The sequence below is a fragment of the Treponema saccharophilum DSM 2985 genome (assembly GCF_000255555.1).
Lineage (GTDB): Bacteria > Spirochaetota > Spirochaetia > Treponematales > Treponemataceae > Treponema_D > Treponema_D saccharophilum.
This window is the reverse complement of sequence record NZ_AGRW01000047.1, coordinates 115,344-162,875: the sequence shown is the minus strand read 5'-3', so window position 1 is coordinate 162,875 and position 47,532 is coordinate 115,344. Positions and strand designations below refer to the sequence as shown.

Annotated in this window: 31 protein-coding genes (1 of these 31 cut by a window edge); 18 read left to right on the top strand and 13 right to left on the bottom strand. The window is 50.0% G+C overall.

The genetic code is table 11. From position 1 onward, the window contains the following. Positions 1-124 precede the first annotated feature (124 nt). The 7 genes from TRESADRAFT_RS07995 to TRESADRAFT_RS16255 all read right to left on the bottom strand — a co-directional run bounded on the left by TRESADRAFT_RS07995 (position 125) and on the right by TRESADRAFT_RS16255 (position 9,974). Positions 125-1,966 carry a hypothetical protein gene (locus tag TRESADRAFT_RS07995; protein ID WP_002704586.1) on the bottom strand — a complete coding sequence of 614 codons (1,842 nt, stop codon included), beginning with the start codon at positions 1,964-1,966 and terminating at the stop codon, positions 125-127. Positions 1,967-2,026: 60 nt separating this feature from the next. Next, positions 2,027-3,553 carry a hypothetical protein gene (locus tag TRESADRAFT_RS07990; protein WP_002704584.1) on the bottom strand — a complete coding sequence of 509 codons (1,527 nt, stop codon included), beginning with the start codon at positions 3,551-3,553 and terminating at the stop codon, positions 2,027-2,029. Positions 3,554-3,571: 18 nt separating this feature from the next. Then, positions 3,572-5,074 carry a hypothetical protein gene (locus tag TRESADRAFT_RS07985; RefSeq protein ID WP_002704582.1) on the bottom strand — a complete coding sequence of 501 codons (1,503 nt, stop codon included), beginning with the start codon at positions 5,072-5,074 and terminating at the stop codon, positions 3,572-3,574. A gap of 618 nt (positions 5,075-5,692) precedes the next feature. Continuing rightward, positions 5,693-6,787 carry an SGNH/GDSL hydrolase family protein gene (locus tag TRESADRAFT_RS07975; protein ID WP_002704580.1) on the bottom strand — a complete coding sequence of 365 codons (1,095 nt, stop codon included), beginning with the start codon at positions 6,785-6,787 and terminating at the stop codon, positions 5,693-5,695. Positions 6,788-6,826: 39 nt separating this feature from the next. Then, positions 6,827-8,050, bottom strand: a complete 1,224-nt coding sequence (locus tag TRESADRAFT_RS07970; RefSeq protein WP_002704577.1) for a GDSL-type esterase/lipase family protein — start codon at positions 8,048-8,050, stop codon at positions 6,827-6,829. 89 nt (positions 8,051-8,139) lie between these two features. After that, positions 8,140-9,834, bottom strand: a complete 1,695-nt coding sequence (locus TRESADRAFT_RS07965) for a leucine-rich repeat protein (RefSeq protein WP_002704575.1) — start codon at positions 9,832-9,834, stop codon at positions 8,140-8,142. Next, a complete protein-coding gene (locus TRESADRAFT_RS16255) occupies positions 9,810-9,974 on the bottom strand; it encodes a hypothetical protein (protein WP_159100050.1) in 165 nt (54 codons plus the stop codon). Before TRESADRAFT_RS16255 ends, TRESADRAFT_RS07965 begins: the two co-directional genes overlap by 25 nt. Before the next feature lie 281 nt (positions 9,975-10,255). Between TRESADRAFT_RS16255 and TRESADRAFT_RS07960 the strand changes: the two genes are divergently transcribed. Continuing rightward, positions 10,256-11,167, top strand: a complete 912-nt coding sequence (locus TRESADRAFT_RS07960) for a hypothetical protein (RefSeq protein WP_002704574.1) — start codon at positions 10,256-10,258, stop codon at positions 11,165-11,167. Between the two features lie 3 nt (positions 11,168-11,170). Here the strand turns inward: TRESADRAFT_RS07960 and TRESADRAFT_RS16250 are convergent, their stop codons facing one another. Further along, positions 11,171-11,338, bottom strand: coding sequence for a hypothetical protein (locus TRESADRAFT_RS16250; protein ID WP_002704572.1), 168 nt, complete (start codon positions 11,336-11,338; stop codon positions 11,171-11,173). A gap of 50 nt (positions 11,339-11,388) precedes the next feature. Next, the gene (locus tag TRESADRAFT_RS15155; protein WP_002704570.1) at positions 11,389-17,148 is read right to left on the bottom strand and encodes an EAL domain-containing protein; all 5,760 of its coding nucleotides are present in this window, start codon (positions 17,146-17,148) and stop codon (positions 11,389-11,391) included. A 208-nt stretch (positions 17,149-17,356) separates the two neighbouring features. On the opposite strand from TRESADRAFT_RS15155, the gene TRESADRAFT_RS07950 reads away from it, so the two are divergent. The 3 genes from TRESADRAFT_RS07950 to TRESADRAFT_RS07940 all read left to right on the top strand — a co-directional run bounded on the left by TRESADRAFT_RS07950 (position 17,357) and on the right by TRESADRAFT_RS07940 (position 20,465). Further along, positions 17,357-18,328: a DMT family transporter gene (locus TRESADRAFT_RS07950; protein WP_002704568.1), complete on the top strand. Its 972-nt coding sequence runs from the start codon at positions 17,357-17,359 to the stop codon at positions 18,326-18,328. 328 nt (positions 18,329-18,656) lie between these two features. Beyond that, positions 18,657-19,013 (top strand): four helix bundle protein, encoded by a 357-nt coding sequence (locus tag TRESADRAFT_RS07945; protein WP_002704566.1) that lies wholly within the window; start codon positions 18,657-18,659, stop codon positions 19,011-19,013. Between the two features lie 222 nt (positions 19,014-19,235). After that, positions 19,236-20,465: a DUF4832 domain-containing protein gene (locus tag TRESADRAFT_RS07940; RefSeq protein WP_159100049.1), complete on the top strand. Its 1,230-nt coding sequence runs from the start codon at positions 19,236-19,238 to the stop codon at positions 20,463-20,465. A gap of 89 nt (positions 20,466-20,554) precedes the next feature. Here the strand turns inward: TRESADRAFT_RS07940 and TRESADRAFT_RS07935 are convergent, their stop codons facing one another. Next, entirely contained in the window at positions 20,555-22,372 is a 1,818-nt protein-coding gene (locus TRESADRAFT_RS07935; RefSeq protein WP_002704562.1) for a putative bifunctional diguanylate cyclase/phosphodiesterase, read from the bottom strand. Positions 22,373-22,512: 140 nt separating this feature from the next. Beyond that, complete coding sequence (locus TRESADRAFT_RS07930; RefSeq protein ID WP_002704560.1) at positions 22,513-23,550, bottom strand: HNH endonuclease; 1,038 nt, start codon at positions 23,548-23,550, stop codon at positions 22,513-22,515. Between the two features lie 296 nt (positions 23,551-23,846). On the opposite strand from TRESADRAFT_RS07930, the gene TRESADRAFT_RS07925 reads away from it, so the two are divergent. The 7 genes from TRESADRAFT_RS07925 to TRESADRAFT_RS07895 are packed head-to-tail and all read left to right on the top strand — an operon-like array spanning position 23,847 to position 35,704. After that, positions 23,847-25,478 (top strand): phosphoadenosine phosphosulfate reductase domain-containing protein, encoded by a 1,632-nt coding sequence (locus TRESADRAFT_RS07925; RefSeq protein ID WP_002704558.1) that lies wholly within the window; start codon positions 23,847-23,849, stop codon positions 25,476-25,478. After that, positions 25,479-26,384, top strand: a complete 906-nt coding sequence (locus tag TRESADRAFT_RS07920; RefSeq protein WP_002704556.1) for a DUF4007 family protein — start codon at positions 25,479-25,481, stop codon at positions 26,382-26,384. Positions 26,385-26,392: 8 nt separating this feature from the next. Then, on the top strand, positions 26,393-29,998 hold the full coding sequence (locus TRESADRAFT_RS07915; RefSeq protein ID WP_141607263.1) for a hypothetical protein: 3,606 nt from the start codon (positions 26,393-26,395) through the stop codon (positions 29,996-29,998). Then, positions 29,995-31,260, top strand: a complete 1,266-nt coding sequence (locus TRESADRAFT_RS07910) for an aminotransferase class V-fold PLP-dependent enzyme (RefSeq protein WP_002704552.1) — start codon at positions 29,995-29,997, stop codon at positions 31,258-31,260. Before TRESADRAFT_RS07915 ends, TRESADRAFT_RS07910 begins: the two co-directional genes overlap by 4 nt. An 11-nt stretch (positions 31,261-31,271) precedes the next feature. Then, positions 31,272-32,984, top strand: a complete 1,713-nt coding sequence (locus TRESADRAFT_RS07905; protein WP_002704550.1) for a DEAD/DEAH box helicase — start codon at positions 31,272-31,274, stop codon at positions 32,982-32,984. A gap of 18 nt (positions 32,985-33,002) precedes the next feature. Beyond that, positions 33,003-34,796: an ATP-binding protein gene (locus tag TRESADRAFT_RS07900; RefSeq protein WP_002704548.1), complete on the top strand. Its 1,794-nt coding sequence runs from the start codon at positions 33,003-33,005 to the stop codon at positions 34,794-34,796. 2 nt (positions 34,797-34,798) lie between these two features. After that, positions 34,799-35,704, top strand: coding sequence for a phospholipase D family protein (locus TRESADRAFT_RS07895; RefSeq protein ID WP_002704546.1), 906 nt, complete (start codon positions 34,799-34,801; stop codon positions 35,702-35,704). Here TRESADRAFT_RS07895 and TRESADRAFT_RS07890 read toward each other — a convergent pair. Continuing rightward, positions 35,701-36,270 (bottom strand): DNA-deoxyinosine glycosylase, encoded by a 570-nt coding sequence (locus TRESADRAFT_RS07890; RefSeq protein ID WP_141607261.1) that lies wholly within the window; start codon positions 36,268-36,270, stop codon positions 35,701-35,703. The genes TRESADRAFT_RS07895 and TRESADRAFT_RS07890 overlap by 4 nt on opposite strands. Positions 36,271-36,635: 365 nt before the next feature. Here TRESADRAFT_RS07890 and TRESADRAFT_RS07885 point away from each other — a divergent pair, with 365 nt between their 5' ends. From TRESADRAFT_RS07885 to TRESADRAFT_RS07860, 6 genes are all read left to right on the top strand, one after another. Then, a complete protein-coding gene (locus TRESADRAFT_RS07885; RefSeq protein WP_002704542.1) occupies positions 36,636-36,866 on the top strand; it encodes a hypothetical protein in 231 nt (76 codons plus the stop codon). Between the two features lie 183 nt (positions 36,867-37,049). Continuing rightward, complete coding sequence (locus tag TRESADRAFT_RS07880; RefSeq protein ID WP_002704540.1) at positions 37,050-37,769, top strand: SEL1-like repeat protein; 720 nt, start codon at positions 37,050-37,052, stop codon at positions 37,767-37,769. 321 nt (positions 37,770-38,090) lie between these two features. Beyond that, positions 38,091-38,549, top strand: coding sequence for a hypothetical protein (locus TRESADRAFT_RS07875; protein WP_002704538.1), 459 nt, complete (start codon positions 38,091-38,093; stop codon positions 38,547-38,549). Between the two features lie 15 nt (positions 38,550-38,564). After that, the gene (locus TRESADRAFT_RS15150; RefSeq protein WP_002704536.1) at positions 38,565-41,567 is read left to right on the top strand and encodes a YwqG family protein; all 3,003 of its coding nucleotides are present in this window, start codon (positions 38,565-38,567) and stop codon (positions 41,565-41,567) included. Between the two features lie 16 nt (positions 41,568-41,583). Continuing rightward, positions 41,584-43,296: an SH3 domain-containing protein gene (locus TRESADRAFT_RS07865; protein WP_040842606.1), complete on the top strand. Its 1,713-nt coding sequence runs from the start codon at positions 41,584-41,586 to the stop codon at positions 43,294-43,296. A gap of 12 nt (positions 43,297-43,308) precedes the next feature. After that, positions 43,309-43,959, top strand: a complete 651-nt coding sequence (locus TRESADRAFT_RS07860) for a hypothetical protein (protein WP_002704534.1) — start codon at positions 43,309-43,311, stop codon at positions 43,957-43,959. A gap of 294 nt (positions 43,960-44,253) precedes the next feature. Here TRESADRAFT_RS07860 and TRESADRAFT_RS07855 read toward each other — a convergent pair whose 3' ends face one another. Further along, on the bottom strand, positions 44,254-46,077 hold the full coding sequence (locus tag TRESADRAFT_RS07855) for an ankyrin repeat domain-containing protein (protein WP_002704533.1): 1,824 nt from the start codon (positions 46,075-46,077) through the stop codon (positions 44,254-44,256). Positions 46,078-46,344: 267 nt separating this feature from the next. Between TRESADRAFT_RS07855 and TRESADRAFT_RS15145 the strand changes: the two genes are divergently transcribed. Further along, a protein-coding gene (locus TRESADRAFT_RS15145; protein ID WP_002704532.1) for a DUF7822 domain-containing protein crosses the window boundary here: on the top strand, positions 46,345-47,532 show its beginning. It continues 2,742 nt past the right edge of the window; 1,188 of the gene's 3,930 nt are visible here — the first part of the coding sequence; its start codon is at positions 46,345-46,347; the stop codon falls past the right edge of the window.

Sequence of the window (47,532 nt, the reverse complement as noted above, 5' to 3'; positions counted from 1 at the left end):
AATCAGCGTTCCCTAAAAAAACGGCGCCCCCGTAAGCCCCTCGCAATTTCACCTCACCGCGCTCGCACAAAAAAACGCCCGCACCGAAAGAACGGCGCGGGCGAAGGAAGCGCGATATGTTGGGTTAGTTCGCTATCGCTTTGATTTCTGCTACACCGCCGGAATTACCAACAATGTAGAATTCATCATCTGCGGATGCTGTAAATGTTGTAGTTGCAAGTGCTGTATTTGCTCCTTTTATTGATGCAACTTCTTCTCCGCTTGTTTTGAACACCCACACGCCTCTGAAATCATGGGAGTTAAGAGAACCGCCAGTAATGGTGACTGTACAGTTTCCGTAGACTTTGAGCGTAAGATAACCTAACTTATCTTTGAAATTTTCCCAAGTACATTTGCTGAGATTCGTGCCTGACTTTTCTGCATTAGATCCGATCAAAGGTGTACCTTTATTTTGATTACCCAGTTTCACGCGCATAAAATTTACGCCTTTCAGGGTTGCATTCGGCTTTCCGTTGGCGTTCATTGTTTCCGGCTTGAAATACCCTTCTGACACTGCTTCGGCTGCTTTGTCTGTAAGAGCAGCGCCTTTCACTTCATTTGTGAAATCGGAATCAGTGTAATAGACGAATTTTTTCGCATCGCCGCATAATGACAAATCCCACGTTGCGTTGACTGAACCAGATGGTTTAGCTGCGATAGTGATAATTTTTGTAGCACTTTTTTTGCTCGTTTTTCCTTTATGCGTGTATGTGACTTCGCATTTTACGGTGATTGTCTGACCGACATATGCGGTGTTGTCCTCTATTTTGAGGGTGCATGACGCGGCTGTATCGCTTTCGAGCGTGACGTATGACACGTTCTCTGTGATAGTCCATTTATACGACACTTCGTCCTTGTTCAGTGTATCCGCGATACTTGCAGAGAATGAGCCTGATTCACCTAATGTAATTGACGATGAACTTGCAGTAACCGTTACAGATTCTATTTCAGCGTCATAGGGGTCGTAGTTTTCGTCGAAGCAGGTGATTTTTGACACGCCGCCCGAGTTCCCGACTATATAGAATTCGTCGTTGAGCGTGCCGGTAAAGGTCACGTTTGTGAGGGTAGTCTTTCCCCTTATGGATGCGACTTCATTTCCTTTTGCGTCGTATACAAATACGCCACGGTATTCATCTGTGGCAACAGAACCGCCCGTAATGGTGACCGTGCTGTCGCCGAACAATTTGAGCGTGAGATAGCTACCTTTTTCCTTGAAGTGAGACCATTTCAAATTGGAGGTGTTTTTGCTTGTCAGGTCGTCAGCGTATCCGACAAGAGCTGTGCCGTTTCCTCCTAATTTCGCCCTCGTGAAATTTACGCCCTTTAAGGTTGCGTACGGCTTTCCGTTGGCGTTCGTTGTTTCCGGCTTGAAATACCCTTCTGACACTGCTTCGGCTGCTTTGTTTGTAAGAGCAGCGCCTTTCACTTCATTTGTGAAATCGGAATCAGTGTAATAGACGAATTTTTTCTCATCGCCGCATAATGACAAATCCCATGTCGCGTTTACGTTGCCCTTGCCGATTACGTCTATGCTTTTTTCCGACGAGACGCTGTTCTTTTCTCCGAAGTCGTAGTTCGCCGTGCACTGGACTGTTACTACCGAGTCTGCGGGCGCGTCCTTGTTCGCCGTGAGCGTCGCGGTGTTTCCTGATATTGAGAGCGTCGCATATTCTTCGCCGGCAGAAATCGACCAGGCGTATGAGATTGCGTCTTCCTTTGCGTGGACTGATTCGGCGGAAGCCGTCAATGTCGTTGATGCGCCCGCAAGAATTTCCTTCGAGTCCGTGGAAATAGTCACGCCGTCTATTCTTTCTGAATATATTACGGGGTCGTCCTGGCTTTCGAGCGAGTCGAATACCTTGCATCCTGAAAGCGCGAGAAGTCCCGCGGATGCTGCGATGATTAGTCTGCTGAATATTTTCTTCATGTGTGCCTCCGTGTTGACCCGCGCGAAAAAAAATCGCGCGGGGAGTGTGGGCGGTGTCTCTTAGAGGGAGACCTTCATGTAAAGCGGCATGGTGACGACGAGCGTGCCGGGATAGACGACGTTCGCCGTTCCGCTGTTTTTGTTGTTGTTGAGCCAGACCGTCTCCTTCGCCTCGTCGTTTCCGGAAAGGTTCTGGTAGAGGAGGTTCACGCCGAGGCTGAGCGAGCTGTTCCTCGTGAGCGTGAAGACGGCGCTCGGCTCGAACCCGACGCTTGAGACCGCGAGCATGTCGCTCTCTCCCGTCGTGGAATTCGTGTGGTTCACGTCCAGGCAGCGGAATCCGGCGTTGAAGTCGAAGCTGAGCGAGCTGCTGAATTTGTACGTCGCCGAAAGACCCGCGTTGAAGCCGATGATGTTCTCGCCGTAGAGCTGCGCGCCCTTGTCGTCGTAGATGCTCTTTGCGTAGTCGCTCTGGATGACCGCGGAGAGGTTTCCGTTCAGGCCGAGCGCGATTGTGTCGGTGAGCTGGTAGACTGCGCGGAGGTCGGCGCTGTGGAACATGAACGTCTCGCTGTCGCCGGTGTCGCTTTCCATTCCGAGGTATGCCGCGCCGAACATGTATCCGGCATAGAGCTTGAGGTCCTCGATTGCGTCGGAGCTTGCCGCGAACGAAGCCGCGATGTCGCTTCCCGCGCTCTTCATCAGACCCTCGCCGTCGTTCCACACGCCGGAAATCCTGTCCTCGAATTTCACCGTGAGCGCGAATTTGGCGATGTCGGGGAGAAGATAGCTTCCCTGGAACGTGAGGTTCGTGGGCGTCTTCTCGCCGAAGTAGGTGTAGTTGGTGAGCATCCCGTACTGCTGGTACGCGGCGCCCATCGTGGAGACGACGCGGAGGTTCACGAGGTCGCCCGCCTGGTACGTCGCCATGATTCCCGCGCCCTCGTGCCCGCCGTATGTCTTGTCGAGGTCGATTGTCGTTCCGGCGTTGTTCGGGTCGTAGAAGTACCAGTTGTAGTCCTCGAGCGTGCTGACGAGCTTCGCCGTTCCCGCGGTGGAGCCTGTCGGGAGGGCGGTCGTCGCGATGCATCCGCCGTGGTTGCTCCTGAAGAAGCCCTCGTTCCTGAGGAACCAGCTCATGACCTGCGGGTCGAATCCCGGCATGTACTGCGCGGCGTAGCTGTTGTAGTGGTGCCCGACGTTCGCGTCGCCGATGATGTCCACGACCGGGTACGCGTCGAACGCGCCGCCCGTTATGCGCAGGTTCCCGAAGTTTACCCATGCGTTGTAGAGGCGCATCTCGAGCGCCTTGTTCATCACCTTTATCTTCGCCTCCGCTCCTCCGAGCGACGTCTCTCCGGAGAAAGTGAGGAAATCATACGTTCCGCGGCTCGCGTACTGCGCGCCGAGCCTGTTGTCGAGGTACTGGTCGAGGAAGAAGAACCCGTCGTTCTCGTCGTTCTCGTCGTCGCTCTTCGCGTATGTCACGAGGTTCTCCCCGACGCGCGTAGAGAGCGAGAGCGTTGCGGCGCTTGCAGTTCCTGCGAATGTTATGGCGGCGATTGCCGCGGCTATTGTCTTTTTCATCGTCAATCTCCTTTTGGCTTAGAAAGAAATGGTGAGCGTTACCGGAATCGTCACGCTGAATGTTTTGGGGTAGACGTAGCTTATGGTCTCGTTTTTTTCCGTTCCCCATTTTCCGACCGGGTCCGAGCTGAGGTTCTCAACCTTCATCTTCAGGCCGACGTTCACGTTCGCGCCTTTAGTCGGCTTGAACGTGGCGCTCGGGAAGAGGATGAATTCAGCCTCCGCCTTTCCGCCCGTGCCGCTGTTGAGGTTGTAGTCCACGAATTCGAACTGCACCTCTCCCGTCATCCTGTCGTTGAACTGGTGCTGGTACGTCACGAGCGCGTCCTCGCTTATGAAGGGCGCCCAGCCGTATTTGTTGAGGTTCGACACCGCCTTCATGTAGTCGCTCATGTTTATCATCGTCGTCGTGCTCGCGACCGTTATCGTGTCCTTCTTCGTCAGCTTGTAGGACGCGCCGAGGTTGAGCGCCTGCCCCCAGTATTCGTTGTCGAACAGCGCGCTCTCGCCCGCCTCGCCGAAAAGGCCGTTCCTGTTGTCGTCCGTCTTCACCTCGTACTCGTTCGCGTTCGCCGCGTTGAATCCCGTGACCGTGTAGCACATCCCGAGCCGGAGGTTCTTCACGAGCTTGTCGGAGCTTGCCGCGAGCGCGAATGCGATGTTGAGCGGGTCGGAGGCGATGTTCAGCCCGTTCGTCGCCGAGCCCTGCACGAGGTTTTCCGCTGTCTCCGAGACGGTTCGCATCTTGAACGTGAGCGACGTCTTCGCGATTCCGAAATCGTAGTTCGCCTGGAAATTCAGGTCTGTCGGGGCGGAAAGCCCGTAGAGCGCGTTCGCCTTCTTGATGTCGGTCTTCGTCTCGTCGTCCGTTATCCTCGACGCAAGGTCGTTGCACGTCACGGCGGCGAGCGTCAGGTTCTTGTACGTGTACTTGATTCCGAGCTGGTGCCCGCCGTCCCTGTTCTCAAGCGGGACGCCGAGGTTCAGGATGTTGTACGTGTTGTATTTGTAGTCGTCGTGGTCCTTTTTGACCGCCTTGCCCCCGTTGAGGACCTTCCACTGGAAGAAACTGTCCCCGTCCGGAAAGAATCCCGAGATTCCGTAGACGTGGTCCGTTATGTCGGAAAACCGCCCGAGACCGTTTCCAGCGAACCCGACGTAGAGCCCGCCCCATTTTGCCCAGCCGCTGTATCCGTTCATGGAGAACGCATTCCAGTTCGTCTTGAACGAGGCGTCGACGCCGAATGTGTCCGTCTTGACGCTCACGCCGGAATACCTGTTCTTGTCCGTAGGACGTCCGAACCATGTGAGCCCGTCGTATTCGGCGGCGTATGGACCTTTCGCACCTCTCAATGCCGCATCGGTCGCCACGAACGCCCTGTCCTCGTCGTCTGCCCCGCTCTGCCTATATCCGACGACATCCCAGCCCTGTAGGACGGTGATGCTCGTCTTCACTTCGGCGGACGCGATGCTTCCGGCCAACAGCAGGGCGGCCGTTGCCAGTACCGCATTTTTCCTCATAAGAGTCCTCCGCATTCTGTTTTCCCGCGTTTTCCGCAGGTTGGTTTTATTAAACATCAATGGGTATTGATGAATTAGCACAATGCCGTCAACAATCCGTAATATACGTTCTGTTTTTGTAATGATTTTTTGCGAGGGCGCGCGGAAAACCGCCTGCACTCAATGAAAGGTACTTGTTGAAATGATTTGATTACCGCCGTGTCTTTGTGGCGGGGAATGGTAGAATACTTTTCTTTGAGAAAATTATCAATAAAAATATACTGAAATCTCATGATATGTGTGTTATAATACCGCCCCTCCCTCCTCCCGCACGAATCCTGGAAGCTTTCGCCGTTACGATTTTTGGGATGCTTCGATACGTATGCTGGAAGAAACGGTCATTGAGCGAAGCCGAAGAAGCCGATTCTCGCATGGCCGCCCTCAGCCACCTTATCAGCATTGGCGGCGGGGGCTTGCGGCTTCAAACGGATTGGGGCAGGCGAAGTGATGAAAAAACGGCTTCGCGACGAAAAATGGTGCTTGGGAACGGGCAGCCCCTATGCCTATGAGCAGAAATGCGGTTGTCCCGTGGAACGGATTGCGGAATCACGTTCCACGGGGCAATGCAGGGCGTTTGTGTCAATACGTCTCGCTTATGTCGGAGAGCGAGGAGAGGACGTAGGCCGCGATTATACGCCCGAGCGGCTCCTTGTAGTGGTTGTGGTCGAGGTACCAGCTCTGCACCATCTCAAGTACCGTGCGGAAATCCGTGCCGTTTTCCTTGTTGTACGCCTGGACGTCGCTTTCGGTGAGCGAATTGAGGTAGTCCTCGCCTAGCTGTCCCGTCTCGATGAGGGGGCAGCCCGTTTCCTCGGCGATTTTCCTCAGCTCGCCGTTCCGCGCGCCGTCGCCCCTGTTGTTTTTGAATTTGTTCGCGGAGAAATCGAAGTCGCTCGTCCAGTTCGTCCAGTTGCCCTCGTCGTCCTTGTACGGCCCGTCGGGCGTCGCGAGGAGGATGACGGGCTTTCCACCGCGCTCTCTTATTCCGCCGATGTAATAGTCGCGCATTATCGTGCGGAACGACTGAATCTCGCCGTTCTCGCGCGAATTTATCCCCATGTTGACGGTGACGTAGTCGCCCGGGCGGATGTCGAGCAGGACTTTCTCAAGCCGCGCCTGGTTGTAGAACTGGACGCTGTCGCGTCCCGCCATCGCGTTGTTGCTGAACGAGCCGAACTTCTCCGGCAGCGGCACGAGCCCTTCGGAAACGCAGTTGCCCCACGATTTCGCGCCGTTTGCCGTGTTCCGTGCCGTGGAGTCGCCGATTGCGAAAAGAGCGGGCTTCCCGTTCGGCTTTTTTCCGCCCTCGGCTTTGATGCGGACGCTTTTCACGTGCGCCGGCCCGGAGAACGAAAGGTCGAGGACGCCGTCGCAGACGGCAACCTTGAACGATTTTCCCTCTTTTTTGATTCCCGCGGCCGCTTCGATTCCGCCGATTCTCTCCGAGATGACGGTCGAGGCGTCGGAGTCGATTACGACGTCGTAGTTTCCTGAAGGGACGTCGAGCGAGAACGTTATCGCGCCGTCATTTTCGGAAAAATGCTGGCTGTCTTGGGGGTATTCGAACCTCATCTCCTGTGCCGCCGTTCGTGCCGCGCCGTCCGACGCGCACCCTGCGATTGCGAGGCAGCCCGCCGCCGAAATCGCCGCCGTCAAAGCGTTTATCTTTTTCATAGTGTCCTCCTTTTTTCGTGTCCGGAAAAATCCCGGTTCCTATTCCCGCAGCTCCGGGATTTCGCGCGCGACGAACTGCGCGAGCGTGTCGGCGAGGGCGGGGGAGAGGTGCATCGTGTCCGTGCCCTTCGACGCGTCCTTCACGTCCTTGGGGGCGTAGAGCGCCATCGTCCCGTCGGCGCCGATGGACTCGTAGTAGTCGCCCGCGATTTTGAACAGGTTCACGAGCTTCACCCCCTTCTCGGCGGCGACCTCCTGCATTTTCGGCCCGAACCAGCGCGACTCGAGGTTTTTCCCCACGTCCTGCGCGCGCCCCTGCTGGTAGACGAGGACGGGAACGGCGCCTTTCGCGCGCGTCTCGTCAATCATGGCGCAGAGCGTCTCGTAGTATTCGCTTTCGTTCGAGTATGTCTTGTCGTTTATCCCTATTGCGATTATGTAGTAGTCGCCCGGCTTTATGTACGCCATGACGGACTCGTGCTGCCCCGACGTGTAGAATCCCCGCGCGAACTGTCCGCCCGTCGCGAGGTTCCGCACCTGCCATTTGGGGTTTATGTATTTCCCGAGGTGCTGTCCCCAGCCGTTGCGCCCGTACTGGAACGTCTCCGCGTCGTCGGGGAGCTTGTAGTACGCGCACACGGTGGAGTCCCCGCAGAGCCATACGGCGGGCGCGCTTTTTTCCGTCTCTACCTTCGCGATTTCAAGTGAGCTGAGCGCGTAGCGCGTGTCCTTTTTCCCCGCGGTGACGAGGATGTCGAGCTGGCCGTCCGTCACGGGCATCTGCCACGTCTCCGTTCCGTTCACGCCGCCCGTCAAGTCCATCACGTGGAAGAATCCCTCCGCGGCGACGCTTTCCCTGAACATGGGGCCGCCTGCCGTGACGGTGATTTCGTATATCCCGCTGTCGAGGTCGACGGCGAACGTGTTTTCGCTCTTCATTCCCTTCCCGTCGTCAATCCATTCGACGGCATCCGCCTTCTCCGCCTCGCCCGCGCTTTCGACGTTCCTGACGCCCGCGGTGTTCCGGAAGCCGAACCCCTTCTCCTTCGAATACGCGTCGTCGGCGCCTGCTGCCGTGAACCCGTCAGCCGCGCCCGCGCCGCCGAAATCGAACTTGTATACGGTCGTTCTGGACGGCGCCTCGTACGAGAGCCACGACTGCGGCGTTTCTGTTCCCGACGGAGACGACGCGCACGATGCGATGAGCGACGACGCGGCGAGCGACGACGCGACGATAGCTGCTGTCCTGTTTTTCGCTTTCATTTCCATTTCCTCCTTGTCGCTGTTTGCCGGCGTACCGGATTCGTTTCCGCCCGGCACGCCCGTTTTTTTCAATCCGAAAATGGCGGCCCTTACTCGATTGTGCTTCTCGTGTGGCCGTACCAGTATTTTCCCCATGAGCCGTAAGAGCCCTTGTCGTAGGTATTCCCGGTGTGGAGCGCGCTGTCGGCGAATTTTATCGTCGACGGGTCTGCGAGGTTGAAGAACGCCTCTGTGCCCATCGACGTGATTTCCGTCGAGTTTATCGTGACGTCCGCGCACGACGGGGAGAGGATGTTCGAGCCGAACGACCTCACGCTCGCGGGGAAGCTGATTGACTCGACTGCGGTTTTCCCGAACGCGCAGTCCCCGATTGTCTCGCACGCGCTTCCTTCCGCGAACGTCACTGTCTTGAGCGACCCGCATCCGTAGAAAGCGTTCGCGCCGATTGTGGTGACGCTTGCAGGAATCGTCACGCTCGTGATGTTCGTGTAGTTCATGTACTCGCCGTCGGCGATTTCTGTCTTGCCCGCGGGAATCTCGAGCGTAGCCTCCTCGTGCTTCTCTCGCGCGCCCGTCACGGAATTCTCGGCGAACGTCCCGCCTTCCGTCGTGCAGTTGATGAACTCGTTCCAATCTGATTTCCCGCTGTCCTCGAGAATCGGAGTCGAGTAGCCCGTTATCGTCACGTTCTCGAGCGTGTTGTTCATCACGGGGAGGGAGCCGCCCGCGCTTCCGTTCGTGAAGCGCACCGCAGTGTCGCTGTTGTGGCTTCCGCCCGTGAGCGTCGCCTTCTTTATGTGGAGGTTCTGCGTGTCCTGCACTAGGATTGCCTGCTCGTAGCTGTTCGTGCTCGTGATTTCGTCGATGTTGATGCCGCAGTTTGCAGAGACGCTGAAATAGCCGCGCCCGCATTCCTCCGCGTTTATGTTGTGGATGTAGACGTCCGGCCCGACGAAATTCGCCGTCCTGAGCGCCGCGTAGACGCCGTTCGAGTTTCTCGGCGAGCATCTCGTCCCGTTCACCGTCCCGACAACGGCGTTCGTCGTCGTGTTGAGGAGGAGCCCGCAGTCGTTGCAGTCGGTGGCGTCGATTTGCCCGATGAGGATGCCGTCGACTTTCATCGTCTCCACGGCGTTGTCCTGGCAGCCAGTGACCGTTATGTTGTCCACGAATACGTTCCGGCTCCAGGTGTTGTTCTTCTCCGCAATCCTCAGCCCGAGCGCGCTTTTCTCGTCCATGTCGAGCGTTATGTTGTCGAAGACGACGTTGTCGCAGCCCTGGCACCAGATGGCGTAGCGCGCGTGACCGCTGATTTTCAGGTTCCTTATGGAGATGTGGTTCCTGTTCGTCAGCGAGACGGGCACGATGTCCTGTGCGTTCTCGCAGTTCGCGTAGATTGTGTTCCCGTTGAAGTCGAGGATGCTGTAGTTCTCGCACTCGATTGAGTAGAGGTTCGTGATGTCCTTTATCGCCGAGGACGACGCGGAGCCTGGCTCGCCCGAATAGATGTCGCTTTCGACGCTGATGCGGAGCTTTGTCGTCCTGTCGGCGGGGAGCGTGTCCATCGCCTTGTTTATCGCGTCGAACCCGTTCGTGATTTCCGTCGCGATTGTGTTCCCCGTAATCAGGCCCGCGCCCGTCCCGTACGTGAGCGTCCACGACTGCGCCTCGCCGTTCCCCTCGTTCCGCGCGATTATGTACGGCGCGAAGTCGTTCTCGATGTCGAACGAGTCGAGCGCGGACTGGAGCTTCCTGACGTTCACGCTGCCGGAGCTGTCGAGCATCGCGCGTATGCTCTCCGAGCTGTCGATGCTGATTTCCCTCGTCGTGCGGATTTCCTGCCCGTCGCGTCGGAGCAGCCCGCGAAAAGACCCGCAGCTGCGAAAAATGCCGCCCCGATTTCCATTCCTCTAAGAATTCCCATAAAACCTCCTGTCCGTTGCTAATCTTTCTCTATTTTACGATTCCGTTTTGCAATAGGTTAGGGACAAAACTCGCAGATGTTAGCACAATTCGGTCAAAGAAGTCCCTAACCATACACTCGACATGTTTTCCTGCTGGTTGGAGGGACTTTGTTTTTACCGAGCGGCGGCGCGGAAAAACCCGGTTTGATTTTTGCGTGTTGATTTATGGAGGGGGCGTGTTTTTTTTTCTGGGAGGCGGGCTTCCTTTGGGGGGCGCGTTGGGGTAGTATGCTTGGCTTGTATGAAAGCAGATGGCGGCAATTGTTCCGGCGCGGCGAAGGTTCATTTCCATCTTCCCGGGCTTTTCGAATTCGATTCGTTTTACGAGGTGTTCCTTCCGCTGTTCAGGGAGCGGCGCGAATTTTTCTATCCGTGGTGCGACATAGGCTCGGTTTATGGGGCGCCGGCGGACTGCCTGTGGGGCGGGGGAAGGTGCGGGTTCGGGGAGGCGGATGCGGAAGAGGCGCTCGCCCTTGTGGATGCTCACGGCATTTCCCCCAGGCTCACGTTCAGCAACTCCCTTCTGCGGGCGGAGCACCTCTCCGACAGAAAATGCAACGCGCTCTGCCGGACGTTCTCAAAGGCTTCTGCGGGCGGCGGCGCGATTGTCCATTCCGACCTGCTCGCACGGTATTTGGCGGAAAAATACCCGGATTTGTATCTCGTCTCCTCGACGACGAAAGTCCTCACGGAATTCGCTGATTTTGAGGCTGAGCTCCGCCGCGGCGAATTCAGCTTCGTCGTCCCCGACTTCCGCCTCAACAAATCGTTCGGCTCCCTCGGCGCCCTGCCACGGGAGCTGAAGGACAAGGTCGAGTTCCTCTGCAACGAATGCTGCCCCGTCACCTGCGCGCGCCGGAAGGCGTGCTATGAGAGCGTGAGCCGGAAGAACCTGGGGGAGCGCGACGACGGGCACCGGTGTGCGGGGGGCGAGTACAAGTTCTCGCGCGCGATGAGAAGCCCCGCGTTCATCGGCGTCGGCGACATCGTCGGGAAATACGTTCCGATGGGCTTCTCGAATTTCAAGATTGAGGGGCGCGGGCTGGGGAGCGCCGTCCTGCTGGAATTCATCCTCCACTACATGACGAGGCCGGAGCGTCAGCTTGAGGTCCGCGAGGCTGTGTACCTCGACTCGGCGCTCGACTTGTTCTGAACTCTACAGCTCGAACGCGTCGATTTTTTCGGAAAGCTTCTTCGTGTCGTGGATGTTCTTGTCCGACGAGTCTGTCACTCCGTTTACGGCCGCCGTTATGCCAGTGACGCTTCTCGTCATCACGTCCATGTTTTGCCGTATGCGCCTCGTCACCTCGGAAAGAATTCCCATCCATGGTGCTGCTCCATCTCAAAAAACTGTTTTCGTGATGGCGGGGGGAATCAGAGCTGCGCCTCGGGAAGGATGCCGGCGAAGAAGACGGAGACGTTCGAGAGAATCATCTTTATCTCCGCCTTTTTCTTCTCGTTGAAATTCCCGACGCCGATATACCCGCCGAGCGTGTTCCCCGAGAAAATGGGCGCCTGTATCATGTTCCTGACGTTCGCGCTGCGTATGTAGTCGTACAGCTCGTAGTCGGCTTCCTTTATCGCGTCGAGGCTGTCGAAAATCCTGTGTCCCGCCTCCATTCCGCCGGAGATGGTCGGCTTGTGCACGTGTATTCTCGGGAAGCCCCTGAATTTTTCCGTAATCGGCGTTATTCCCGTCGAGGCAAAATCGTATTCGACCGTGAATTTGTCCTCCTCCAGAGACAGGAGGAAGATATGTTCGGCGGAAAGTATCCTGCCCATCTCCTTGAGCGCCTCCCGTATGATTCCGTGCTCGTTTCTCCGCACGGTCAGCATTTTCGCGACGTTGAGGATTACCTCGTCCATCTTGAGCCTGTTCTTCTGCGTCATTATCTTTCTGTGGTCAGAATCGATGATATTGATGGTGATGCAGCAGAATCCGCGCGCTGAAAGCGGCACTATCGATGTCTCGACCCAATGGCCGCTCAAATCGTGGAAACGCTGGTCGGTGACAGGCTCGCCGAAGACGGTCGCCTTGTAGAAATCGCTTTTGAGCTGCGGGTCGGAGACGATGTATATGTCCGTGTACTTCCTGCCGATTATGCTCTCCCGCGGCCGTTTGATGAACCTGCAGTACGCCTCGTTGACGAATATGTATTCCAAATCCTGCGTGAACGAGCCGGTGTCGTTCATTATGATTTTCACGAGCGCGCATGGAATCGGAAGCTGCTCGTAGCTTTTCAGTATGATTTCATCGTTTCCGCCCTTCGCGGATTCGATTTTCGTCGTCAGCTCGAGTATTTCCTTCGTCGTTGCCCTGAGCTTTTCGATTGAGCTCGCGTCGCTCGTGATTTTCCTCAGCCGGTGAATTTCGCTCCTGCTTCCGAGGTGCCGCGCCGTTATCTCAAGGAGGCGCCGCGCTTCGTCAGTGTCGCATTTCGAGTAGTTGTCGATTCCGATGAAGCCTGAAAGCTTTCCGTGGTTGTAGACGGGCGTCTCGATGACGCGCTCGATTTTCGATTCCCTCATGAGCTCGTACCGCACCGGGATGTCCGGCTTGAACATGCTTATGTCCTCGATTATCGAGCTCGTCCAGTTCTTCGCCGAGCTGCTGGAATCCTTTACGTATGACGAAAAATCGATGTTCTGCCATTTGTCGATTACGCTCTCGATATCCTTGTTGCACCATTCGAACGTGTTGCTGATTTTGTCCCCGATTTTTGTCATTACGAACACGCGGTCGCAGTCGAGCTCCGTTCCTATTACCGAAATCGCCTCGTTGACGGCATGCCTGTAGTCGAGGTTCGTCGTGAGAATCCGCGAGACTTCCATGCAGATTGAGTCTATCATGAGCGATTTGCGCAGCGCGTTCTTCTCGTCGACAGCCGAATTCCGCTCGTCGAGGATTTTTTCCATCATGAGCCTGTCGGCAATCATGTGCGCGGAGGCATCCATCATCATTTTCGTGTCCGTCTGCGATGTCAGCGAGTAGTTGTCCGCGCAGAGGTAGCCGAAAAGCTCGTCGTTCATGTAGAGGGGCGCCGCTATCAGCCGTTCTATTTCGCGTGACTTGAAATAGTTGTAGACGGTCGGGTATTCGTGCTTGAGGAGGTTCACGTCCTTTATGTTCACGAGCCCGTCTTTCTCTATGATTTTCTCCCATGCTGCGAGGTACTTGTACCGCAAATTCTGCCTGTTCCTGATTTCGGATGGAACTCCGTTCTTGCACCATTCGAACGGGTTCGTGAACGTGCGCCTGTCCGTCGTGAATATGTAGAGCCTGTCCGCTTTGAGAATCGTCCCGAGCTCCAGTATCGCCTTGTTTACGGCGACATTGTAGTCTTTTTCTTTTTTCAGCGTCGCGGCGATGCCGAGGATGGCGTTCATCGTGTTCTGCGCGATTGAATTCCGCTCGATGTCCTGCATCTCCTTGTCGATGATGTCCATTACGATGGCGCACGAGTCCGGAAGTTCCGCGGGCATCATCGTGAACTTGAGCCAGTGCTTCATCGTTCCGCCGAACAGCTTGCCGCTGACGTACTCGCCTTTCATCGCCCGCCTCGCGTACTCAAGCCACTTCTTGTCGTTGCGCGGGAAAAGCTTCATGTAGTCATTTCCGATGAGGTTTGCCTTCGAATTCGTCATCAGCTCGCAGTATTTCTGGTTCGCGAAAAGGTATTTCGCGCCCGTTATTTCCCCGCTGTCGTCCTTCACTCCTTGGACGATGATGAACGGAATCGGGATGTCGTTGTAGATGTCGGGGACGATTTCTTTGCCCTCGCTGAAGGCTGATTCTTCCTCGTCGTATTCCTCAAGCCGTTTGCCCGCCTTGTCCAAAATCCGCAATATGGAGACGTCCTCGGAGCCGCGCGCTATTCCGTAGAGCATTTTGAGCGAGCAGTCGTATCCCTCCACCGATGTTATGCGGGCGATGCGCGCCTGGCATTCCCGCGTGATTTTCTTGACCTCGCTTTGAGGCGCGCCGCGCATCACGGCAGAGAAGCCGGAGCCTGAATTGCGCGCGATGACCGCGGTGTCGGGGAATGATGATTTTATGGCGCGCGTGATTTCGCAGGTGATGCTGTCGGCGATGTTCGCGCTGTGCGTCTGGATGAATTCGTCGTGGCCGTGGATTTTCATCATGACGAACGTGAAGTCCTCGTTGTTCTGCCGCAGGTTTTTGTCTAGCTCTATCAGCGTCGCGAGCATTCCCGTCGAATCCAGAAGCCCCGTTTTCCCGTCGACGGAATTGCCCCATGCGGCGCTGTCCCTCTTTTTTATGTCCTGCTCCACGTCCAGAAAATGCCCCATAAGCCCGATTATTTTCCCGTCGTGGTATGCCGGGAATTTCGTCGTGAGTATCTGCCGTGGAATGCCTTTCACGATGTTGATTCCCGGCGAGTTCGTTATGAGCACGCCTTTTTCTAGGACGTCCATCTCGTCGCTGCGGTACGGCGAGTCGTTCACGTGCCATCCCATTTCCTCGTCCGTTTTTCCGAGCAGCTCGCGGCTGCTCCTCATTCCGTAATAGTCGAGGAACGCGCGGCTCGCGCCGAGGAACCGCCTTTTTGTGTCTTTCCAGAAGAATTTCGCGTCCGACTCCAAAATCATCGAATTCCACCAGTCCGCGACGGCTGTCGCCTGCGGGTCGAGCTCGATGCCGTTCAGGTTTATGAGACGCTCGATTGTCGATTTCTTGTCGCGCTGGTCCTCAATCTCGCTCCGCTTCACGCATATGAGGAAGTTGATTTTCTTTGAGTCGGGGATTTTTATGATGAGGAATGCCGTCCACTCGTAGTTCCCGTCCGTTTTTTTGACGGGAAAAATCTCCGTGTAGCTTACCCGCCCTGAATCCCGGAACCGCTCCTCGATGCTCGGGATGCACATCGCCTTCCTGAACCGCTCAAGGTCGTCGACATGGATGTACCTCCTGTCGTAATGCGAGTAGAAATCCTCGAGCCCGTAGACGACATCGCCCTCGTCCTCGTTCGGCAGGCTGCTTATTATGACCGTGCGCCTGTCGGACTCGATGTCGATGAGGTAGATGCTCTCGTATCCGGACGTTATGTTCCGTATCACCTCGTCGAACCGGCGTACCTGCTTGTGCTCCTCGTATGCGGAGCCGTCTATCGAGGCGGACAGCATGCTTCCGTGACGGGAGGAGGCGACGAGCGTGAACGAGAAATGGAAATACTTGCTGTTGACGACGAACGTCATCGTCTCCGTCTTCGCCGTGTTGATTGTCTTTTCAGCAAGCGCCCTGAATTTCCGCCCGAGCACGGAATTCCCGCTGTTCATGTACGTCTCTATCGACTGCGACTCGCCCTCGCTGGCAATCGCAATCTCTTCGGTGTACTCGCTGTTCATGAAAATCGGCGTGAAGCATTTCCCGTCGAAGAAGAAAAGCGCGAGCGGCGTTTTCGAGTCGAAGTCGAGCAGCCCCGTCTTCTGGTAGAACGTCGCCGTCTCCCTCGACTCGAACGTTATGCCGTTCTGCTTGAGGTGCTGGAGCTGGTCGGTGATGGCATCGGGCTTGCCGTAGTAATATCCCTGAATACGCTCGCACCCGATGCTTTTGAGGAAGTCGATGTGCTCCTCCGTCTCGACGCCCTCGGCGAGCGTGTGTATGCCGAGCGATTTCGCCATCTTGACCGCCATCGTCACGATTTTGCGCGAGCGCTCGTTGAAGTCCCTGAGGAACGCCATGTCGATTTTTATCTCGTCGAAATCGAAATCCTTGAGGACGTTCAGCGACGAGTAGCCGCTCCCGAAGTCGTCCATCCATACCTCGAACCCCGCCGCGTGGAAGCGCTCTATCGCGGTGCGGATTGTCTCCTGGTCGCTCATCAGCGCGCTTTCGGTAATCTCCACCGCAATCAGGTTGTGCCGGACATCGTGCGCGTCGCAGGAATCGGATATCAGCTTGACCGGGTCGCAGTAGTCGAAATCCGAGCGCGATATGTTCACCGAAATCGGGACGACGGGAAGCCCTTCCTTGAGCCTGTGCTGCAGCATCGTGACGACGCGCTCTACGATGTACATGTCGAGCTTGTACGAAAGCCCGTTCTCCTCGAGAATCGGGATGAAGTCGGCCGGCGGAATTATCCCGTGGATGGGGTCGCGCCACCGCGCGAGCGCCTCGAGGTTGCAGAGCCTCCCGTTGAGCGTGCGGACGACGGGCTGGTAATGCGGATCGACCCATCTTTCGTTTATCGCCTGGTGTATGTGCGAGATGATGTATTCCCGTTTCCAGATTGACTTCGACATTATTTCGTTGAATCGGGCGCAGCTCGTCTCCTGCGTTCCCTTGAGGGAATCGGCGGCGGCTTTCGCCCTGTTGCACGCGATGTTCATCGAAATGTCCGGGTTGAACGGCGAGATGCCGATTCGTATCGGAAGGCTCTGCGCGTTTGTCGCGCTCGTGTTGAAGTCGATTATCACGCTGTCGAGAATGTGGTCGGAGTCGCTGTCGTCGCAGAACGCGTAGAAATGGTCCTCGCCGAACCGCGAGCACCGGTCGCTCCCGAAATTGTTCCGCAGAATTTCGGCGAATGTCGTCAGAATCTTGTCGCCCGCGTCGAGCCCCATCCTGTTGTTGTAGCTTTTCATCCCCGTGAAGTCGAACGAGATGACAATCGGGTGCCCGCCGTCCTCGGTTGCCTTCTGCCCCCAATGCTCGGCGAGCTTCATGAAAAGCCATCTGCTCGGAAGCCCCGTCAGGACATCGACCTTGTTGTGCGTGCTCGTGACGAAAACGTAATAGAGAAGCCCCTCGTCCGGGTCGTCGTACAGCCTCCCGAAATCCTCGACGTACTTGAGCTTTCCCGAGCGCGTCATAATCCTGTAATGGTTGTGGTCGTGCGGGTCGCCGCCCGCGTTCGCCTGGAGCTTTATGCTGTACTCCACATCCTGCAAATCTTCGGAATAGACAAGTCCCTTGAACGTTCCCCCCGTAATCTCGAAGAACTGCTCGTCGGTCTCGCATTCGAAAATGTCGAGCAGCGTGCGGTTGGCGAAAAGAATCTCCTCGCTTTCGTCCGCCCGGTAAATCAGAAAACCGCCAGGAACAAGGGAAAGGCTGTTCTGGATGTATTTCTTGCTGAAATCTGTATTCGTGAAATTACGAACGCCCATAAAAATGCCCCCGTCTTCTGAGGGAAATGCCGCGTAAGAGAATTCCTCAGGACTTTTTTGAAATTATCTTAGTTTTAACACGGAATTCGGAAAAAATAAAACGGAATCGCAATTATTCGCTTGTGAATTGTCAAAAATCTGCTTCCAATGGCTGCCGTCCCGAAAAAACAGGTGCGTTTTTCCCGTTTTTTTTGGTAGACTTGCGGGCATGGATAACAATATAGAAAAAAAGGAAAGCCCGGTGCTTTCTTCGATTTGGTTTGTCGCGCTTGCGGCATCGTTCTGCAGCTTTTTGTGGGGAAGCGCGACCCCGTGCATAAAAATCGGGTACTCGCTCTTCTCCATCGCCCCGAGCGACACTGCGACGGTCATCCTCTTTGCCGGCGTCAGGTTTTTCCTCGCGGGGATTCTTGCCGTCGCTGTCGGAAGCGCGATGGAGCGGAAATTCCTTCGTCCTCGTTCCGCCTCGGCATGGGGAAAAGTCTGCGTGCTCTCCCTTTTCCAGACGGTCGTGCAGTATTTTTTCTTTTACGGGGGGCTGACGAGGGCATCCGGCGTGACGAGCGCGCTCACGATTTCGACGAACGTCTTCGCCTCGCTTCTGATTGCCGTTTTCGTCTTCCGCCAGGAGAAGCTCAGCGCGCTGAAAGTAGTCGGGTGCGCCGTCGGTTTTGCGGGCGTCGCGCTCGTCAACGCGTTCGGGAGCAGCGGCTCCGACTACAGCGTCTCGTTCTTTGGCGAGGGATTCATTTTCATTTCGAGCATCTGCTACGGATTTTCCGGCGGCTTTTCCAAATACTTCTCGAAAACCGAGAATCCGGTGATGCTTTCCGGATGGCAGTTCGTTGTCGGCGGGCTCGTGATGATTGCCGCGGGATTCTTTGCGGGCGGGCGTTTTTCCGGCTTCACGGCGCAATCGACCGCGCTCATCGCGTACCTCGCGTTCATCAGCGCGTGCGCGTACTCTCTGTGGGGAATCCTCTTGAAATACAACGACGTGTCGAAGGTCGTCATATTCGGCTTCTTGAACCCCGTCTTCGGCGTCGTCCTTTCGATGATTTTCCTCCACGAAAAAGGCCAGAACCTTGTCGTCGTCGCGCTCTCCCTCGCCCTCGTCTCAATCGGAATCATAACAGTCAACAGGAAAGGTGAAAGTGGAAAGATGAAAGTGGAAAGATGAAAGTGGAAAGGTGAAAGATGAAAGCGGAAAGGTGAAAGATGAAAGAGGGAAGATGAAAGCGGAAAGGTGAAAGTGGAAAGCGGAAAGGTGAAAGTGGAAAGGTGAAAGGTGAAAGCGGAAAGGTGAAAGGTGAAAGAGGAAAGTGGAAAGATGAAAGCGGAAAGATGAAAGTGGAAAGATGAAAGAGGGAAGGTGAAAGCGGAAAGTGGAAAGGTGAAAGTGGAAAGATGAAAGTGGAAAGAGGGAAGAATTTCCGCTCTCCGCTCTCCGTTTTCCGCTCTCCGCTCTCCACTCTCCGTTTTCCGTTTAAAAAAGACAGGGGGATGATATGGGTGTATTGGCTGAGAAGAGTTTGGATTTTGCGGTTCGGATTGTGAAATTCTATAAGTATCTGTGTGACGAAAAAAAAGAATATGTCCTCTCGAAGCAGATTCTGCGCTCGGGGACAAGTATAGGCGCGAATATACGCGAGAGCAAAAACGCGCAGAGCAGCGCGGATTTTACAAGCAAGCTGAATATCGCTTTGAAGGAGGCTGACGAGACTGAATATTGGCTTGAGGTGCTGACCAAATCCGAAATTATAAATCCCCCGCAAGTTGAAAAACTAACCGCGGATTTAAAAGAAATAATCGCCATGCTGGTATCCTCAATAAAAACCTGCAAAGAAAACCACAATCCCCGCTAACCCCCTCAACTCCCCGCTCTCCGCTCCCCACTTTCCACTCTCCGCTCTTCGCTCTCCACTCTCCGCTCTCCGCTCTCCACTCTCCGTTTCCCGTTCGTCATGACTTCCATGGCGGAATTCAGTACAATTCCCCGCGTTATGAAAATCCGTACGTTGCTTTTTCCGCTTTTCGTCTTGTCTTCTGTGTTTTCCTGTTCGGCTCCGGGCGATTTCGGGGAAGGCATGCAGTATGCAAAGGTGAGGACTGCGAACCCGCTGAAAGGTTTCGCGTCGTGGGAGGGGGACGCGGAGAACGACGTTCCGCACAGCCTTGAGTACGTTCCCGTCCCGTTCGACGAGGTGCTCGTCTCCCCGGGCGAGTGCGATTTTTCCGTCCTGGAGGAGAAGCTTGAGGAGGCGAAATCGCGCCGGCACCAATCAATCGTCCGCTTTGTCATCGACGAGCCGGGAGCCGCGCTCCATCTTCCGGATTTCATCGATGTCGAGAAGTTCAGCTACGAATACGACGGGAAGACGTTCCTCTCGCCCGATTACAACGACGAGAACCTCCTCGGGGAAATCGAGTCGTTCATAGAAAAGCTTGCCGGAAAATACGACGGCGACGCCCGGATTGCGAACATCGAGACGGGGCTTATCGGCCATTGGGGCGAGCATCACGTCTTCTATTGCGAGGAAAACGAGGACGCGCGCGTAACGGACGATACGTGGTGGCGCTTTTTCTCCGCATTCTCGCGGAATTTCAGGACGACGCAGATTTCATCGCGCTCGCCGAGCCATCCGGGCGTCTCGGAATGCGACAACATCGGCTTCTACAACGATATGGTCTGCAGCGACGACGACGACGATTATTTCAGGGAAATGCTTTCATCCGCGGAAAATCTCCCGTCACGCTGGCGGAAGGCGATGGTGACGGGAGAGCTTGCCCCGACGGTGCAGGAAGATTTCATAAAAAGATGCGGTGAATGGGCGGTCATGGAGAAATTCTCGGGCCGTGCGAACGAATTCCACGTGTCGTCGCTTCTGTGCGCGGCGGCGTTCGCGAAAAAATGCGGCGCAATAGAACGGGAGCGGATTTTGGATGCCTCGAACGCGCTCGGATACGAATTCAGCGTCGTCTCCGCGTCTTTTTCCTGTTCCGGGCAGAATCTCAGCATCACCGCCGAAATCAGGAACGACGGCACGGCTCCCTTCTATTACAAGTGGCCTTTTGAAATATCGCTTGTGAAAGACGGGATAATCGGGGAGAAATTCAATCCCGGCTGGGACGTCACGAAAATCGCTCCCGGCTCCTCCGTGTCATTTTCCGTTTCGAGAAAAATTCCCGGCGCGTCCGGCTGCACCGTCCTCCTTTCCATCCCGAACCCGATGGAGAACGGCTATCCCGTCTCGTTCGCCAACAAGAACCAGGACAAGGACATGAACGGCTGCCTCACGCTTTTCAAAATCGATTGAGCGGAAAAAAATTGTCATGCCGAATCAAGTTCGGAATGGCGCTCGGGTTATGACCATAAAAACGACCGTAAACTGTTTTCCTGTTTCTTTTAGCGGCGGTTCCGCAAATATCGATTTTCGTATTCTTCAATAGAAATCGGCTTGCAATAATAATAGCCCTGAATGACCTCGCACCCCAAGGCGCGGAGTTTTTCCACCTGTTGCTTTTGTTCCGCGCCCTCGACCAGGCAGGTGAAATTCAGTTCCCGTGCAAGCGAGATGATATGTCGGATTACGGCCAAATCTTTTTCGTTTTCCAGCTCCGTCCCGACTTTGTCGACGAAGCTTTTGTCGATTTTAAGCGTGTCGAGCGGCATTTGCGTAAGCAGCGACAATGAAGAATATCCTGTTCCGAAATCATCCATCGAAATCTTGAAACCAAGCGAGCGAAGCTCCTCCAGAACCCGTATCATCTGCTCCATGTCGTTGTAGGTCGCGCTTTCTGTCAGCTCGAAATCAATCAGGCTGTGGCTCACGCCGAATGAATCAACAATATCCGTAAGGTGCGTAATGATATTCTTGTCGTACAGGCGGTTTCGGGAAAGATTCACCGAGACCGGATAAAGTTTTTTTCCCTCGCCCTTCCATTTTGCGAATGCCGCGCAGACTTTCTTCAATACGATGTCGTCGATTTTGCCGATTGAGCCGTCCTTCTCAAAAAACGGAATGAACCTCGTCGGTGACAGAAATTCTTTTCCCTTGTAATTCCATCTGACCAGCGCTTCCGCGCCCTTCAATTTTTCCGTGGCGATGTCGACTTTGGGTTGCAGATTTACGAAAAATTCGTCTTTTTCAACGGCAGTGTCGACATAAGCCTTGATAGTGTTGCTCCAAAGAACGTCGTCGTGCATCTTTTCCGTGTAAAAAACGATGTCCGTCTTGTCGGGGCTGTTTCCCAAAGCCTGTGCCATCTTGGCTTCATCCGCGACCCTGTTCCCGGAATGAATCGCGAATTGCATCGGGACGACACCGCAACGATAATGAATCTTATAATTCGGATCTTCTTCAAGATGCGAAATGCCCTCAAAAAAAATATCCAGCTTCTCGGCCGTTTCTTCCTGCGGCATGTCTTTAAGGATAATCGCGAAGTTGTCTTCGTGGCATCTTCCTCCGGCATATATGAAATCAGCCGCCTTTATTGCATTCACGACGTTCGTCAGAACCTTGTTCGCCACAATGTGACCATAAATTTCATTCAGAACCCTGAACATCTTTATGTCGAAATGAGCGAACGCGTAGTCCTTTATGCCCGCGCTTTCCGGAATTTCAAGATACGGGACGAGATGGTTCCAGTTGTAATAATTCGTGATAGGATCGAAAAATGCCTTGCGGTAAAGCATTCCTTTGTCAAGCTCGTCCAGGTTGTTGGCTATGACATCTTTCGCATGGTTCTTTTTAAGAGCGCACTCATACAGAATCCTGATTTTTTTTGCATGTTCGAAAACTGCCGTCACATTTGGCTCGGGTTTTATGGCCAAATCGCTGTATTGCCTGTGGGCGTCATCATCAAACAGAAGCGTTTGCTTTGTTTTTTGAATATATACCTGAATATACTGCTCGGTAATCTCGTTTTCCTTTTCAAACTCGACCGCATAAAAGAAAGAGCTTTCCAAGACGAGCGAGTCGAGGTCGTCGGGATATGCTATTCGCGCATCGCCGCGCCGGAATTCGATTCCGATTACTTTTTTGCCGAGCGGATGAATGAAAAAAACGCCGGGATAATCATAAGCTCCGAATGAATCCGCATACTTTTTGATTTTGTCACACACAACGCCGTTACAAAAAGCCTCGATATCCGAATCGGAAGCCTCAATATAATAAAGAATCCGCTCCGGTTTGTAGAGCTGATTCCGCTTGTTTATGACCATAAAAATTCCCCGAACTTTTTGAAAGATGACTCATTATATTTCCTTTTCGGCAATTTGTCGAAAAATACATTCCGCCCACGCATTGCGCGGGGAATAGGACGCGGCTGGAAAAACAGCGAATGCCGCGCCGCCATTTTTTTTCAGCGTGCGTCCCTGCCGCCTGGCATCCAGCCGCATCTGTAGCCGTTGAAGACCGCGTTCTGGTACATGAGCGCGAGCTTCGAGAACGTGTACGATTTGAATTCCCTTTGGACGAAATCGTGGTTCATTTTTCGGAGCTTTTCGTTCCGCAGCCGCAGGTTGTCCAGAAAATCCTGCGAGGTCAGCGAGTCCGATTTTTTCGAGTTGCAGAGCGGGCACGCAAGGACGAAATTCCACAGCTTGTCGTCTTTGACGAAACTCCACGGAATGAAATGGTCGACCGCGTTTTCGCCGAGATTTTTTCCGCAGTAGAAGCACTTGGTCTGCCCGAATTCAAAAAGCGTTTTCCTGTACGGATTGAGGTTCTCGCGCTCTGTCGATTTGTCGAGCTTGCTTGCGAGCATGTAGGAATCCTCTTCTTTGTTTATGCCCTCAAGATATTTTATCCACTCGAAATAGTTCACTTTCTCAAAATCGCTTCTGTATTTTGCGAGGACGATGAAGAAATCCCTGCTGATGAAAATTCCATGCCATTTCTTCGGTTTGGAAAAATGATAGAATTTCCAGTCCGTGTCGGCGCAGAACGCACCGAGAACATATTTTGTGACGACCGATTTTTTTATCTTCTCCGAAAGCTCAAGCTGCTGCGCGTTCCGCAGTCCTTCAAATGCGAATTCCGTTTCGTCGATTGAATATCCGTATTTTTCGCAGAAATCGAAGAGAATCCGCTCGATTGCCGATATTTTCCCGTCTGAATTTTCAGGCATCTGCCGTAGTTTGCAGCGAAGAATCAGGTTCCAGTAGATTTCCGCGAACCGGAGCGAAATCGCGTCGAAGCCCAGAAAATATTCTGAATCGCTGTTCAAATCGACGTTGAAAAGGTTGTCCAGAATTGATTTGAAGAAGACGAATTTGTAGGAAGTCGTGCGTTTCGAATTTCCAATCAGCGCGGAATTTATTGAGCGGATGACTTCCCCGTCGGTAATCGGTGAAAACGGAATCAGGTTTTCCTTTGCGTCCCAGCCTGCATTGTTCATAACTGCGTCTTTTTTTTGTCACTTTAAACGAACGTTTTTTGTGCTATCTTCTTTTTGCATATGTAGTCTGTTTTAAATATAATTCAAGTCCATAATCGCTTCGCTCTCTAATGGAAAAGCCTTTTATTTGTTCGATATTTTTAGGATTATCAAACAAATGCTCAATATTTAAAATCATTTTCTGAAAACCTCATAAGTTTTTCTCTCTATTATATCGATTTTTTCTAAAATAATGTAACACAAAAAACGTTCCTTTTTCCGCGCATGTTTATTACTGCGCAGCTTGCGATGTTCCCGTGATTACGCGGCTTTCGGACATCGACGAGGTGAGCGGGAAGGGTGTCTGCCCGTTGTGCGGCGGAAGCACGACATATCTTTCGAGCGACTTGCGCCCGGTGTTCCCGGAGGAGCGGCTTTTGACGGAGCTGCTCCTGAAAAAGGAGCCGTTCTCGCTCGCTAAAAAATCGCTTTGGGCGCAGAACAGCCGCTATTACTCGAACGGAAAATCGAAGTCGTTTCCGTCGAGGACTTTCCTTGAGGCCGACTGCGATGCTCTTTCTGAAAAACTCGCCGAACTGAAAAGCCGGAACGAGAGCGACGAAGTAAAGTCGCTGTTTGAAGCCCAAGTCGACCGTTTTGTCCGCGCCAACAAGACCAGGCTCAACATGCTCATCGAGGAGGCGCATTCGTTCATAAAAAGAGAGGCCGAGAAATTCCCGATTGAGAACATCGTCCTTTCGTTCTCCGGCGGAAAGGATTCCACCGTGACCGCGGACATCGTAACGAAGGCGCTTTCGAATCCGAGCCTAGTCCACATTTTCGGGAACACCACGCTCGAATTTCCGATGACGATTGAGTACGCGAGACGGTTCCGCGAGAACCACCCGTACGCGATTTTCGAGACCGCAATCAACGACGAGCAGGATTTCATGAAGGTCTGCGACGACATCGGCCCGCCCGCGCGCATGATGCGGTGGTGCTGCTCGATGTTCAAGACGGGACCGATAACGCGGACGCTGAACGCGCTCTACAGGAACCAGCAGATTCTCACATTTTATGGAATAAGGCACGCCGAAAGCGTGAGCCGCTCGAAATACAACCGTGTCGAGGACGACAAGGAGTCGGTGAAAATCCAGAAGCAGACGGTCGCCTCTCCAATCATCGACTGGAAGGACATAGACGTGTGGCTCTATATTCTCTCCGAGAAAGTCGATTTCAACGACGCGTACAGGCTCGGCTACGACAGGGTGGGCTGCTGGTGCTGCCCGAACAACAACCAGCGCGCGCAGTTCCTGAGCAGAATCTACATGAAGGAGCGCTCGGCAAACTGGCGCGAATTTCTTGTCTCGTTCGCGAAAAAAATCGGGAAGCCGGACGCGGAAGTCTATGTCGACTCCGGTGCGTGGAAGGCGCGCCAGGGCGGAAACGGACTTCCTGCAAGCGCCGACGTGAAAATCCGCTTCACGAACTGCACGGCGGAGGAACACGCGAAAAACTACGCCCTCGTGCGTCCTTTCGACGACTCTCTGGTGAATCTCTTCGTGCCGTTCGGAAAGGTGAGCCGGGAACTTGGAAGGAAGATTCTGCACGAGGTTTTGGTTCTCGACATCCGCACCAACGTTCCGATTATCTCTCTCCAGCCTTTTGTGGTGGACGGTTTCGAGAACGCCGTGAAAATACGGACGATGAACGTCGCAGACCACGAAGCCTTGCAGAGGCAGATTGCGTATCAAATCAGGAAGTTCAACGCGTGCAGGAAGTGCCTCAAGTGCGAGAGCGTCTGCCGCAGTGGGGCAATCAGCATAACGGCGGACGGGTACAGAATCGACGAGGGAAAATGCGTCCATTGCAAGATGTGCGTGAACCAGGCCGTGCTTGAGAACGGCTGCCTCATGGGAAAATATTTACGGACTAAGGGTGGAATATAAATGAAATTCAGGGCGCATGAAACTTTTTTTATTCGAAAAGGCTGGCTCTCAAAGGGCATGAAATATGTGAAGGACACGGGCGGAGCTGTCTTCATCGACAAGAAGAACAATCCGATGGACGTGCTCGGAATCGGAAGCAACATGGTGAAGAGCCTCCGCTACTGGCTTATGGCGACGGGGCTTACGAGCGAGCCGAGCAGCGGAAAACGAACGCAGTCGCTCACGGAACTCGGAAAAATCGTCTTCAAGAACGACCGCTACATCGAGGAAAACGGGACGCTGCAGCTTATCCATTACAAACTCGCCTCGAACAAGGATAACGCGACGAGCTGGTATTTCTTCTTCAACCGCTTCAACCTGAGCGAATTCTCGCAGGAGGATTTCATAATCGATTTGCAGAAGTTCATCAAGGCTGAAACGAAGGCGGATGAAAAGGAGGTCGGCACTCTCCGCACCCTGAGCGACGATTTTTCGTGCATTCTCGGAACGTACCTCCCGCGCTCCTCTTCCGAAAGCGAAAAATCGTCCCCGGAGAACAACATTTCCTGTCCGCTTTCGGAACTTGCCCTCGTCGCAGTTTCGGACAGAAAGAACGGAATCTACAAGAAGGCGATTCCGTCATCGTCGTCTCTCAATCCGTACATCGCGCTCGCCGTGATTGCGGACGGCTGCGGCGGAAAAAGCGAAATCCGCCTGGACGAGCTTCGGACGGCTGAGAACAGCATCTCCCGCATCTTCAATCTGGACACGATTACTTTGATTGAGGTTCTCCGCAATGCGGAAAAGACTGGCGAGCTGAAAATCATACGAACGGCAGGGCTGGACGTAATCCGCCTCGCGCATCCTGAAAACGACTTTTTGTTCTACGCGGAAAAATTCTACGACTCATTGGCAGAAGAAAAATGAATGACAAAATGATACAGACAGCAGGCAACTTCCAATATTCGGTGAACATCGCCTACGATTTGCATGACGCAGAGAAACTGCGTGCCTTCATCCCGACGTTCTCCAGCATAGAGCTGCTTGAGAAAATCATCGCAAGCACGGAAAAAACAAGCACTTCCCGCGCAAGAATCCTCATCGGAGCGTATGGAAAGGGAAAAAGCCACATCGTCCTCACGATTCTTTCGGTTTTGATGGGGCACGAGCCTTTTTCGGATTTCAGTCACCTCTCGAAAAAACTCTCTGAATTTCCGAAAGTCGAACGGCTCGTCAAAAATTACTACGAAAGCGGAAAAAAACTCCTGCCCGTTTTGATTGGAGGAAGCGGAGCCGGGCTTTCGCAGAGTTTCCTTGTCGCGCTAAAAAACGCTCTTCGCGAGAACGGGCTTTTCGATTTCATGCCGGAGACCAGCTACAAGGCTGCGGTTGTTGCAATCAGAAAATGGCAGAGGGAGTACCCGGATGTCATAAAGAAATTCGAGACCCTCTCCGAAACTACCGCCGACGATTTCGTCTGCTCTCTGGAGGACTTCGACCCCGAAGCCTACCGCAAATTCGAGAAAATCTATCCGTCGCTCACGGCTGGAAGCGTCTTCAACCCGTTTCTCGGCTTCGACGTGGCGGAGCTTTACGAGAGCGTCGCGAAGGAACTTAGGCGTCAAAAGCTTTTCGACGGCCTCTATGTCGTCTACGATGAATTTTCCAAGTATCTTGAATCGAACATCGAAAGCGCAAGCGTGAGCGACACGAAGATGCTTCAAGACTTCGCGGAAAAATGCTGCCGCTCTGGCGAGAACCAGCTCCATCTCCTTCTGATTTCGCACAAGGAAATCTCCAACTACATCGACAAGCTTCCGAAGCAGAAGACAGACGGTTGGCGCGGCATCAGCGAAAGGTTCGAGCACGTCCTCTTGAACAACAATTTCTCGCAGGTCTACGAGATTATCTCAAGCGTGATTCAAAAAGACCCTGTACTCTGGAGCGAATACCAGAAAAATCATTCCTCTGAATTCGCCCGGCTCGAAGAATCCTACAGGAACCACCCGATTTTCGACGGAAGCGAGGATTCCTCTGCCTTCTACGGCTGCTTTCCGCTGCATCCCGTGAGCATGTTCGTCTTGCCGCGGCTTTCAGAGCGCATCGCGCAGAACGAGCGCACCCTTTTCACGTTCCTTTCGTCGGCGGGAAAATCGACCCTGAGCGCGTTCCTTGAGGACTTCGACGAGAGGACTTTTTCGCTGGTAACTCCCGACTTGATTTTCGATTATTTCGAACCGCTTTTCAAAAAGGAAGTCTATTCAGGCGAAATCCACGACACCTACATTCTTTCGTCGCAGATTCTTGAAAAACTAGAGAAAAGCCTGACTCTCGAACGGAAAATCGTAAAGACGCTCTCCCTGATTTACATTCTCGCGCAGTTCGAAAAACTCAAGCCTCTCCAAGAGGAAATCGTGAGAATCTATTCGCTCTCGTACAAAAACGAGGAAATCGAAGCCGCTCTCAAAAATCTTATAGAGAAGGAATTTGTCGTTTACCTTCGGCAGAGCAATTCTTTCTTGAAACTAAAAGAAACGAGCGGAGTCGACATAAAAAAGGCGGTCGGCGACGAAATCGAGCGGCAGAAGCGCAGTTTTTCCCTCGCCCGTGCCTTGAACGAGTTCAATTCCGAATCATTCTTTTATCCGTACCGCTACAACGACGAAAAAGAGATGACCCGCTTTTTCGCGTTCCGCTTCGTCGAGGAGTCTGAGCTTTCGGAACTCGGAAAAATCGAGAACGAAATTTTCGCTGACGGGTACATTTTCGCTGTCCTCCCAAAAAACGCCCCATCTTTTGACGAAAACGAGGCTGAAAATCAGACCCGGAAACTAGTGGAAAAATTGAAGCAGATTTCCAAAAAGGACGCGCGCCTTGTGTTCGTCATTCAGAAAAAAACTGTGGAAATCGAAGACTCTATTCGGCTTTTGAGCGCGGTGCAGTCGTTGAAGGAGAAGGCAGCCGCCGACGAAATCCTCTCCGGCGAATACCAGGTGATTTTGGACGACACGAGAGAAGTCGCAGAATCCTTCATAAGGAATTTCACCCACGCCGAAAAAAAGAGCGCGGTTTTCGTTCAGGACGGCGGAACGAGGACTATAAAAAGACGCGCGGATTTTTCGGAGCTGCTTTCAAAAATCTGCTCTTCAGTCTTCCCCGACGCGCCCGTGATAAACAACGAGGCCATAAACAAGAGCGAAATCACTTCGATTGCGCACAGCAGCCGCAAGAAAATCCTGGCCGGACTCTTGCGCTCTCCGCTTGAAGAGAACCTCGGGCTTTCCGGAAGCGGGCAGGATGTGGCGATGATGAGAAGCTGCCTTCTGCGCACAAAAATCATGAGATGCCGGAATGAGGAAAACTCTCCCGAAAAGCGGTTCTTCATCGATTTGGATTTTACGGACGACTGCTTCAACCTTTCGAGGATGGTCGGCGAAATCAAGAAATTCATCGATTCGTGCAGGGGGGAGAAAAGGAATTTTGAACAGCTCTACAAGATTCTCCTCCTGCCGGAACACAAAATCGGCGCGAGAAAAGGCATAATCCCGATTTTCATCGCCGCGGTGATGAACGAAAGGCGGAAGCAGCTTGTCCTCTATTCAAAGGGAAGGCAGCTCCCATTGAACGCTGAGACGCTCTCTCTTGTGAACGAGAATCCGGGAGATTTTTCCCTTCTTTATTTCAACCTCGACTCCTCGAAAATCGGCTACCTTGCCGCCCTCAAGTCGACATTCTCGCCCAAAACCGAAAATTCCGGCGATTCCAAGAACGATGCGGAGATAGTCGCTCTCGCCATGAAGAACTGGTACCTGTCGCTTCCGAAGTACTCCCGCGAATCCAAGACGGAATACAGCGGATTCATCTCCGCCCTGAAAAACGATTCCGGCGCGCAGGAGCTTCTTTTCTCAGAAATCCCGCAGGCGTTCGCCTCTGAAAAAGCGGATTCTTCACTTGCGGAAAAAGTCGGCTTGGCAAAGCGGAAATACGACAGCCAAATCCCTGAGTTGAAGGAGCGGCTTTCTCGGACTGTCGAAAAAGCCTTCGGAAACGCAAGCTCGTGGTGCTCTTCATTGAATCCCAAAGTCTTCGAGGAAATCTTTCCAGACGGGACCGAGCGGTTCCTCCGCTTTTTCAAAAACGAGGATTCCGAAAGCAGCATATATATAGAAGAAATTGCCCGGATTGCGACGGGTTTGGGAATCGGCGACTGGTCGGACGACTGTGAAAAGCGTTTTGAGGACCGTCTTGTGTCCTGGAAAAACACGGCGGAAGGTTTTTCAAAAAAATCGTCAGCAAATTCCTTTGAGGAATCAGGGATGGCCGGTGGCAGTGGCGGAAATTCATATTCGGTTTCGTTTCCGTCGGAGGGCGGAAAATCGGTTGTCCGCAGGTTCGAGAAAGTTGCCGAATCTCCGCGCGCAAGGATTTTGTACAACAAGCTCACGGACGCGCTCGAAACAATGGGCTATTCGATGAGCGAGCCTGAAAAACGGCAGGTTTTGATGAACGTCCTGCAAAAAATGTGCGGAGGTGAAGAATGACGGCATACTTCGACAATGCGGCCACGACTTTTCCAAAGCCTCAAGTAGTCTACGACTTCATGGACTCTTTCTACCGCGAGCATGGCGGAAACGCGGGCAGGGGAAGCCACGCGCTTTCTTTGAGCGCGGGGAAACTGATTTCGGAAACCCGAATGCGCCTGCAAACTATTCTGCACTGCCAGAACAAGGAACTTGTTTTTGCACCGACGGCGACAATCGCATTGAACATGATTCTGCAGGGGCTGCTTGCTTCGACTCCGCTTGCTTCGACTCCGCTCAGCAACCGGGGCAGAACTGAGGTCGGTGAGCGAAGTCGAAACGTGGTCGGTGAGCGAAGTCGAAACGCGGACGGTGAGCGAAGTCGAACCGTCTACATCTCGCCCTTCGAACACAACGCCGTCACAAGAGTGCTCCATCATTTTGAGCAGAATGGAAGCATAAAAGTGAATGTCTTGCCAATTCAAAGCAACCTTTCCTACGACCTCGCCGAAATCGAGAGCCTCTTCAAAAAAGAAAAGCCCGACTTGCTCGTGATGAGCCACGCAAGCAACGTGGTGGGGCTTGTTCAGCCCGCGGAAAAATTGTGCGCCCTTGCGAAAAAGTTTTGCTGCGTGACCGTGCTCGACATGGCGCAGACGGCAGGACTTGTTGATTTGAACGTCGGCCTTGAGACAATCGACTTTGCGGTCTTCGCCGGCCACAAGACGCTTTACGGCCCCACTGGAATCAGCGGCTTTGCCATGAAGGCGGGCTTTGACCTTCCTCCGGTGTTGTTCGGCGGAACCGGCTATGAAAGCGCGAACCAGGAAATGCCTCGCGACCTTCCGCAGCGCTACGAGATGGGAACCCTGAACATCTCTGGAATCGCGGGCTTGTACGCGGCGACGGAATGGATTTTGGAAACCGGTGTCGAGACCTTGTGGAAGAAGGAGCAGGAGCACAGAAAACGCCTGCTTGAGATTTTGGGAAAATACGATTTTGTGAAGCTTGTCGGTTCGACTCCGCTCAGCAGCCACGAAGAATTTCAACATGTAGGCATTGTGTCTGTTCTGATAGAAGGACTTCCGAGCGACACGGCGGCAAGCGTTTTTTCCGAGCGGAACATCGCCGTCCGGTCAGGCTTGCAGTGCGCGCCGCTCGCCCACAAGACGCTCGGCACGTTCCCCGCAGGCACGGTGCGTTTTTCCACCGGGTATTTCACGGGGGAAGAGGATTTTGGGGAGCTGGAGATGGCGATGGAGTATTTGAAGGGGAATTTGTAGGAGAGGAAAATATGAAAAAATATCTTGAATTGATGTTCAATTTTAATTTTTCAGAATTAAAACAAATACTCGGCAATGACATTGTTGAAAATCTCAATGAATGGGATATTTCATCAGAAGAAAAATGGTCACGGAAGAAAATTATCGAGATGATTGATTGTCTTTACGGAGTAAATCTTTTGCGCGACAAAAAAATCATAGAACGAATTCTTCGCGCTATGCCAATAAACGATTTGACGAATTTGTGCCGACGATTTTGCCAGAGCCTTTTGGAGCAAAACCCAGACTCAATTTGCTCGGAAATATCTGGCAACTGGGGAAACAACGATTCTTCCCGCAGAGTTCTTTCAGAATTGGGAGTTGATGAAAATATTTTTGAGATACAGAAGAAGAATGAAGTTGCCGTAACGACTGTTGTTGATTCTCCTGAGCGATTTTACGAACTTTTGGATTACCAGTTCTACATAAAGCAGCAGGCTCTGCATATTTTGAATTCAGAAAATCAACTTGCTCGATTTTTGATTCACATGCCAACAGGAACAGGCAAGACAAAAACTTCAATGCACATAATCACAAATTATTTGAACTTTACTCTAAAAAAGCAGGGACTTGTGATTTGGGTCGCTCATACGACGGAACTTCTGCAACAAGCCTATGAAACATTCGTAACAACATGGACGCATCTTGGTGACGGTGAGATAAACGCCTATCGAATCTGGGCAGATAATTCGATTGAAGATTCAGATATTCAGTTGAATGGAATTATGTTTTGTGGAATACAAAAATTAATTGTACTTTCAAAATCAGATGAAAAACTTTTCAACCGTCTTGTGTTGGATTGCAGACTCTTTGTTTTTGATGAGGCTCACAAAGCCGCCGCAACAGAAACTAGAAAAATCGTAGAAGCCTTCATGACAAAAAAGCAGGGGATGGAAAACCGTTTTTTGATGGGGCTTACGGCGACTCCTGGACGTACAACGGATTATTCTGACGACAACAAAAAATTTTCAAACATGTTCGACGACAACATAATCTCAATCGACACGAATTTGATTGCAAAAATGAACATGGGGCGGATAGAAGCCTTGAATACGTCTGTTGATGAAAATGTCATCAAATATTTTCAAAAGCGAAAAATCCTTTCGAAAATGATTAAAAAAACGCTTGAGTATCAAAGTAAATTTTCAGTTGAGGAACTGAAAATCCTTAATCAGTCTGTATCAGCAGAAAAAGATTATTCTGCAAAGCAACTGGAAATTCTTGCCCGAAGCAAAGAGAGAAACAAGAAAATCATGATGGAACTTCGTATTTTGCAGTCAGAGCAAAAGCCTACTATTGTTTTTGCCTGTTCAGTTTTACATGCAAAAATGCTTTCCGCAATGCTTACCCTTGAAGAAATTCCGAATGCTCTCGTAATCGGCGAAATGTCTTCTTTCGATAGAAAGCGGGCAATAGATTCATTCAAAGACAGAAAAAATCCCTGCAACATAATCATCAATTGCGATGTGCTTACGACAGGCTTCGATTCCACAAACATTCAGTGCGTATTCATAACACGCCCTACAAAATCAATCGTGCTTTACAGTCAGATGCTAGGGCGTGGTCTTCGCGGTCCGATGATGGGCGGGCAGGAAGAATGTCTTTTGCTTGACGTGAAGGACAATCTTGAATCATTCGACAACGAAAAGGCTTTTTCGTATTTCGATTCATATTGGAACAAATAACACCTAAGGAGGAAAAAAATGGGTGCAAGTATTGTTGATATAAAGAACATGGGTGATGCCCTTAGAAGTTCTGGCTACAAAGACATTGAAAGCGCAGTCTCCGAGATTATCGACAACTCGGTTGAGGCAAATGCTAAAAATGTTTTTGTTATTCTCAAAGACAAGGTTAATCCGACTTCTGGCAAAAAGAATATTTGTGAAATCGCCTTTCTTGATGACGGTTGCGGAATGGATAATGAAATTTTGGGAAAATGTCTTGGGCTTGGTGTTTCGACAAGACGCGAAAGAAAAGGTATGGGGCGCTTTGGTGTTGGACTTCCTCAGGCTTCTCTTTACGCTTGTCCAGAAGTGTATGTTTACTCATGGCAGAATGGCATAGAGAACGCAAAATGCGTTTATCTTGACATCAACAAAGTCAAAGAAGGCGTACAGAAAGAGATTCCTGACCCAAAGGCTGAGCCACTGCCGAAAGATTATGCCGATTACATTCATTTCAAGGATTTGTATGAGCAGCATGATTTTTCAAAGAACGGGACGCTTGTTATTTGGAAAAACTGTGACCGTGTTCAGCCAAAGACGATTTCTGCACTGAAAGAACGTCTTGAATTTTCGATTGGACAGAAATTCCGTTATTTTATCCACGACAAAAAGTGCTCGATAAAAATCTTCAACAATTCAAACAAGGACACTTATTCCACTGTATTTCCAAACGACCCGCTTTTCTTGATGGACGATAACTTCGCTCTTGGGAATCCAGACAAGCCGAAAGAGCTGTTCGAGCGCGGTAAAGGTGAAAACTTGGAGCCGATTTTTGAGCCGTATAATGACAAAATTAAAAAGTGTTCTGAGCATATTATTCCGGTTAAGTTCATTAATAAAAAGGGACTTCAAGCAGAATCAAATGTTATTGTTCGTTTTTCGATTGTAAAGAGTTGCTTTTATGATAAGACAGCCTTTCCTACAGGAAATCCTGGCGACGCACCTATTGGAAAATATGCAAAAAAAATGGAAGGTATTTCTATCATTCGTGCTGGTCGTGAAATTGATTTTGGACAATTCGATTTTTATGACAATGAAAACAAGCCTACAGATAGATGGTGGGGATGTGAGATTCTGTTTAATCCAGAATTGGACGAAATTTTTGGCGTTTCAAACAACAAGCAGCATGTTGAGCTAAGACAACAGAGTGACAACAGCGACTATGAGGAAGTTTCAATTTGGGATCTTCTCAAAGATATGGTAAAAGGAACTATTGGCCAAATGCGTTCTACGAACAAATCAAAACAAGAGGGCGTTAGGTCAATGTCAGAGCCACGTCTTAATATAACGAGCACAATTGTTGGCAATGTTGAAACTGACGAAGATGATGGCGAAAAAAAAGAAACAGAATGCATAAGAGAGGCAACAGCCCCCAATGTTCTTGAGGCAAAAGGAAAAGTCTTTCTTGAAAATCTTGGAATAGATTCTCCATCACAGGAAGAAATTCGACAATTCTTGAATAGCTATGTTTACTTCGACTATACAAGCAAAAACAAGTCGAAAGATGACGCTCCTTTTGATTGTCATTCAGATTGTGGCAATCTTATCATTTCAATAAATAAGGCTCACAAATTCTACACAGAATTTTTAGAGAGAATTTATGAAAAAGACGATGCTGCAAAAATTTCTTTTGAGCTTTTTCTTGCTGCGTTTTATTGTGCTGTTGATAAGACAAACTCTTATCAAGCCGAAGAAAATGATAAATTGATTTCTCGGTGGAAACAGCGGTTGTCAGCATACATTGACGAACAACTTAATCCAACGAAAGGCTGATTATGTCGCTTCTTTGCTCAGATGAAATTTTGAACGCAATTTACTCTGAACTCCAATCCGCGCAAAATTCTGTGCGGATTGTGAGCGCATATTGCAAAAAACAGGTACTTGAAAAACTTGATTCACATATCAGCAATTCTGTTTCAAAAAAGCAGCTCTTGTTGCGTTTTCGTCTGGCAGACATTCTGCACGGAAGCACGGATTTTGAAATCCTTGATTACTGCGCTCAAAACAAATGGCAAGTTTTTATCCGCTTTGATTTGCACGCAAAGACTTACATCATCGACAATGTGCGGGGAATTGTGGGCAGCGCAAATATGACAGCTTCCGGCTTGAACCTAAAAGAGAACGGAAATTACGAAATGGCTGCTGTTGTTCCGCTTGAAAATAGCGACATTGCAAAAATTGATAATCTTTTCAATGAAGCTGTTTTGATAACTCCCGCGATTCTGGCAAAAATGAAAAATGAGCTGGAAAACTCGAAAATAGATTCGCAAAATGGTGGAAAACAATCTTGGTCATCAGCAATTCTGGATTTGTTTGTTCCAACGATAAGCACTTTGTTTTCACACGAATTACCAGAATCAAAAGAGCTTCCTTCTCAAAAAGGGGAATATATTCAATTCTTGGATTGTAGATTCAATGGAGATTTATCTGAGTTAAAAGAAAAATTCAGATGGTGTAATGCTTACATGTGGCTTTTGCAGGTTCTTAGAAAAAATGATTGTTGTATGTATTTTGGACAACTTTCTGCGGAACTTCACAATACTCTTGTTTCAGACCCCAAACCGTTTAGAAAAGATGTGAAAATCAGACTTTCAAATTTGCTTGGCTGGTGTGAAAACTTGAGTATGCCGGAAATCAAAATTGACATTCCAAACCACTCGCAACGCATCCGACTGACCTAAAATCCACCGGACTCAAAGAGATTCATCTCCCCCTCTACGAATCCGAGTATCTCCCCGTACGCCTCGACAAGCGCGATTTCCGTGAAGCGGGCGTTTGCGGGGCTGGTGCTCGGGAGGCAGGCGGAGCCGACTTTGTATTGCGTCTCGTATCGTGCGCAGTGCTTTTTCCAGAGCGCGAACGATGTCTTTCCGGTGCAGAAGACGCGTTCGATTTTTGCGTTCCCGAAAATCTCTGAGAAGTCGTTGGGGACGGCGTTTTTTATCGACGAGTCGGAGGCTCCGCTTATCTCGCATTCCTTGAGAACGTCCCACAGCGCGATTTTGTGCCGGAGGAGGAACTCCCGCCGCTCGGCGATTGCCTTTTCCTTATCGGGGCTTCCGTTTCCGACCGAGAACTGTTCGCCGAAAAGGGCAGGCATGATTTTCCAGAACCGGTTCTGCGGGTGCATGTAGAAGAATCCCGCCTCGCGGCTTTTCGGGGACGGCATCGTGCCTAGAATCAGGATTCGGCTCTCCGCGTTCCAGACGGGCGCGATTCCGTGCGTGACAGTCATTATTCCGCTCATCGTTCTATTCTACCGTTTCTGCCGTTTTCCGTGGGAGCCATCGGGGAAAATGTGCGTTTTTTGCGGAATTTTTTCCTGTTTTCGGAGAATCCGCATATAATTGAGCCTTCGCAAAAGGCTCCGTCCGAAGAAGACGGTTGATTTTAGGTTTTGTCATGTGAACAGTTTTCATAAGAAAGCATGTTTTCGCATCCATGTATTTGGCGTGCGCAGATTCCGAACAAAATCCGGACGCAGCCTCGCAAAGACGGGGGAGAAAATGGAAAAAATCGTAAAAATCAAAAATAATGTGAAGGAATTGCCCTCTGTGCGTCTATATTACTTTATATAAAATTTTTCATCTTCTATTTTTAACAGGGGTAATTATGATAAAAAGACTTTTAGTTATGATACTTAAATTGTTTGTTTTTGGCTGCATTGTGCTTTATACATTATTTTTCCTGAATAAACTTTTTGACTTAGAGGTAAATGCTCCGGCGATTAACAATTTTCTGGCCGCAATTGCCGCTATACCAATTCCCGGAGTGGGAAAAGTTGGCGGCATTGTTATACTCGTTGTCGGCGCGCTTACATTATCAGGTGCTTTCGATGAATAATGGACTCTTAACACTCCAAACCGTCTGTCATTGCGGGGCTTAATCATGTTTTTTTACAGCCAGATTCTCGTAATGGCAGATTTTTTCAAAAATCATAAAAAAAATTTAACGATTCAAAATTCCTACAGTATGTTATCAGTGTAAATAATCAAAACTAAAACCTAATTGCATTTGGAGGCAAATATGGAAATTTCAACAAACGAATGGAATTCTTACATCGAATCAATGAAAAACGCTCTTGCAGAAAAGGCGTACTGGCAGGAAGAGCTTGATGCTTGCCTTGACATGGCAGAAGACGCAAAAAATGGCGATGAAGATGCTCTCCTTGACCTTGCCGTTTACAAAATGGATCATGGCATTGATTTTGAAGAAAGCCTTTCTTTCGTTGATGAAAAAGCTGGTCAGGGAGATGTTTACGCGCTCACACGACTTGGATTCCTCTACTGCACGGGCGTGTCTAATTCCTTCGATGATTCAAAAAAGAGCCTCATCGAAATTGACGATGCCACGAACGAAGAAAAATCCAACTCATACTTTGAAAAAGCTAGTGAACTTGGCGGCGTGCGTGCAATGGCAGCTCTGGTAAACCACATTTGGGTTTACCGCAATCAGGATTCAGATGATTCTGAAAGTGAAGATGATTCAGTTCATCTTACGGCAGAAGATTTTGTCAAAGCCGAAAAACTTGCATTGAAAGCCATCGACATCTACGAAAATCAAAAAGAAAAATGTGATGTTCCTGATTCAATCATCGCACTTCTCATGGGCTGGCTTTCTGATTTGTATGCCTCAAAAAATCCTCTTTCACCGATTTTCAGCCAAGAAAAAGCCGAATACTGGAAAAATCGTTCCGACAAACTCTCTCAGGAGCTGAAAGAAAGCTCTGAAGAAATTCAGCAGTAGTTTTGCTTGCTGGCAGCTAAAGAATGAATTAAAATATTCTCTGTTTATCACACCGATTGCTGATGCGGTAGTCGGTGTGTTTTTGTGTGTCAGGAAAATAAAGATGCCAATAAAAAATGTATGCAAAAGATTTCATTTGCTGGGCTAAAACATTTCAAAAAGATGAACGCTCAATTTAAGGACTACCTTTAATACTTTCAGCTGAAATATATGGATTTGGTTTTCCGCTTGCGTGTGATTTTCTAAAAGAACTTGGATTTTAAAACTTTGGCTTATTGGAAGCGGAGATTTGTATCTGAATAAAAAAATAAGGAGCGAGTCATGACAAAAGACGAACTTTCCGAAAAGATTTCATCTTTTATCATTGCTGAAATCGAAAAGAAATACAAAGGTCAACTCATTCAGAAAATGTTTTTCGAGATGTGCCCGTATTACAACAAGGGCGAAAATGGCGAGTGGGAAGACTGGATTGAGTTTCGTGCCATCGTTACAAGCAAGGCTGAAGTTGAGCGCGTGATTGAAAAATACGTCAAAAGCGGAGAAAGCCGTGAAGACGCGATTTCGATAAGCGAATCGAGCGGAGAATACGACACGGAAGACTGGAAAAACCACGTTAGGTTTAATTTTCAGGAAAAAGAATACGGTATCGAATACTGGGAATGGTCGGACAAGATTGATGCGTGCAAAGGCGCTGTAAAAAAGATAATGGCGCACAAGTTCACATCGTTTACAAAGACAAGCGACTTCAAGGCAGATGACGAACTTTGGATTAATGATTAAAGAAAGGAGAGAGTTATGGCAAACAGGAGTTATCTTTATTCATTGGACGTTTTTCCGAATTACTTGAAGCCGCGTGCAATAGGGCTTTCGGAAAGCGAATACAATATCCCGCTGATTTACCGCATTCTCGTTAGTTCTGCCCCGCAAGCTACCGAGTCCATTTTGTTTTCTGGGCAAGGAAAAATCGCGATTACGGCTGATTATGACGGCGGAGTCAGAAAGCTCGAAGAGTTCTTTTCAAAACTTCCACAAGAATACAAAGAGAAAGCCGACAACGTTATAAAATTCTTGAAAGATTACAAAAACAGGCAGCTTTACATTCATCTTGAGTGCGCTGAAATCTTTGCAATGGAAGCCGAAAGCGACGACGAACTTGAGAAAAAGAACGCCGAACTGGTTGAAGAGATAAAAAACATCGATGAAGAAATCAAAAAGGCTCTAAAGCGCATTCACTACGACGGCGACACTTTTGATGTGCGTGAGATTGAAGCGAAATATTGGACGAACACGCTCTATTTTATGCCTGACTCAGAAGATAACGTCAAGGAAGATGAAGAGCCAAAGCCAAATGCAAAGCTCGAACCAGAACAAGCGCACAATGAAGCAAAATCCGATGATATTGAATCATATTTGGCAGAACCAGAATACCACCAGTATGGCTACGGCGGCGGCTTTTTTGCGCTCATCATAAAAGAAGGCGAAAAGGTTGCGCTTCCGCTTGAGCCAGAAAAAATGTTCGAGGAACGCGAGTATCGGCTTTTTGTTTTGAGCAAGGACGATGAAAAACTCGGAGAAATCGAGTATCACCGCGCGATTGAGCTGATTCGGAAGTTTGCCTATTTTGAAACGACGGACAAAGTTGATGGTTTTGACTGCCTGTTCTTTCAGAATCCGCCCGAAAAAGAGTTTTTGCTCCAGATTTTAAAAGAAGCCCAAACAGAAAATGCCTCAGCAGAAATCACTGAACCTGTTGCCCCGCAAAATCCAAGAATCACAAGAACGCTTGTTCACGGCGTTAGACCTACGTATTTTGAAACCGTGCACGTTGAAGGCGATGAAAACAATCCCGCTGGCATTGAGATGGCGCGCACCGTGCTGACAAGAGCGCAAAGCGATGCCGCGATGGATTTTGTTTTTAGCGAAAGCACTCAGATTGATACCGATGAGGACGACGAAGTCTTTCCGATTGACTCCTTCAGCTTTTATTGGGCAATTCAGTATTGCAACGCGCTCAGCATCACCTGCGCGCTTGAGCCGTGCTATTCGATTGACGGCGAGACAAACCCGCGAAAATGGGGATCTGCGCCGTATTCCGAATACAATTCGTACACAGAGAAAGTGAACAGCGATTATGAAAATGAAGAAAAATATAAGCGCATTGTCTTCAATCCGAACGCGAACGGCTGGAGACTTCCCACGCTCGACGAATGTAAGAGAGCGGCAAAAACCGACGGAATACAAAAAGACACGATTGCAGAACTTGGTCTTCTGTTGTGGGTATGGAGAGATGATATTCCAAGCCACAGCGCGATTATTTCAAGCAACTGGAACAAGGAAGATTTGACCGCGCCCTTTGCTTCGCCCGAAGTTGCGACCCCGCAATATTCAATCCGCATTTGCCGAAACGGCGGAACAGTTTTGCCAGAAACTGTCTACTACGATTGGCGAAAAGCTAAAGAAGAGGCTGAAGAATACGAAGAAGAAGCGGAAAGTTATGACGAAAACTTCAACAAAGAGGCTCTTGAGAGAAGGGCTGAGGAGTTCTATCAATCATACAAAACACAGAAGAGCGAGCGTGCCGAAAAAAAACAAAGCAAAATAAAGTGGAGCGATATTCTGCTTCCGATTTTGATTGTCATTGTGGGAATAATTTTGTTCGCGCTCACGCACAGCAGAGTTGTTTTCTATTTTGTCGCCTTCTTGTTCTTCATTTTCAGCAAAAACAGAGAAGACAGAAAATCCTCTGCATCTTCAAATGACAGCAATCCTTATGATTATTGGACTTCAAAGACAAAAAATCTTGAAGTTGTAAAAGAAAGCGATGAGCAAGAAACACCAGATTACGCAGGCTGGTGGAACTATAAAAGCGACGGCATGAACGATTTTCAGCACAATCAAGACTCTTCTGTCAAATCAAACGATGAAAGCGAAAACGGCAACGTCGGAAAGTACACGCACGAACAGGCGAAATGGATTTTGCAGCGCATTCACGACACAGACGGAGCGGAGACGATTCGCATAAAGACAGCCGTAAAAGGCACACCGCTTCCTCTCACCGCGAGCAAGTTCGGCGGGCTTCCGTATTGGGAGCGAACAAACGAGTACCCGAAGAGCGAAAACGGAGAACCGCTTTATCTTTTGGCGCAGATTAACTTTGCAGACGTTCCGCATTTGCCTGATTTTCCTGAAAAGGGGCTTTTGCAGATTTTTGTGCAGGCGGGCGACACTTGGGGATTAGATTTTAAGGACGAAAAGCAAAAAAACTGGCGCATCGTCTATCACAAGACAATCTCTTCAATCATGGCAATGAGCGAGGCGGATTTGCGTGCAATGGGCGTAAAAACTGCGTCAGACGAAAAAGACGAAGATGAATATCTCCCGTTTGAAAAAGAATATGCGCTTTCGTTTGAAAAGCAACTCACGTTTGTTCACCCCAACTGCGACGACCAGTTCGACGACACGGTGCAGGCTATCGCACAAGAGCTTGGCTTCCCTGTGTTCGACGGAGGCGCGCTCGACTGGTTTGAAGAGGACGATTACAACGCGTTCTGTGTGGGCGAAGATTACGCACAGCACCAGATTGGCGGCTTTCCTAACTTCACGCAAAACGACGTGCGCAGAGTGGGCGACGTGCTTTTGTTCCAGATGGACAGCGAAATGGGCAACGGCGAGGACGGAAAAAGCAAGGACTGGGAAATCCTTTGGGGAGATTGCGGAATTGCGAACTTCTTTATCAGCCGGGCAGATTTGAAGAACCTTGATTTTTCAAACGTGCTTTACAACTGGGACTGCTACTGATTGAAAAAATCCTGTCATGCTGAACTCGTTTCAGCATCTGCGTGAATTGAGCGTAGTCGAAGCACACAACAAAAAGGAAAAGGAAATGAAGAAGATTATTTTTATCTTGCTTGCTTTGTTTTGCGCGCTCTGTGCGTTTGCAAAAGAATATCGCGGAATGTACGTCAATTCCCGAGAGGGGCTGAACATCAGAAAATCGCCGAGCTTGAGCGCAGAAAAAATCGGTGCGCTAAAAGGTGCGCTAAAATACGGCGAATACATCGGCGTGGTGGAAGAAGGCGAAATCGTGACAATCGACGGAATAAAAGCGCCATGGACAAAAATCCTCATCGATTACGACGGATTTGAGGAAGATAATTTCAGAAACTACGGCTGGGTTTTCGGCGGATATTTGCAGAAAGAATGCCCGATGAGCGAAAAAGAAATAATCTCTTATCTAAAAAAGCTCAGCGTTGAAAACGAGGATTACCTTTTCAGCAACTATTTTCCAAAAAATCCTGCCATTAACTATATGAAAAATCCTAGCGCATACTTTGAGCTTGACGGCGCGGAATGGCAAAAGCCGAACACTGAGTTTTCGCGGGCGCTTCCGAACTATGCCTGCAAATATTGGGAGTATGAAACAGAGAACGAAGTCGTTGCCGTGCGCGACTGCTTTATGTATTTTGCCCCTGCTGGACCAGCGGCCTACGGTTGGCTTCGCTTTGTGAAGGCCGGCACAACGTTCAAGGTAAAAGGAGTGTCGAGCTGGGGAATCGAGGACGGCACTCTCTTTCCGATTTACAGGATTGACGATAACGAGTATATCCGCGGAATCGACTTTACGGGCGCAAATTGCGTTTCAAAGGCAAGCGACGGCAAGGGAGGATTCCACACGCTCGTCTATCAGCAGGTTCTGGAAAATCTTTCGCTTGATGATGTCAACGACTTTTATAAATGGTCGGAAGAAAAACTTTCCACGAGTGAGCAGCTTGAAAAATATTTCAGCTACGAGCTGACATATGAGGGCAAATATCTTCGTGGCGGCTTTGGCGTGAAGTTTGCCGAGTACACAGACCCAAAAGGCAAGAAATACAGAGTGAACCTCAATGGAAAAGCAAGTAGATACAAACTCCTTTATCCCCTCAATATGAATAAACCCGTGCCGATTATCCAAAAAGAATGGTTTAGAGGCGGAATGGGCGGCGGTGCACATTATACGGAGCTTTATTCGCTTGATACATTCGCGCAGCTAAAAAAGATTTGCGAATATGGCTACTTGAGCGTAGACGCGGGCTTTGACGGAATGGCGTATCATTACTTTACAAAAAACGGCGTGGTAACCTATGAGTATCAGACTGACGAAACGGGCAAAGTTGAAACGAACAGGCAGGAAGCGTTTCGGCAAACAGACAGTTCTCCTTATGCGTTTTTCAGTGAAGATGAAGCACTGTGCGAGCCGCAGGGAAAAAGCCAGAGTCTGAAAGTGGGACAGTATGTAAATCCTATCTGCCGCCTTAAAATGCGACAGTCCCCTGACATTTCTTCGAGGACACTCCATCTTTTAAGGCCTGGGACACTTCTAAAAATTGTCAAAGTTGGCGACAGAGAAACAATCGACGGACTGAGCGCAAATTGGGTAAAAGTGGAGCCTGTCAACGATGACAAGTCAGTGGAAGGCTATGTCATCAAGGATTGGCTTCCCGCCGAGGCGACTGCCGCCTGGGTCTTCGGCGCGTATTTGGAATAGGAGGGAGAAATTATGAGTAAGAAAACAATTTTGTTTTTGACCGTTGGTTTGCTTTGTGCAATGACGTTTGCAGCAGGCAAAGAGAAAAAAGGAGCGAAGGCGGCAAAGCCGAAGACGCTCGTAGAGCAAGGGCTTTCGCTCATCTCGCTGATGAAAGAGAAAGCGGAAAACAAGAAACTCATCAATCTGTATTCAGGAAGCGATGAGCTGAACAACATAATTCAGGAAATCGCCTCGCAGGACGTTTCCAAGCAGAGCGCAGTTTATCGCTTGAGCGGGGATTTTTCCTTTTTGTTCGGCTTGATGACTATGGAGTTCGATTCGGCGGATATGCAGTTTTCGAGCGAGCTAAAAGAAGAAGTTGCGAAGAGATTTCTTTCATCGATTCCGTCGATATGGAATGCAAAGACCGCTGGAGCTACACCGCTTGCGGCTGCAAGCCTTTTGACCTGCACAAAGGCTTTTGTCAGCAAGGAGCTTTCACAAGATTGCATTTTCCTCTACGAGTTCCCTGATGCGTATCCTGTGGCGGTCTGCTTTTTGCGCGGGGAAGACAACGCAGTTATGGCGACCTCTACAATCATCGTCGACAAAGATTTCATCAAATGGCTCCAAGACTTTTTGAAAGAATACGACGTTATGACAATCAAAAAAATCCAATAATCTTCCTCAAAGAAAGTCGGGCGAGCCTTCCACAAAGTTGGGCATCCGCATTTGCTGAGCAAAACCGAAGCACAGATTCCAAATCAAGTTCGGAATGACAACTTGGCTTCGGAATGACATTCATTCTGTCATGCTGAACTCGTTTCAGCATCTGCGGTTGCAGATTCCGAAATAAATTCGGAATGACAACCCGCGCGTCATGCTGAACTCGTTTCAGCATCCGCTGTTCCCTGAGCGTAGTCGAAGGGAGTTGAAGCACAGACCCCGAAACAAGTTCGGGGTGACAGAATATCTTTAGAACTCAGGAAGATAATCTACAAATTCGGCATCTCCGTCTTCTTCAAAGCGCAAGGCGTCTGCGTCGAATCTGTATTTTTGAGTAATCGTGAACGGGTTTTCTTTTTCCCCTGTTTCCAAATTCCGACTCCAATAGCCGTAGTTGAAAACCTCAAGAAACTCTGGCTCTCCTGTTGTTTCAGACATTTCCAAACGGTACGAGTTGTTCATCTCAGCACATTCTTCCTGTGAACCGCCGAATCTGCCAAGAGAAAACGCCGTGCCGTTATCGCGAACTGCGTAAATAGCATAAATCGAGTAGTCATCGTCCCAAGAAAATGGATAATACTCAAAGACGCAAAGATAAGATTCGGTTCCTTTTAGGTAAAATTGCTCAAACTGAGTCATAGAGAGCCAGTAGCGATTATTGCCCAACGAAATTGGCTCGCTTTCAAAATGCATTTCGTTTTCGACAAAGCCTGTATCGAGTTTTCGCATTTTCTCTTTTTTGAAATCGTACTCATACAAATCCGCAAAATATTCGCTCTCATTTGTGTAAATATAATTTATGTATTTGTAATTGACAAACAGCTTGATTGTATCCGTTTTTGCACTATTTCCCCAATGCGCTCCCATAGGAAGCTCGCCGTGACACAAAGCAGAACCGCCAACAATGCCGACTTTGTCTTTAAAGCGAACAAGATAATAATTGTAGCGAGTATAATATTTTTCTGTGCTTTCGCTCTTGTACTCATCGTACTCAAAAAGGCTGTTGTATGGCTGTTTGCCATATCTGTCGCTAAGCAATTCCATAATTTCCACTTCGTCAGCAGGATTAAGAAGAGCCTTTGTGCCGTCTGGCAGGAACATCTCGCTCTGGCGCACAACAATCGCTTTTTCTGATTGACCAAATTCTCTCTGCGTGAGCAAAATCGTCGACTTGTCTTCTGCCATATCAGTCAAGACTTCTGCCTCGCGCTCGCGTTCCTCTTGAGTCTGCCCAAGATATTCCTCACACTGAGCAGCCAGCGTCGGAACGTCATAACGACAAAGAACAAGCATTTCCTTGATTGCGTCGTTCTGGCAATTGTCGATGTAATCGATGATTGAGCGGCCTTCGTTATCATTTTGTTTCAGATCAAGAAAAGTGTCATAATACTTCATCTTTTCATAAAAATACTTTACAGCTTCAATGTTCTCGGCTTTTACGGCAAGCATAAGGCACGAACGCCCTTCGCTGTCGTAGGCTCTCATATCGCCTTGGTCGAACCAACTCAAAATCAGCTCGTTTGCAAAAGGAATCAAAAGATGAAGAGGATTCGTCGTGTTTGGAGTCAAGCCAGCAACATCTTGGAATTTTGGCAAAACCAAAGAGACAATGTCATCGTCCAAATCCGCAGTTTGCAATTTGTCGCCGAAGCGCTCAAGAAGCGGAGGAAGTCGTTTAACAGCCTCTTCGTTTGAAAAGTGTTCAAATTCGTACTTGAACAAAATCTTTGCGTTTTCGTCGCCGTCAAGAGCAAGGTTCACGGTTTTGTCAAAGATTTCAGTGTTCAGCGTTACGAATGACAGCGGAATCCAGCCAGTTTTTTCTGCGTTGTCTTCGTCTTTGAACTTGACTTTCAGATGTTCGCCCGACTGCTCGATAATTGTGAGTTTTGTGTAAACAGGCACTTTTGAAGCAATTTGCTCCGTTTCCTCTGCGTCTGAATAAACAGGAGCTGGGAAATTTGGGAACACCACGCAGTCAGCGATTGGCGATGTGTTTTGAGTTTTTTGTTTGCAACTTGCAAGGAAAAGCGCCAAAAGCAAAATAGTTGTTACTCTAAAAAACTTTCTCATAATCGAAGCATAGCATAATAAGCATTTTATTAAATGGTTTTAAGACTTCATTTTCTTTGTGTTTGAAATATTCATCGTTTTTGCATATTGTCGAGCGCCAACGAAAAAAGTGTGTTTTGCTGGAACGACAGCGATGAAACGCCTTCCGAAATCGAGGAGATTGTTTTGAGCATCTGGTCAAACGAATTTTACAATTTTGTGAAATTTTGGCAAAAAATAAAAACTCCTATATATTTTCTGAAAATGGACTAAAGGAGAAACAGAAAAATGTCTAACAGATGCTATCTTTACTCGCTGAACACACTTCCCGGCGAAAGCGGAATGAAAGCAATAGGGCTTTCGGAGTGTGAATATGAAATCCCGCTCATTTACAGAATCCTCGTGAGCGCGAATCCCCAAGCAACAAAATCGATTATCTTTGAAAGCGAAGAGAATATCGCGATTACGGCAGATTACGAGGGCGGTGTTCGTGCTCTTGAAGCGTTTGCGCAAAAGCTTGGCGACGAAGATTGCGAAGAGGAAAGCAGCAAGATTTTTAAAATCATCGACTTTTTGAAAGATGAGCAAAACGCACAAAAATACATTCACATTGAGTGCGGTGAAATCTTCGAGATGGCTGATGATTTTGAGGAGTACGCCGATGAGATGGATTTTCTCAAGGCGATGAACGAGAGATTTCTTGAAGAGATTTCGCATATCGATTCGCTCATCGACCACGCTGTTGCTGCGGTTAAGTTGGGAGCAACGAGCGGCTTGGAAACGCTTGGCGAGACTCCGTGGACGAACGAGCTTTTCTGTATGCCAGCCCCGCAAGAGCCTCCTGCGAACAGAGTTCACTACGGAACAGAGGAAGGTCAGCTTTATCTTTATTCGCTGAGCGCGCTCCCAAGCGAAGAGAACGTGAATGTCATCACGCTTTCGAGCTTTTATTCGGCTGTTCCGCTCATTTTCAAAATCCTCGTGAGCCAAAATCCCAAATTAACGGAAACGATTATTAATGAGCGATTTGAAAAAGAGGGCAAGATTGCAATCACGGCGGATTACGAAAAAGGTCTGGAAGAGCTGAAACGCTTTTTTGACAAAGCCTCTTTGCGATTAAAAGAGTACTCAAAAAACTACGAAGGCGAACTTGTGGTGTTCATGACGAAAGTGAACAAGCTGCTTTCGTTCTTGGAAGACAGCCACAACAAGCAGAAATACATTCATCTTGAGTGTGCTGACAGCCTTTACAAAGGTCACGGCGAGGAGAGCCTTGAAGAAAGGACGAGAGCATTCTTGAGCGACTTTGAGTATCTGCCGTTTTTTATTGACCAAGAGATAAAGAGGCTTCAAGAGTTAACATATCTTGAGATGGACGCGCTTGATTTATCTTACCACTGGAGCAATGAGCGGCACGAAAATCTTCTGAAAGACACTTATCACTATACGGACTGCAACGACGAGGAATACGAGGAA

Coding starts and splice junctions, on each gene's coding strand:
- TRESADRAFT_RS16250 (WP_002704572.1), bottom strand. CDS start 11,338: ATGGGAATTCTTTCCGAGGTGACGAGGCGCATACGGCAAAACATGGAC.
- TRESADRAFT_RS07895 (WP_002704546.1), top strand. CDS start 34,799: ATGTCGCTTCTTTGCTCAGATGAAATTTTGAACGCAATTTACTCTGAA.
- TRESADRAFT_RS07975 (WP_002704580.1), bottom strand. CDS start 6,787: ATGAAAAAGATAAACGCTTTGACGGCGGCGATTTCGGCGGCGGGCTGC.
- TRESADRAFT_RS07885 (WP_002704542.1), top strand. CDS start 36,636: ATGATAAAAAGACTTTTAGTTATGATACTTAAATTGTTTGTTTTTGGC.
- TRESADRAFT_RS07970 (WP_002704577.1), bottom strand. CDS start 8,050: ATGAAAGCGAAAAACAGGACAGCAGCTATCGTCGCGTCGTCGCTCGCC.
- TRESADRAFT_RS07880 (WP_002704540.1), top strand. CDS start 37,050: ATGGAAATTTCAACAAACGAATGGAATTCTTACATCGAATCAATGAAA.
- TRESADRAFT_RS07985 (WP_002704582.1), bottom strand. CDS start 5,074: ATGAGGAAAAATGCGGTACTGGCAACGGCCGCCCTGCTGTTGGCCGGA.
- TRESADRAFT_RS07905 (WP_002704550.1), top strand. CDS start 31,272: ATGAAAAAATATCTTGAATTGATGTTCAATTTTAATTTTTCAGAATTA.
- TRESADRAFT_RS07950 (WP_002704568.1), top strand. CDS start 17,357: ATGGATAACAATATAGAAAAAAAGGAAAGCCCGGTGCTTTCTTCGATT.
- TRESADRAFT_RS07855 (WP_002704533.1), bottom strand. CDS start 46,077: ATGAGAAAGTTTTTTAGAGTAACAACTATTTTGCTTTTGGCGCTTTTC.
- TRESADRAFT_RS07990 (WP_002704584.1), bottom strand. CDS start 3,553: ATGAAAAAGACAATAGCCGCGGCAATCGCCGCCATAACATTCGCAGGA.
- TRESADRAFT_RS07940 (WP_159100049.1), top strand. CDS start 19,236: ATGCAGTATGCAAAGGTGAGGACTGCGAACCCGCTGAAAGGTTTCGCG.
- TRESADRAFT_RS07920 (WP_002704556.1), top strand. CDS start 25,479: ATGAAATTCAGGGCGCATGAAACTTTTTTTATTCGAAAAGGCTGGCTC.
- TRESADRAFT_RS07865 (WP_040842606.1), top strand. CDS start 41,584: ATGCTGAACTCGTTTCAGCATCTGCGTGAATTGAGCGTAGTCGAAGCA.
- TRESADRAFT_RS07915 (WP_141607263.1), top strand. CDS start 26,393: ATGATACAGACAGCAGGCAACTTCCAATATTCGGTGAACATCGCCTAC.
- TRESADRAFT_RS07860 (WP_002704534.1), top strand. CDS start 43,309: ATGAGTAAGAAAACAATTTTGTTTTTGACCGTTGGTTTGCTTTGTGCA.
- TRESADRAFT_RS07995 (WP_002704586.1), bottom strand. CDS start 1,966: ATGAAGAAAATATTCAGCAGACTAATCATCGCAGCATCCGCGGGACTT.
- TRESADRAFT_RS07930 (WP_002704560.1), bottom strand. CDS start 23,550: ATGAACAATGCAGGCTGGGACGCAAAGGAAAACCTGATTCCGTTTTCA.
- TRESADRAFT_RS07910 (WP_002704552.1), top strand. CDS start 29,995: ATGACGGCATACTTCGACAATGCGGCCACGACTTTTCCAAAGCCTCAA.
- TRESADRAFT_RS07900 (WP_002704548.1), top strand. CDS start 33,003: ATGGGTGCAAGTATTGTTGATATAAAGAACATGGGTGATGCCCTTAGA.
- TRESADRAFT_RS07960 (WP_002704574.1), top strand. CDS start 10,256: ATGAAAGCAGATGGCGGCAATTGTTCCGGCGCGGCGAAGGTTCATTTC.
- TRESADRAFT_RS07890 (WP_141607261.1), bottom strand. CDS start 36,270: ATGAGCGGAATAATGACTGTCACGCACGGAATCGCGCCCGTCTGGAAC.
- TRESADRAFT_RS07935 (WP_002704562.1), bottom strand. CDS start 22,372: ATGGTCATAAACAAGCGGAATCAGCTCTACAAACCGGAGCGGATTCTT.
- TRESADRAFT_RS07875 (WP_002704538.1), top strand. CDS start 38,091: ATGACAAAAGACGAACTTTCCGAAAAGATTTCATCTTTTATCATTGCT.
- TRESADRAFT_RS07965 (WP_002704575.1), bottom strand. CDS start 9,834: ATGCTCGACAGCTCCGGCAGCGTGAACGTCAGGAAGCTCCAGTCCGCG.
- TRESADRAFT_RS16255 (WP_159100050.1), bottom strand. CDS start 9,974: ATGGGAATTCTTAGAGGAATGGAAATCGGGGCGGCATTTTTCGCAGCT.
- TRESADRAFT_RS07945 (WP_002704566.1), top strand. CDS start 18,657: ATGGGTGTATTGGCTGAGAAGAGTTTGGATTTTGCGGTTCGGATTGTG.
- TRESADRAFT_RS15150 (WP_002704536.1), top strand. CDS start 38,565: ATGGCAAACAGGAGTTATCTTTATTCATTGGACGTTTTTCCGAATTAC.
- TRESADRAFT_RS15155 (WP_002704570.1), bottom strand. CDS start 17,148: ATGGGCGTTCGTAATTTCACGAATACAGATTTCAGCAAGAAATACATC.